Origin of the sequence: Pseudanabaena sp. lw0831 (assembly GCF_016584665.1) — a bacterium.
Lineage (GTDB): Bacteria > Cyanobacteriota > Cyanobacteriia > Pseudanabaenales > Pseudanabaenaceae > Pseudanabaena.
In genome coordinates this window covers 1-57,671 of record NZ_BBJB01000055.1, presented here as the reverse complement: position 1 = coordinate 57,671, position 57,671 = coordinate 1, and the positions used below count along the sequence as shown (strand labels likewise).

At 42.8% G+C, this 57,671-nt stretch carries 52 protein-coding genes, 1 pseudogene and 2 riboswitches; of the genes and pseudogenes, 25 read left to right on the top strand and 28 right to left on the bottom strand.

Translation table 11 applies throughout. From position 1 onward, the window contains the following. Positions 1-397: 397 nt before the first annotated feature. Positions 398-928, bottom strand: coding sequence for a bifunctional adenosylcobinamide kinase/adenosylcobinamide-phosphate guanylyltransferase (gene cobU, locus APA_RS10255; protein ID WP_201322184.1), 531 nt, complete (start codon positions 926-928; stop codon positions 398-400). Between the two features lie 63 nt (positions 929-991). Here cobU and APA_RS10250 point away from each other — a divergent pair, with 63 nt between their 5' ends. The 5 genes from APA_RS10250 to APA_RS10230 all read left to right on the top strand — a co-directional run bounded on the left by APA_RS10250 (position 992) and on the right by APA_RS10230 (position 6,487). Continuing rightward, positions 992-1,618 carry a Uma2 family endonuclease gene (locus APA_RS10250; protein WP_201322183.1) on the top strand — a complete coding sequence of 209 codons (627 nt, stop codon included), beginning with the start codon at positions 992-994 and terminating at the stop codon, positions 1,616-1,618. A gap of 78 nt (positions 1,619-1,696) precedes the next feature. Then, positions 1,697-2,272 carry a Uma2 family endonuclease gene (locus APA_RS10245; RefSeq protein ID WP_201322182.1) on the top strand — a complete coding sequence of 192 codons (576 nt, stop codon included), beginning with the start codon at positions 1,697-1,699 and terminating at the stop codon, positions 2,270-2,272. A gap of 159 nt (positions 2,273-2,431) precedes the next feature. Next, a riboswitch (TPP riboswitch) is annotated at positions 2,432-2,529 on the top strand. A gap of 7 nt (positions 2,530-2,536) precedes the next feature. After that, entirely contained in the window at positions 2,537-3,922 is a 1,386-nt protein-coding gene (gene thiC / locus APA_RS10240) for a phosphomethylpyrimidine synthase ThiC (RefSeq protein ID WP_201322181.1), read from the top strand. 128 nt (positions 3,923-4,050) lie between these two features. Then, positions 4,051-5,520, top strand: a complete 1,470-nt coding sequence (locus tag APA_RS10235) for a DUF1565 domain-containing protein (protein WP_201322180.1) — start codon at positions 4,051-4,053, stop codon at positions 5,518-5,520. A gap of 73 nt (positions 5,521-5,593) precedes the next feature. Further along, entirely contained in the window at positions 5,594-6,487 is an 894-nt protein-coding gene (locus APA_RS10230; protein WP_236579494.1) for an Rpn family recombination-promoting nuclease/putative transposase, read from the top strand. A 135-nt stretch (positions 6,488-6,622) separates the two neighbouring features. On the opposite strand, the gene APA_RS10225 is transcribed toward APA_RS10230, so the two are convergent. From APA_RS10225 to hisB, 6 genes are all read right to left on the bottom strand, one after another. Continuing rightward, positions 6,623-7,555, bottom strand: coding sequence for a ribonuclease Z (locus tag APA_RS10225; RefSeq protein WP_201322179.1), 933 nt, complete (start codon positions 7,553-7,555; stop codon positions 6,623-6,625). Positions 7,556-7,557: 2 nt separating this feature from the next. Continuing rightward, positions 7,558-8,118 carry an OmpA family protein gene (locus APA_RS10220; protein WP_201322178.1) on the bottom strand — a complete coding sequence of 187 codons (561 nt, stop codon included), beginning with the start codon at positions 8,116-8,118 and terminating at the stop codon, positions 7,558-7,560. Positions 8,119-8,120: 2 nt separating this feature from the next. Further along, positions 8,121-8,321, bottom strand: coding sequence for an NAD(P)H dehydrogenase subunit NdhS (locus tag APA_RS10215; RefSeq protein ID WP_374101353.1), 201 nt, complete (start codon positions 8,319-8,321; stop codon positions 8,121-8,123). Positions 8,322-8,486: 165 nt separating this feature from the next. Next, entirely contained in the window at positions 8,487-9,614 is a 1,128-nt protein-coding gene (locus APA_RS10210) for a J domain-containing protein (RefSeq protein ID WP_201322176.1), read from the bottom strand. A 296-nt stretch (positions 9,615-9,910) separates the two neighbouring features. Then, positions 9,911-10,684, bottom strand: coding sequence for a hypothetical protein (locus APA_RS10205; protein WP_201322175.1), 774 nt, complete (start codon positions 10,682-10,684; stop codon positions 9,911-9,913). A gap of 53 nt (positions 10,685-10,737) precedes the next feature. Beyond that, the gene (gene hisB, locus APA_RS10200) at positions 10,738-11,340 is read right to left on the bottom strand and encodes an imidazoleglycerol-phosphate dehydratase HisB (RefSeq protein WP_201322174.1); all 603 of its coding nucleotides are present in this window, start codon (positions 11,338-11,340) and stop codon (positions 10,738-10,740) included. A gap of 116 nt (positions 11,341-11,456) precedes the next feature. On the opposite strand from hisB, the gene APA_RS10195 reads away from it, so the two are divergent. Continuing rightward, entirely contained in the window at positions 11,457-14,378 is a 2,922-nt protein-coding gene (locus APA_RS10195) for a cation-translocating P-type ATPase (protein WP_201322173.1), read from the top strand. A 4-nt stretch (positions 14,379-14,382) separates the two neighbouring features. Further along, complete coding sequence (locus APA_RS10190) at positions 14,383-15,918, top strand: YcjF family protein (protein WP_201322172.1); 1,536 nt, start codon at positions 14,383-14,385, stop codon at positions 15,916-15,918. 36 nt (positions 15,919-15,954) lie between these two features. Here the strand turns inward: APA_RS10190 and APA_RS10185 are convergent, their stop codons facing one another. From APA_RS10185 to APA_RS10160, 6 genes are all read right to left on the bottom strand, one after another. Beyond that, positions 15,955-16,620 (bottom strand): DUF4033 domain-containing protein, encoded by a 666-nt coding sequence (locus APA_RS10185; RefSeq protein ID WP_201322171.1) that lies wholly within the window; start codon positions 16,618-16,620, stop codon positions 15,955-15,957. A gap of 167 nt (positions 16,621-16,787) precedes the next feature. Then, positions 16,788-18,389, bottom strand: a complete 1,602-nt coding sequence (locus tag APA_RS10180; protein WP_201322170.1) for an Hsp70 family protein — start codon at positions 18,387-18,389, stop codon at positions 16,788-16,790. A gap of 12 nt (positions 18,390-18,401) precedes the next feature. After that, positions 18,402-18,881: a DUF29 domain-containing protein gene (locus APA_RS10175; protein WP_201322169.1), complete on the bottom strand. Its 480-nt coding sequence runs from the start codon at positions 18,879-18,881 to the stop codon at positions 18,402-18,404. Between the two features lie 151 nt (positions 18,882-19,032). Beyond that, positions 19,033-19,887, bottom strand: a complete 855-nt coding sequence (gene nadC, locus APA_RS10170) for a carboxylating nicotinate-nucleotide diphosphorylase (protein ID WP_201322168.1) — start codon at positions 19,885-19,887, stop codon at positions 19,033-19,035. 137 nt (positions 19,888-20,024) lie between these two features. Further along, positions 20,025-22,691, bottom strand: a complete 2,667-nt coding sequence (locus APA_RS10165) for a DUF3536 domain-containing protein (RefSeq protein WP_201322167.1) — start codon at positions 22,689-22,691, stop codon at positions 20,025-20,027. 125 nt (positions 22,692-22,816) lie between these two features. Continuing rightward, complete coding sequence (locus APA_RS10160) at positions 22,817-24,226, bottom strand: trypsin-like peptidase domain-containing protein (protein WP_201322166.1); 1,410 nt, start codon at positions 24,224-24,226, stop codon at positions 22,817-22,819. Positions 24,227-24,587: 361 nt separating this feature from the next. Between APA_RS10160 and APA_RS10155 the strand changes: the two genes are divergently transcribed. The 5 genes from APA_RS10155 to APA_RS25765 all read left to right on the top strand — a co-directional run bounded on the left by APA_RS10155 (position 24,588) and on the right by APA_RS25765 (position 27,796). Beyond that, positions 24,588-25,010, top strand: a complete 423-nt coding sequence (locus tag APA_RS10155) for a hypothetical protein (RefSeq protein WP_201322165.1) — start codon at positions 24,588-24,590, stop codon at positions 25,008-25,010. Positions 25,011-25,014: 4 nt separating this feature from the next. Continuing rightward, positions 25,015-26,712 (top strand): DnaJ C-terminal domain-containing protein, encoded by a 1,698-nt coding sequence (locus tag APA_RS10150; RefSeq protein WP_201322164.1) that lies wholly within the window; start codon positions 25,015-25,017, stop codon positions 26,710-26,712. Beyond that, complete coding sequence (locus tag APA_RS10145; RefSeq protein ID WP_201322163.1) at positions 26,699-27,109, top strand: GUN4 domain-containing protein; 411 nt, start codon at positions 26,699-26,701, stop codon at positions 27,107-27,109. Before APA_RS10150 ends, APA_RS10145 begins: the two co-directional genes overlap by 14 nt. A gap of 296 nt (positions 27,110-27,405) precedes the next feature. Further along, the gene (locus tag APA_RS10140; RefSeq protein WP_201322162.1) at positions 27,406-27,618 is read left to right on the top strand and encodes a hypothetical protein; all 213 of its coding nucleotides are present in this window, start codon (positions 27,406-27,408) and stop codon (positions 27,616-27,618) included. Further along, on the top strand, positions 27,593-27,796 hold the full coding sequence (locus tag APA_RS25765) for a PIN domain-containing protein (protein ID WP_374101352.1): 204 nt from the start codon (positions 27,593-27,595) through the stop codon (positions 27,794-27,796). The genes APA_RS10140 and APA_RS25765 overlap by 26 nt, the downstream gene beginning before the upstream one ends. On the opposite strand, the gene APA_RS10135 is transcribed toward APA_RS25765, so the two are convergent. Next, on the bottom strand, positions 27,797-27,985 hold the full coding sequence (locus tag APA_RS10135; protein ID WP_201322161.1) for a type II toxin-antitoxin system HicB family antitoxin: 189 nt from the start codon (positions 27,983-27,985) through the stop codon (positions 27,797-27,799). 250 nt (positions 27,986-28,235) lie between these two features. After that, positions 28,236-28,727, bottom strand: coding sequence for a crossover junction endodeoxyribonuclease RuvC (gene ruvC / locus APA_RS10130; RefSeq protein WP_236579493.1), 492 nt, complete (start codon positions 28,725-28,727; stop codon positions 28,236-28,238). Between the two features lie 186 nt (positions 28,728-28,913). On the opposite strand from ruvC, the gene APA_RS10125 reads away from it, so the two are divergent. Both APA_RS10125 and gyrB read left to right on the top strand, forming a co-directional pair. Next, positions 28,914-29,270, top strand: coding sequence for a DUF4189 domain-containing protein (locus tag APA_RS10125; RefSeq protein WP_201322160.1), 357 nt, complete (start codon positions 28,914-28,916; stop codon positions 29,268-29,270). A gap of 277 nt (positions 29,271-29,547) precedes the next feature. Further along, a complete protein-coding gene (gene gyrB, locus APA_RS10120) occupies positions 29,548-31,488 on the top strand; it encodes a DNA topoisomerase (ATP-hydrolyzing) subunit B (protein WP_201322159.1) in 1,941 nt (646 codons plus the stop codon). A 43-nt stretch (positions 31,489-31,531) separates the two neighbouring features. Here gyrB and cobG read toward each other — a convergent pair whose 3' ends face one another. The 3 genes from cobG to APA_RS10105 form a co-directional block, all read right to left on the bottom strand. Further along, positions 31,532-32,962, bottom strand: coding sequence for a precorrin-3B synthase (cobG, locus tag APA_RS10115; RefSeq protein WP_201322158.1), 1,431 nt, complete (start codon positions 32,960-32,962; stop codon positions 31,532-31,534). Positions 32,963-33,019: 57 nt separating this feature from the next. Further along, a complete protein-coding gene (gene cobW, locus APA_RS10110; RefSeq protein WP_201322157.1) occupies positions 33,020-34,060 on the bottom strand; it encodes a cobalamin biosynthesis protein CobW in 1,041 nt (346 codons plus the stop codon). Positions 34,061-34,163: 103 nt separating this feature from the next. Further along, positions 34,164-34,838 (bottom strand): HupE/UreJ family protein, encoded by a 675-nt coding sequence (locus APA_RS10105; RefSeq protein WP_201322156.1) that lies wholly within the window; start codon positions 34,836-34,838, stop codon positions 34,164-34,166. 21 nt (positions 34,839-34,859) lie between these two features. Continuing rightward, positions 34,860-35,003: riboswitch (cobalamin riboswitch) on the bottom strand. A gap of 474 nt (positions 35,004-35,477) precedes the next feature. Between APA_RS10105 and APA_RS10100 the strand changes: the two genes are divergently transcribed. Then, on the top strand, positions 35,478-36,464 hold the full coding sequence (locus APA_RS10100) for an integron integrase (protein WP_201322155.1): 987 nt from the start codon (positions 35,478-35,480) through the stop codon (positions 36,462-36,464). A gap of 41 nt (positions 36,465-36,505) precedes the next feature. On the opposite strand, the gene aroQ is transcribed toward APA_RS10100, so the two are convergent. The 4 genes from aroQ to APA_RS10080 all read right to left on the bottom strand — a co-directional run bounded on the left by aroQ (position 36,506) and on the right by APA_RS10080 (position 38,617). Then, positions 36,506-36,946: a type II 3-dehydroquinate dehydratase gene (gene aroQ / locus APA_RS10095; RefSeq protein ID WP_201322154.1), complete on the bottom strand. Its 441-nt coding sequence runs from the start codon at positions 36,944-36,946 to the stop codon at positions 36,506-36,508. Positions 36,947-36,984: 38 nt separating this feature from the next. Next, complete coding sequence (locus tag APA_RS10090) at positions 36,985-37,311, bottom strand: carbon dioxide-concentrating mechanism protein CcmK (protein WP_201322153.1); 327 nt, start codon at positions 37,309-37,311, stop codon at positions 36,985-36,987. A 249-nt stretch (positions 37,312-37,560) separates the two neighbouring features. After that, a complete protein-coding gene (locus tag APA_RS10085; protein WP_201322152.1) occupies positions 37,561-38,082 on the bottom strand; it encodes a DUF1499 domain-containing protein in 522 nt (173 codons plus the stop codon). Between the two features lie 127 nt (positions 38,083-38,209). Further along, complete coding sequence (locus tag APA_RS10080) at positions 38,210-38,617, bottom strand: MAPEG family protein (protein WP_201322151.1); 408 nt, start codon at positions 38,615-38,617, stop codon at positions 38,210-38,212. A gap of 114 nt (positions 38,618-38,731) precedes the next feature. Here APA_RS10080 and APA_RS10075 point away from each other — a divergent pair, with 114 nt between their 5' ends. Beyond that, positions 38,732-39,580 (top strand): hypothetical protein, encoded by an 849-nt coding sequence (locus tag APA_RS10075; protein WP_201322150.1) that lies wholly within the window; start codon positions 38,732-38,734, stop codon positions 39,578-39,580. A 152-nt stretch (positions 39,581-39,732) separates the two neighbouring features. Here the strand turns inward: APA_RS10075 and APA_RS10070 are convergent, their stop codons facing one another. Further along, on the bottom strand, positions 39,733-40,569 hold the full coding sequence (locus tag APA_RS10070) for a glycosyltransferase (RefSeq protein WP_201322149.1): 837 nt from the start codon (positions 40,567-40,569) through the stop codon (positions 39,733-39,735). Positions 40,570-40,846: 277 nt separating this feature from the next. Between APA_RS10070 and APA_RS10065 the strand changes: the two genes are divergently transcribed. The 4 genes from APA_RS10065 to tyrS all read left to right on the top strand — a co-directional run bounded on the left by APA_RS10065 (position 40,847) and on the right by tyrS (position 45,599). Beyond that, positions 40,847-42,571 (top strand): ABC transporter ATP-binding protein, encoded by a 1,725-nt coding sequence (locus tag APA_RS10065; protein WP_201322187.1) that lies wholly within the window; start codon positions 40,847-40,849, stop codon positions 42,569-42,571. Between the two features lie 146 nt (positions 42,572-42,717). Further along, the gene (locus tag APA_RS10060; RefSeq protein ID WP_201322148.1) at positions 42,718-43,458 is read left to right on the top strand and encodes a type IV pilin-like G/H family protein; all 741 of its coding nucleotides are present in this window, start codon (positions 42,718-42,720) and stop codon (positions 43,456-43,458) included. 8 nt (positions 43,459-43,466) lie between these two features. After that, the gene (locus APA_RS10055; RefSeq protein WP_201322147.1) at positions 43,467-44,318 is read left to right on the top strand and encodes an Rpn family recombination-promoting nuclease/putative transposase; all 852 of its coding nucleotides are present in this window, start codon (positions 43,467-43,469) and stop codon (positions 44,316-44,318) included. Between the two features lie 66 nt (positions 44,319-44,384). After that, positions 44,385-45,599: a tyrosine--tRNA ligase gene (gene tyrS / locus APA_RS10050; protein WP_201322146.1), complete on the top strand. Its 1,215-nt coding sequence runs from the start codon at positions 44,385-44,387 to the stop codon at positions 45,597-45,599. A 68-nt stretch (positions 45,600-45,667) separates the two neighbouring features. Here tyrS and APA_RS10045 read toward each other — a convergent pair whose 3' ends face one another. Both APA_RS10045 and APA_RS10040 read right to left on the bottom strand, forming a co-directional pair. Beyond that, positions 45,668-46,270 carry a hypothetical protein gene (locus APA_RS10045; protein WP_201322145.1) on the bottom strand — a complete coding sequence of 201 codons (603 nt, stop codon included), beginning with the start codon at positions 46,268-46,270 and terminating at the stop codon, positions 45,668-45,670. Between the two features lie 109 nt (positions 46,271-46,379). After that, positions 46,380-47,546: a hypothetical protein gene (locus APA_RS10040; protein WP_201322144.1), complete on the bottom strand. Its 1,167-nt coding sequence runs from the start codon at positions 47,544-47,546 to the stop codon at positions 46,380-46,382. 255 nt (positions 47,547-47,801) lie between these two features. Between APA_RS10040 and tilS the strand changes: the two genes are divergently transcribed. Further along, positions 47,802-48,815 (top strand): tRNA lysidine(34) synthetase TilS, encoded by a 1,014-nt coding sequence (gene tilS, locus APA_RS10035; RefSeq protein WP_201322143.1) that lies wholly within the window; start codon positions 47,802-47,804, stop codon positions 48,813-48,815. Positions 48,816-48,840: 25 nt separating this feature from the next. On the opposite strand, the gene APA_RS10030 is transcribed toward tilS, so the two are convergent. From APA_RS10030 to APA_RS10020, 3 genes are read right to left on the bottom strand one after another with little or no spacing between them, the layout of a single operon-like run. Continuing rightward, complete coding sequence (locus tag APA_RS10030) at positions 48,841-50,433, bottom strand: CPBP family intramembrane glutamic endopeptidase (RefSeq protein ID WP_201322142.1); 1,593 nt, start codon at positions 50,431-50,433, stop codon at positions 48,841-48,843. 46 nt (positions 50,434-50,479) lie between these two features. Then, on the bottom strand, positions 50,480-50,800 hold the full coding sequence (sugE, locus tag APA_RS10025; RefSeq protein WP_201322141.1) for a quaternary ammonium compound efflux SMR transporter SugE: 321 nt from the start codon (positions 50,798-50,800) through the stop codon (positions 50,480-50,482). A gap of 59 nt (positions 50,801-50,859) precedes the next feature. Next, positions 50,860-53,247 (bottom strand): cation-translocating P-type ATPase, encoded by a 2,388-nt coding sequence (locus APA_RS10020; RefSeq protein ID WP_236579492.1) that lies wholly within the window; start codon positions 53,245-53,247, stop codon positions 50,860-50,862. Positions 53,248-53,762: 515 nt separating this feature from the next. Here APA_RS10020 and APA_RS10015 point away from each other — a divergent pair. From APA_RS10015 to APA_RS10000, 4 genes and pseudogenes are all read left to right on the top strand, one after another. After that, positions 53,763-54,647: an MBL fold metallo-hydrolase gene (locus APA_RS10015; RefSeq protein WP_201322140.1), complete on the top strand. Its 885-nt coding sequence runs from the start codon at positions 53,763-53,765 to the stop codon at positions 54,645-54,647. A 374-nt stretch (positions 54,648-55,021) separates the two neighbouring features. Continuing rightward, a complete protein-coding gene (locus tag APA_RS10010; protein ID WP_201322139.1) occupies positions 55,022-56,590 on the top strand; it encodes an IS5 family transposase in 1,569 nt (522 codons plus the stop codon). A gap of 114 nt (positions 56,591-56,704) precedes the next feature. Next, positions 56,705-57,043, top strand: a complete 339-nt coding sequence (locus tag APA_RS10005) for an IS630 transposase-related protein (protein WP_201320605.1) — start codon at positions 56,705-56,707, stop codon at positions 57,041-57,043. 11 nt (positions 57,044-57,054) lie between these two features. Further along, positions 57,055-57,651: pseudogene (locus APA_RS10000) on the top strand (IS630 family transposase); the annotation flags it as partial. Positions 57,652-57,671 lie beyond the last annotated feature (20 nt).

Below are 57,671 nucleotides of genomic sequence, written 5' to 3'. Positions count from 1 at the left end.
ATTGGGGCAAGGGTTTTACTTGTTTCTGTTGTTTTTTTCTTGCACTTTATCAGTTTTTGCGATCCTTGAATATCCATAAATTAAACTGTTTCTTGCTTTTTTAGCAAGCCCTACTTATATGTGATTGTCAGGCTGTCTAAGGAATACAGGAAAATAGATAAATGACTTGCTGGTAAAGGCTTTTAGGCTTTCATTGCGATCTCTAGGTAAGTTTTTCACCTATTTGGGTGAGGTTGACCGCTTATCCACCTGTAACTAAGTAAACCACATCAGCGATCGCGCTAATTTTGCCACTGAGATTACTGAGGAGATCGTCAAGAATTCTCAACTCATAGTAATAACGATCGCTTTAGGTTCGCCAAGTGATGATGGTTGTGCAAAAGCTATTAGATCAAAGTTAGGGTAGTCTTTCGCCAATTTGTGTGAGATTAACTGCATATCCACCTGTAACCAGATAGACGGCATCAGCGATCGCACCAATCTTACGACTCAGCCCACCAAGGCGATCGCGAAATATTCTTCCCAATTTATACTCAGGCACAAGTCCCCAACCCACTTCTTCCGCGACAAAAGTTATATCGACTGCACAGGATTGAATTGCTTGCAAGAGTTCTATTTCTATTTTGCTCCAAGCTAGTTCATCCTCTTTCAAAAGATTCGATAACCAAGTACCAAGAGAATCTACAAGAATATAATAATTACCTTTAATCTCTAAAATGCTTTTTGCTAAGGTAATTGGAACTTCTAATGTTTGCCAATTCTCAGGACGGCGATCGCAATGTTTTTGTAGTCGAGATTCCCATTCCGCGTCATCAGGATAACGAGTTGCGGTGGCGATATAAATTACATTCTTTTGCGATCGCATGGCTAAATGTTCGGCCCATTCACTTTTGCCTGAGCGAGTTGCGCCCGTTACTAAACTAATCATAATTGCTACCATCAACAGCCCGTTGCTATACTATTACGATATCGCTCATCGTAGGAATCCATCATGACTCAAGCGATCGTTGGTACACCTGAAACCTCTAATAATCTCATTGTCACTGAAGTGTTACGCTCTAAGCCAGAAGCGCAACTTTTGTGGACTAGTGCTGACCTAGAACTACTGCCCGACAACGGCAATCGGTATGAAATTATTAATGGAGAACTTTACGTGACTAGAGCGCCTCACAATAAGCACCAAGATACTTGTGGCAATTTTCATTATGAGCTTAAATGTTGGTCAAAAATATCGGGATTAGGATATACAGTAATTGGTGCAGGACTAATCTTTGGGGAAAATGATGATTTTATTCCAGACGTGATCTGGATGAGTAAAGAGAAATATGTTGCTTTAATCGATGATACAGGACATTTTCATGGTGCGCCTGATCTTGTAATTGAAGTGTTATCGGCGGGGACTGACAATGAAAAGCGAGATCGCGAAGTTAAGTTAAAGCTCTATTCAAATCAGGGCGTATTAGAATATTGGATTGCGGATTGGCGAGCCAAGCAAATTCAAGTTTATCGCCGCGAAAATGGCGTTCTTAGGCTAGCGATGACTCTATTTGCTAGCGATACGCTTACTTCACCTTTGTTACCAGAGTTTTCTTGTTCAATAGCACAGATTTTTGAGTAGTGCTAACGCCTCAACTCTACCAAGACCGAGCCTTACCTTAAACAAATTTCATCAGGACGCGATCGGCGTTAAACCACCATGGTTACTCAACTTGCCAAAAAGACCTACACCGTTGAAGAATACCTAGAACTAGAGCTAGCTTCGGAAACTCGCAGTGAATATCGTAATGGAGAAATTATTCCGATGACTGGTGGAACCCCAAACCATAATGATATTTCTGGGAATGCCTACATATTATTGAAGGCACTTTTAAAAACAAAAGAATATCGTGTGTTTCATGTTGATCAACGTCTCTGGATTCCATCTTTAAAACAATACGCATATCCTGATGTGATGGTTGCGCCTAAGCCTCTGGAAATGCAAACTGGACGCAAAGATACGATTACTAATCCTTGCTTTATCGCGGAGGTGTTATCTAGATCCACCCAAAACTATGATCGCAGTGAAAAATTTGCCAATTATCGCACCATTGATACTTTTCAGGAATATCTCTTAATCGATCAATACCATATCCATGTTGAGCATCATGTTAAAACCGCCGTCAATCAATGGTTATTCTCAGAATACGATGATCCAAACGTTACGATTTCTTTGCAATTCTTGGATTTGCCAATCCAAATAGCCGATCTTTACGACAATATTGAGTTTATTTAATTCAAAACCCCAAAGATAAGTGGCGGCGCTAAGCGCCGCCACTTATCTTTGGGGTTTTGTGTCCTAAAAAAATTTGCATTGCTATACGATCCTAAATAGTTGATTTTTATAGTCCAGCTTATCTCTAGCTATAAGGACTAGCTTTACAATGCTATGATCTCAACACGCTAGGAGTGTCTAGAACTAACTAGACTGAGAGCAGATCCTTAGAACCTGAACCGATTGACATCGGCGTAGGAAAGCACATTATTTGAGGAAATTTACATGACAGTTGGTTTGAAACTCCCCTCTGCACCTACAAGGCGCGGAGAATATCGCGGTACGCAAATGCATTGTGCTCGCCAAGGCATCATCACCGAAGAGATGCAGTATGTGGCATGGCGTGAAAATCTGCCCGTCGAGCTGGTACGCGCTGAAGTCGCAAGAGGTCGGGCCATCATTCCCTCCAACAAGAATCACACAAATCTTGAACCAATGGGAATTGGCATTGCCTTCCGATGCAAGGTCAACGCCAACATCGGTGCATCACCCAACTCTTCTAACATTGACGAAGAAGTTGAGAAGTTACATTTATCAGTCAAATATGGTGCTGATACCGTTATGGACTTGTCCACAGGTGGAGGTGATCTCGATGTGATTCGGACGGCGATTATCAAGGCTTCACCTGTTCCCATCGGCACGGTTCCCATTTACCAAGCACTCGAAAGCGTGCATGGCACAATGGAAAACCTCACACCTGATGACTTCTTACACATTATTGAGAAGCACGCCGAGCAAGGTGTAGACTATCAAACCATCCATGCAGGGATTTTGATTCAGCATCTACCTCTTGTCAAGAACCGTCTCACAGGGATTGTTTCCCGTGGTGGTGGAATTTTGGCGCGTTGGATGTTGCACCATCACAAACAAAATCCTCTTTACACCCATTTCGATGACATCATCGAAATCTTTAAGAAGCATGATGTATCCTTCAGCCTTGGGGACTCGCTGCGCCCAGGTTGCTTGCATGATGCCTCTGATGAAGCTCAACTTGCAGAACTAAAAACCCTCGGTCAGCTAACTCGCCGTGCTTGGGAACATGATATTCAAGTCATGGTCGAAGGTCCTGGTCATGTGCCAATGGATCAGATCGAGTTCAATGTTCGCAAGCAAATGGAAGAATGCTCTGAAGCTCCTTTCTATGTGCTTGGGCCTTTGGTGACGGATATTGCCCCTGGGTACGATCACATTACTTCCGCGATCGGGGCAGCGATGGCTGGTTGGTATGGTACTGCCATGCTTTGTTATGTCACACCGAAGGAACACCTCGGCTTGCCAAACGCTGAAGATGTGCGTAATGGCTTGATTGCCTACAAAATCGCGGCTCATGCTGCGGATATTGCCCGTCATCGTCCTAATGCACGCGATCGCGATGATGAACTTTCCACTGCGCGTTACAACTTCGATTGGAACAAGCAGTTTGCGCTATCTCTCGATCCTGAACGTGCTAAGGAATATCATGACGAGACTTTGCCTGCGGATATCTATAAAACCGCAGAATTCTGCTCAATGTGTGGACCTAAGTTCTGTCCTATGCAAGAGAAAGTTGATGCTGAAGCAATTAGTGAACTTGAGAAGTTTCTTGCTAAAGAGCCTGTAACTTCAGCCTAATCAAAAGCTTAATCAAAAACATACAAAAAAAGGAGGTTCATCGCACCTCCTTTTTTTGTATGAAACAAAAGCAACTTACTGCTAGTCTAGTTAGACATGTTTGCTAGATATCTTGTTGGTGTCTCAATATGAATAAGTTTCCCTGTCCTAGTCTTATTAATGTAGCTTTTCTCTTGTCCCTCACTGTGCCCTCTGCTGCTTGGGCGCAGGCTGCTCAACAAAAGATTGTTTATGTATCCCCACAAGGTAACGATACACAGACCTATCGCACAATCACGGCTGCGATCGCCGCCAATCCCCAAGAAGGGACGATTTTTCAATTAAGTAATGGCACATATGGCCAAGCCACTGGTGAGAGTTTTCCGATTCGTCTTCCTAAAGGTGCGATCTTACGCGGTAATCCTAGCGCTAATGGAAATGGTGTGGTGATTAGCGGTGGTGGTCGCTTTGTCAGTCCCACTTTTGCGAGCCAAAATATTGCGATCGCAGCAGCAACTAATTCTCGCATTGAAGGCATTACAGTCACTAATAGCAATCCACGCGGCTATGGACTGTGGTTAGAATCCAGCCGTAATGTCATTATTGCTAACAATAGTTTTGTGAGTAGTACCCACGATGGCATCTTCCTCACAGGCAGTGCTAATGCTTACATTGGCAATAATCTATTTTCGAATAATAAAGGTAGTGGTATTTCGGCACTTGGAACAAGCACAGGGGAAATTCGCGATAACAAATTTGAGAATACAGGCTTTGGACTGTCGATTGGACAACAATCTCAAGTTCTTTTAGCGAATAATAATATCTCTCGGAATGTGGATGGAATTATTATTTCTAATACGGCTCAACCTACCTTGCGCGGCAATGCGATCTCTGATAATCAGCGCAATGGGCTAGTCGTTCTCAGTAGTTCCAATGGCTCTCCTCGCCCTGACCTTGGTACGACGGTTTCGTTAGGAAATAATACTTTCAGAAACAATCGTGAATTCGATATTAATAATGCTACGACTATTCCTTTAGTGGCAGTGGGCAATCAAATCAATCAATCGCGGGTAAAAGGATTACTGGATTTGCAAGCATCAAGTTCTCCAATCACCAATGCGATCGCTACTTCTATCACTCCAGTACCACTGCCATCGATTCCATCAACACCGAGCAATACAGGAACTACTGTTCCGATTCAATCTAATCCTCGTCCCACACCGACTACTGTATTCGTGCCAGCCAAGCCTCCTAGCAATGGGCAAGTATTACCCAGTCCTGTAGTTTCCACTAATCCTAGCGCTAATAACTCACCAACAACAATCATCATTGAGCGTGACTATAGCGCTCCAACGAATCCTCCTAGAGTTGCGGCTTTACCACCAGCTACCCTCGATCCTACTACAGGTAAGCCTTTCCAATATCGGGTGGTTGTGCCAGTTACTTCCACTGCCGTAACCCAACGGATAAAAACGGTTGTTCCCGATGCATTTCGCTTATCCCGTAGTGGTAGAACTGTGATGCAAGTGGGAGCCTATAGCGAGAACACCACGGCGAATCAACTAGTGCAAAAACTTGCCCAATCAGGTTTGAAAGCGGAAATCATTCCTTTTCGGTAGAAGAACAATGGACTTAATTAAGTCCATTGTTCTTCTTTCATTCAGTGCGATCGCTTAAGTTTGCAGGTTATTATTGGCGATCGCTTGCCGTTGTGATGGTAAAATTCCGCAATGTATCGATAACATCTGTAAGTTTTTAGCAGAGAGTTTTTCCGCAGACTTTGCCAGTTGGTTACTAGGCGAAGCCATTACCCTAACCAAACTCGAAGCCTCTGAACTCTCAGTCGAGCCAATTCGTGCCGACTCCGTGATATTTCTCGAATCAACTGAAATTATCCTTCACATTGAATTTCAGACCGAGCCAAATAAAAACATCCCATTCCGCATGGCAGATTATCGACTGCGGCTATATCGCAAATTCCCCGATAAACAAATCCATCAAGTCGTCATCTACCTCACCCCCAGCCAATCACCCTTAGTTCATGAAACCAAATTTAATATTGGTACACTCAATCATGAATTCAACGTCATCAGACTATGGGAACAACCAACAGAAATATTTCAGCAATATCAAGGGCTCTTCCCCTTCGCAACCCTATCTCAAACTAATGATCCCGCAGAAACCTTAAGACAAGTTGCTAATCAAATTGAAAATATCGAAGATAAGCAGGTACAAAGTAACGTTGCTGCATCGACCGCTATAATATCAGGTATAGCGCTGAATAAAGAAATCATCCAAAGATTGCTAAGGAGCGAAATCATGAAAGAATCAGTGATTTATCAAGAAATACTGTTAGAAGGCAAGGCTGAAGGCAAAGCTGAAGGTATCGCTGAAGGTGAGGCTAAGGGTTTAGCTAAAGCATCCAATCAAATTGCCCTAAATATGCTGCGTTCCAACATTGCTATAGACTTAGTCGTCCAATTTACAGGACTAACCCTAAAACAAGTCCAAAAGCTACAAAAGCTTTCCGCGAAACCATCAAAGATTCCGAAGTCATCAAAAATAAAGCGATTAGAAAAACCTTGATTGATACAGTGCTCAAACCCGAACCAAGAAACCTCTAAAAGTGTTGCAAAGCAACACTTTTAGAGGTTTCTTTAGGAATCAAGAGCGAGTGACCAATCTCATAGGGCACTAACGATAAAGTATCTTGAACTCACATCAATTAGCGACAGGTATCTCATAGGTCATGAAGTCGTAAGCAGGAATGGTATTCGCAAAAATCATTCTCGCTTCATTAACTAAATCTTCCAATAGAATTGGATTGCCAGGGGAATAGCGAGGACTAAAATGGGTCATGATCAGCTGCTTCACATTAGCCAATAGTGCCACCTGTGCTGCCATCGTGCTAGTGGAATGCAAACGCTGAAAAGCCATATCAGAATCTTGATGAGCAAAGGTGGACTCATGGATGAGTACATCAGCATTCTGAGCAAGTTCTACTGAACTATCGCAAAAAATTGTATCCGTGCAATAGGCAATCTTTCGGCCAATTTGAGGAACACCACAAAATTCTTTTCCATTAATTTTGCGCCCATCGGGAAGCGTAACGGTTTTACCCTGTTTCAGTTCGCCAAAAATGGGGCCGGGAGGAATATTCATGGAGATCGCTTTATCAACATCAAACTTACCAGCGCGATCGCGTTCTACTAAACGATAACCATGTGCCGTCACCTTATGTTTGAGCGGAGCCGCCATCATATAGAATTCTGAATCTTCACAAACTAGCCCTGCTTTGACCTTATGCACCTTGATCGAATAGGAGAGGCGCGTCTCGCTATAGCGCAGACAAGCATCGAGATAGTCCCCCAAACCTGATGGACCATAAATATCAATATGGCTAACATTCCCCGCCATGCCGCAACTTGCCAACAATCCTGGCAACCCAAAAATGTGATCGCCATGCATATGCGTGACGAAAATTTTCGTGATTTGGCTAATTTTGACATCACTTCGCAACAACTGGTGCTGGGTTGCCTCGCCACAATCGAGCAGCCAAACTTCGGCACGTTGAGGTAACCGTACCGCCACACTGGAGACATTGCGCCCGCGTGTAGGCACGCCCGAACTAGTACCGAGAAAGGTGATTTGCATATCTAGTCATCTACAAAAATCTCGATGCGGCGATTACCTTTACTATTACTTTCGCCAGCACTGCTAGCGAAAGGACGACTAGCACCATAGCCAACTACCATCCAATAATAGGTTTGTTCGCCGCGCAGTCTTGCTAAATATTCTCTAACTGCTGAGGCTCGTAAATAGGATAGAGTTAGCGCATCTCCTACATTGCTTACATCCATATGCCCGTTAATCCGTACCCTCTTGCCCTTTGCTAATGGCAATTGTGCCGCAACTTCATCTAGTAAGCGAAAACTTTCTGGACGAATGCTGGCTTTATTTGCCTCAAACAAAGCATCAGCAGAGAGGGTAAATTGCTGCTTTTTGTAATTTAAAAAGTTAAATGAAGGTTGCCATACTAAATCTGGACGCACAAAGGCGATCGCTAAACCAATACTTAGTCCCGCGATCGCACTCACGCCCAAAACCGCACTACGAATCAAAAAGGTGACAGCAGGACTGCCCGTTTGTCTCAAATCGCCAGACGGCTTACCCGAAGATTTACCTATTGACTTATCTGGAGTCGGTAAATTTTCCACAGTTATTTCTTCTTTGCTTTAGAACTAACAGTCGTATCGATCAGTTCTAACTCCGTTGCTCGAAACGACACAATCTTTTCCCAGTTACCGCCACCAAAAATTACGGCAACGCGCTCATCGGTCACCCGTTGTACTTGTCCTTGAAATCCGTAATAGGTATCACCTTCATTGATAACCCGCACCGCAGAACCCGGAAAAATGATTGGCTGCATATTCTCTCAAAACTCCTTACTATGCGTTTAACTAGGTTCATTCTATATCTTTTGCTGTCTCTCTGAGTATTTCGCCCGCCACTCAAATTTTTATCATAAAAAACAAAGATGAAAGGCGGCGCTCTGCGCCGCCTTTCATCTTTGTTTTTTTTAGCATTAGCGCTTCGAGTCATCTTGATTATCAGGTGAAGCCCATCCAAGCAGATTGGATAGCCAACCACGTTTTTGTGGTGGTGGAAGAGGTGCCTTTTTAGTAGTTGCAGGATTTGGCTTAGGTTCACTTTTAATATTGTTCTTAGTGGTATTAGTGTTAGTCTGGCTAAGAATTGGTTTACTAAGATCATTGATATGCTTTAGTGCCAATGGCTCCTTGGGATTAATCTGAAGCGATCGCTGGAAGCTAACTTTTGCCATTTGCTGCTGATTGATATTTTTATAAACCACACCGAGCATGGCATGACATTTACTATTGTTCTTATCCAGTTGGAGGATTTCGCGCAAATCCTTAAGAGCTGATTTCCAATCGCCCTGACTTATATAGATTTCACAGATTTTGAGGCGATCGCCGATCGCATTAGTATCACGCTCCTCAATTCTGGTTTGAATTATAGTTTCATCGGAGTCGGGTTTACGACTACTAGAAGGCTGGTAAATTGAGTATTGAGGGGGTGGGGATGCGTAACTAGTTTTTTGGGGTGGAGTGGGATAGTTTGCTGAATAAGGTTGTGGACTTTTGATGGGTGACATGGGCGAAAGTACTGGCGGCATGTTGTCTGCACCGTATTGGTAACCTTCTTTATAGAGAATGTAAACCAGATTTAGTTCACTAATTTGGGCTGTATATTCCAGAATAGTTTTGATCGATTGATACTGCACATTCGCGATCGCGGCAACTGATCGCTCGTACAGACCATCATTAGGAGTCATCATCAGTTCACAGGCGATCTTGGAATGAATTGGCACATTGCGCGATTTTTGCATTAAACGCTTTGCAAGCAGCTTAAATATCCCTTGATAAGCTCTACGCTCTTCCTCTTTCATTAGGACGTTATAGGCTGGGTTAACCAGTTTTGCTAGATATTGTGTGGCGATTTCTTTTTCTTCATCTGAAAATCCATACACATCAGGGTGCAATATACGAGCAATGCTCAAATAAACATGGCGAATGTAAAAGGGACTGCTGGTGATTGGCAAGCCCAAGGCTGCGTAGTAGTCATGATTGAACTGACTAATACCTCGATCAACGCGGATAAACTGGAGTTTTGGCTCCTTGGGCTGGTTCATGTTAGCTCGCTTTGCCCATATATAATGATGGTGGCGATTGAATTTATCTAAGTACTTATACTAATTCTCGAAAGTATGACTACATTTTCGACAATTAAAAAATAAACCCAGTAAGGGTTTTTAATTTTCAAAATGGCATTGCCGTTTTGAAAATTGGTATTATACCAATAAAATCAAATAATGTAGAGATCGAAGCTTCCGAATTTCAACGATTGGTAATTACAATTTCCTTTGTATAGTCGTGATAATGAAAATCGAATGATTTTCCATACTTTATGGCAACTGCCATAGGCTAACTAAATTAAGCCGAGTGGACAGCGCTCGGGTTTGCGAAACTCCCATTTTATGCAGCCACTCGTATCTAATTGTGGTGATGGTAAATCTTCAATAACTGGTGAGAGTCGAATCACAAAATCTATGAAATCAGACGAAGCATAGGCTTCATCACAATATCTTTTTCTGCGCATTGAATCTTCTTCAATTTCGCATCCAATCCATGCAGGGATGGGTGTATCAGGTCGAGTTCGCTCAAAATATGCTTTCAATGTTTCTGATTCAATCCCTTCAGTTGGTTTAAACAAAGAGGGATTAACAATTTGTCCCCATCCTGTCGAAAGATCTCCAGGTGCATAGGAATATACTTCGACTTGATATTCATTTGGCGGTACTTCCACGTAGCATTCTAAACAATCATCACTATCCGCGATCGCCTTTGCTTCTGGTATTTCATCACAATCAGTATCCCCAAGGACTCCTGAAACGATCATTTGCCCGCAGGATAAATCAAGTCGCCATCGAACTCGCGCTACCCATTCTTCGCGTTCTTGATCGTTTAGTTCTCCCATAACGACTCGGACATTGTAGCCATCATCTTGATAGAGATCCATCGCAAGAACAGCTTTCTGTTCAAGGATGGCTTCTTTTAATTTCTCTTGGTCGTTATTCCAAAGTAAGTTACAAAAGCCGTCATAATCTTGGCTGACAAAATCCTTTGCCCCAACCCAAATCATACAGCCTGCTTCCCAAAAGCCAAATTCAATGCGATCGCCCAAAGCAATTGTCTCAGACATAACACACCTTTCGCTGAATTAAACAAAAGTACCCAAAAGTTGCTTTTATGTAATTATAAAACACCTTTAGAACTAGGAATTGTACTGACGCGGCGTGGATCGACTTCTACTGCCATCCTTAAAGCACGAGCAAAAGCTTTAAAAGAAGCCTCGATAATATGATGAGAATTACCTTTTTCTAACAGTCTGACATGCAGTGTCATCTGAGCATGATTGACTACGGCTTGGTAAAATTCGCGAACTAATTCAGTGTCATAGGTTCCCACACGCTGATTGGGAATCACTAAGCCATAAACCAAATAGGGACGACCCGAAAAATCAAGGGCAACTTGCACGAGAGCTTCATCCAGAGGCGCAACAAAGTGCCCAAATCTAGCAATTCCTTTGCGATCGCCTAATGCTTGTCCGAGAGCTTGCCCTAAAACAATCCCCACATCTTCATTGGTGTGATGATCATCAATATGCAGGTCACCCGTAGCTTGAACATCGAGCTCGATTAATCCATGAGAGCAAATTTGATGCAGCATGTGATCGAGAAAGGGAATACCAGTGTTGATATTTCCTTTACCCGTGCCATCAAGATTCAGCGTCACAGTGACTTCGGTTTCGCCAGTTTTGCGGTGGACTTTGGCAATGCGAGGAGTATCGTAGGACATAGCAGAGCAGGATTAATACAGTTGATTTTAAGGTGTAAACCTTAAAATCAACTGTATCACAGACTCTGATAGGCTTAAACTAAAGCTCAAGCATCCTAATTGTTGGCAAACACACAATGAATAATTTACCGACAAAGCAAATTTGGCACATGCTGACGATCGATCAAGCGATCGCCGCTTTGGATACAAACCCAGAGTCGGGTTTAGAGTCGTGGCAGATCAGCGATCGCCAAGCTGCTTATGGACGCAATGAATTAAATGGCAAGTTGGGGCGTTCAAAGCTGAGCATTTTTGTCGATCAGTTTACTAACGTCATGCTGTTGATGCTGATTGGGGTGGCAGTTGTTTCGGCAGGTTTAGATTTGCGGGTGGGAAGCTTTCCAAAAGATGCGATCGCGATCGCGGCGATCGTTATTCTTAATGGCATTTTGGGTTATGTACAGGAGAGTCGTGCGGAGGAAGCCTTAGCAGCCCTAAAACGCATGGCGACTCCGAATGTGCGGGTATTGCGTGCGGGTAAAGTTGCTGAAATCCGATCGGCGGAACTGGTCGTTGGGGATATTGTGTTTGTTGATGCGGGGATGCAGATTGCAGCAGATGGGCGGTTAATAGAATCAGTAAAGCTGAAAGTGAGAGAAGGGGCCCTTACAGGTGAATCTCAGGGAGTGAATAAGTTTGCTGATCAGATATTTGATGAAGATGAATCTTTAGGCGATCGCTGCAATATGCTGTTTCAGGGCACTGAAGTATTACGGGGTCGGGGGATGATGTTAGTCACGGCAATCGGAATGCAGACAGAATTGGGAAAGATTGCCAATCTACTGCAAGATGTGGAACAAGAAGAAACTCCATTACAAAAACGGATGGGCGAACTTTCCCAAGCATTGGTGATTTCTTCTTTGGTGCTAGTGGCGATTGTGATTGCCGTAGGACTATGGCGCAATGGTGACTTTGTAAAGTTGCTAAATACATCCTTAAGCATGGCGGTTGCTGCTGTACCAGAGGGATTGCCTGCGGTGATTACAGTGACACTTGCCCTTGGCACGCAAAGAATGGTACGCCGTAAGGCTCTGATTCGCAAATTGCCTGCGGTGGAAACACTGGGTTCGGTGACAATGATTTGTTCCGATAAGACAGGAACATTGACCCAGAACAAAATGGTGGCGGAAAATATTTTCACCACAAATTATGCAGCTCAAATCAGTGGAACTGGCTATGAACCAATTGGCGAATTTGCCCTCTCTCGACTAGCAGGAGATATGCTAGCTAGCGATCTCAATATTTATCAATGTGCAGAATTACAGATTTTACTAGCAGCAAGCGTAATTTGTAATGATTCCTATTTACAAAAAAGAACCGTTGAACAAATAAGCGATCGCCCATCACCACGAGGCAAAAAAGACTTAAGCCCCTTACCTATTCGCTCACCAGAATCACTATGGAAAATCATTGGTGATCCTACCGAAGGAGCGCTCTTAACTTTGGCTGGGAAAGCGAATTTTTGGCAGACACACTTTACGCAATATTTCTCTAGAGTTGCCGAGATTCCCTTTACGCCTGAGCGGAAACTGATGAGTGCGATCGCAGCCATCAAAGATATTGATGCTGAAGATACACCTGAAACTATACGAATGATTGCCGCTTTATTGCCCAACAAACCTTACTTTCTATTTTGCAAAGGTTCACCTGAGTTGGTTTTGAGCCAATGCGATCGCATTCAAATAGATAAACAAATCGGTTTAATTACAACGTCCTATAAAACATCTGTTAATATCCAAAATACTTTGCTAGCCTCTAAAGGAATGCGTGTATTAGGATTTGCCTATCTGCCCCTAGAAAAATTACCAACAGAAGATGAACTTGCAGATATAGAGAAGAATCTCGTTTGGCTGGGACTAGCGGGCATTCGTGATGCTCTAAGAATGGAAGCGGCGGCGGCCGTGCAAATCAGTCGTCGGGCAGGAATTCATACGACGATGATTACAGGCGATCATCAACTGACAGCTCAAGCGATCGCTCGCGACCTAAATATTTTTTATCCAGACAGCGATCGCGTATTAACTGGGCAAGAAATTGAACTAATGGATGACAATGAACTAACAGCGATCGCGCAACAAACTGCTGTCTATGCAAGAGTTTCACCTGAGCATAAACTGCGGATCGTGCAAGCACTGCAACGAAGCGGTGAAATAGTTGCTATGACAGGCGATGGGGTGAATGATGCGCCTGCCCTAAAACAAGCAAACATTGGCATTGCCATGGGAATTACGGGAACAGATGTTTCTAAAGAGGCAAGCGACATGATCTTGCTGGATGATAACTACGCGACGATTGTGGCAGCAACCGAGGAAGGACGGACGGTTTACGCAAATATTCGCCGCTTTATTAAATATATTCTTGGTAGTAATGTCGGTGAAGTAATTGCGATCGCCTCCACTCCATTTCTGGGCTTTGGCGCAGTTCCGCTTACACCTTTACAGATTTTGTGGATGAATCTAGTTACCGATGGCGTGCCGGCCCTAGCGCTTGCAGTAGAACCTGCTGAAGCCGATGTCATGGAACGCCCTCCTTTTCATCCCCAAGAGAATATTTTTGCAAGGGGTCTAGGTTGGTATATTCTGCGAATCGGTGTTATCTTCGGTGTACAAACAATCGCCTTAATGGAACTCGTCTATAATTCTGGTAATCCCTCATGGCACGAACATTGGAAGACGATTACATTTACGACACTCTGCATTGCTCAAATGGGTCATGCACTAGCCTGTCGTTCTGATTCCAAACTAATCATTGAGTTAAGTCCGATCTCTAATCCTTATCTATTGGTTTCCGTAATTTTTACCACGGTTTTACAACTTGCTTTGCTCTATGTGCCATCCCTACGACAATTTTTTGGCACTGATGCTCTTTCTGCTTCAGAGCTAGGCTTATGCTTTGGATTCAGTATGCTATTAGTTTTGTGGGTAGAATTAGAGAAGATTTTCTCAAGGTGGTGGAGCAAATCTCATCCTTCAAAATCCCCTGTAAAACCTCAGCCCTAAGCCAATGAAAAGAAAATTTCCTTGGTTGCGATCGCTACTTGTCTTAGGCTGCTTTGGCCTAGTAATTTCGTTTGTCATTCCCTTACTCGATCGGATTATTCAAATATATCAACTCGTGGCAGCCTCTTCGCCGATTTTAGGTGGCTTTGTCGTCTTCTTAGTGATGGGATTATTAGCAGGATTATTCTTTGTCATCTGGCGATATTTGCGCCTATTTCAATCCGAACCATCTAAACCTCGTCCCATTCCTGAAGCACCTACCGACAAGATCGAAGCGGCTCAAGACAGCCTCGAAGCCTTAGAGCGACAGGTCGAGCAAATCCAAGATGAGGTAACGCGCCGATCGCTATCTGAGCAAACCGAACAACTCAAAAAGAACTTCATCCGTCAAGAATTGCGCGTGGTCGTTTTTGGAGTTGGTTCCGCAGGTAAAACTTCATTAGTAAATGGATTGCTTGATCTATCGCTTCAAGATGTCACCGGCAAAGGCGAAGTCGGCGCGACCATGGGAACTACGCAACTGGGCAAAGTCTATACACCTGTGAGATTTCAGGGTCTAGAAGTGCCGATTCAATTTACTGATTGCCCAGGGATATTAGAAGCTAGTGCATTGGGTAGCGATCGCGAAAAGGAGGCGCGAAAAATTGCGACAGAAGCAGATTTGATTGTGTTTGTTGTGGATGATGATTTACGGAGTTCGGAATTTGAAGTTCTCAAAGCCTTGACTGACATCGGCAAGCGCACAATTCTTGCTTTCAATAAAATTGATCGCCTAACTAAAAGCGATCGCGAAATTATTCAAACTAGTTTGCGATCGCGAGTACTAGATTTTATCGCCCCCGAAGATGTAGTTGCGATCGCTGCAAGTCCTGCGGCAATTACCCTCGAAACTGGTGAATTTGTCACTCCCAAACCCAAAGTTCAACCACTTTTAGTAAGAACTCTCGATATTCTCAGTTATGAAGGCGATGAACTGGTGGCGGATAATGTGTTATTGCGATCGCAACGCCTCACGGAAGCAACTCGCGAAGCACTCTCGCAACAACAACAAACAGAAGCCGAAAAAGTAGTTGAGAAGTTCCAATGGTTAGTGGTTGGTGTAGTTTTCGCTACGCCTTTACCTGTAGTGGATCTTCTGGCTACAGCCGCAATTAATGCCCAAATGGTTATAGAAATTGGTAAGGTCTATGGCTGCGAAATCAATATTGATCGTGGTAAAGAATTAGCCAATTCGCTTACCCGTACTTTAGTTAGTCTCGGCATAGTCAAAGGCATAGTCCAAATCATCACCACATTAATTTCCGTAACTGTAGTCGGGCTAGTTCTCAAAGCAACAGTTCAATCAGTTACAGCCGCCTATCTCACGCGCATTGCAGGCAAGAGTTTTATCGAATATTTTAGTCGCGATCGCGATTGGGGAGATGGTGGTATTGCCGAGGTCGTACAGCGTCAGTTTCAACTAAATCGCCGTGATGAGTTTCTCAAAGTTTTTGTCCAAGATGCTGTTAATCGAGTGATGGTTTTAATCAAACAATCGTAGATACAACGCAAAGCGTTGTATCTACGATTGTTTGCGTTAATTTAGCTTAGGACAACTGGCGGCAGCAAAACTTGCGGTGGGACATTGTTGCTTTAAACATGGCTGGTTATGGTCAGGATCGGCTTCTGGAGCGAGAGGAATTTGACCAAAAATCATTTTGCAACTGAGATCTTCAAAGTTTGGGGTCATGGTGAGTGGAATCCCAAACTTCTCAGTAAAAAATTCTTGAGTAGGAACTTTACACATATTGACACACATGCCAACACAGCCACTATCGACCAGATAACGACATTTTTTAATATACACAGCAGAAGGCTGCGATCGCACTGTGCCATCTTCCAGATTTATCTCAGCTTCCTCGACCTCACAAGGTCCTACTAACCACCCAAACAGTTTGGCTGCAAACCATGCATTAAGAACGCATACTAGCCTTGTAGGAGAGGTAAATGTCCGAATTGCCCAGAGCGCTGGTGATGGCACTAAAGATTGCAGTACTTTTGCCACAATTACTTGCTGTTCTCTAGCATTACGCCCCTGCATAATTTGTTTTGACAAATCGACAAAGCCATCATAGCCGCCGATTTCAGTTCCCTTGCCCAGAGCCTGCGTCATCTTGTAGGAAAATAGCCAGATAAACATGCGATCAACTAAATTGTCCTTGTATTCATCTTTAGCAATAGTTTGTAGGGCTTTAGGCTGCATAGATTCCTTTAAATCAGACGACCAAGATTTTCTATAACGATCTTAACTTAATTTGCAATCATGCAGGGCTCTACGCTTAAACCCAAAGTAATAAATTTTTTAAAATGGCTGCTTTTCAGCAATTTTAAAAAATTTATTGTGGTTCATTTGCTCGAAAATTGCTGTAACTATACAAGTTGCACCACAGGGATATCTACTAATAAATTCTGCTTGGTTAACAGATCTAGAACTGTAATCCGTAATGTGCGCTTTTCGTCAACTTGGAAGAAAACCTTGATGCGATCGCTGCCTGTTTGACCTAGTGGTTCAAGCTTCGCGATCGCCTTGCTATTCTCATTGAGAATCTGTGCTGCTACTTGTTTCCCATCTAAAACACGGGTGACGAGTCTGTCATCTTCAAAATAAACTTCTACGTTGGTTTCACCCAACTCGCCAATAACTAACTCAATGCTAGGCTGATCGGCAACAGATGCACCGAGTGTGAGTTCTACTGGTTTGAGTAATGGATAGGTCTCACCCGATTTAATAATTGTATGCCAGTTATGTTTTTTGTAACGCTTGTCCCAAAAGCGCACACCATAGCTGTGATAGAGAAAGTCCTTTAATTCCCATCCCTGTGAAACTGCTCCATGGGAGATCGCCTCAAAGGGTTTATTTGCTTTTACTTTCTCGGCAGGAAAATGTCGCAAAGCCCATTCCTTGACAGCAGGAATCTGCGATGTACCGCCTACCAAGAGAATTGCATCTATTTGATCTAAGTCAATATTTTGGCGAGTTGCTTGTTGGCGAATGCGATCGAGAGCACTATCGAGATTAACAAAAAATTTATGCTGTTCGAGGATTTGATTTAGCTGCGATCGCGTCAAAGTTAATTCATAGGATTCAAAGGTTTGGTCATTAAAATAAACCTCAGTTGATGATTCAGCGTTAGAAAGGGCGATCTTAATTCGTTCCGCCAAGCGATTTACTAGTGAGTTCTTTGGCAAGCCTAAAGAGGAATGGAAGTAATCAATGATCCAATTATCAATATCAATACCACCAAGATTTTGTCCAGTTTTAGCGAGGACTTTAGCGGTTTGTGAACTTTGATTATTAGTTAAAGGTTTATTCTTAACTGTGCGATCGCCCCATTTTAATAAGAAACCTAAAGGTGTTTTGGGTTGGGTAGATTCCGTTTGTAGTTGTGCAAAAGATAATTTCACTAAAGATAAATCTAACGTGCCACCGCCAAAATCTACCACTAAAATGGTTTCATCACCAACCTTAAGTCCATAGCCCAAAGCAGCCGCAGTAGGCTCATCTAGGATTCGCACCTGATTTACGGCTAGATTCTCGCAAACTTCGCCGAGCCAATTACGATAGGACTCAAAGCTATCAACAGGAACTGTAAAAATCAGTGAGTCAACATCGGGTAAGCGATCAATAATTCTTTTTAAGAACCATTCTCCCACTAGTTCAAATTCTATTTCGCGCCCATCCACTTCTGGCACAAACATAGACACATTGGAACCGATCGCCCTTTTAAAAGCTTTAAAAAATCGCTGCTCACCTCTATTATTTTTGTTGTCTAAACCGCGATCGCATACCTCTTGACCAATTAGCACCTGCTCTTTGGCAGCATCTTGTACGTATACAAAGCTAGGAATCAATGGCGGATTGTCAGCAATGAGGCTGCTATAGTCAGATATGTTGACGGTCTCAGGTTCCCCATTTTCACTAATTCTCGCAACAACAGTATTACTAGTCCCGAAATCGATCGCATACTCCATTATCTTTTTATTTTAATCTGGCAAATAATCTATATCTAAAACTTGTTCTGATGTAAATTGGCTAATTTCAGGAAAATCCGATATGGGTAATCCCGTCTCGATAGATGCCATTTTTCTAGCAGTTTGATAGCACTCTAGAAATACTTCTTGATAGTATCGTTGCAGACTAGGACTGCGTTTAAAAGCTTTTTTTAAACGGTTGCGATGTTCAAATATGGTTGATAGCCAACTGCGCGATCGCAACTGTGGCTGATAGCAATATTTTAATAAATGCATCAAAATTATTTCTAAATTACTTTCAAGCGCATCTCTTTGACTCCCACTCATATCATCAAGTTCTTCTAATAGATTAGGAATATCAATTTCATGCAATCTACCTTCTCGCAAAAGCTGCATCATCAACTCAACCCACAAACAATAGTCACGATTATAGATATCACTATTTTCTGTGGGTAATGTTTGTAAGACTGCATCGGCGAATGTAAGGCTCATGGCTGGCGCTCCTGTGTTTACTTATGTCTAAGTACCTTGGCTTAATAAAAATCAAAACCCAAAAAGCTGATTTGCCCGCGAAGCGGGCAAATCAGCTTTTTGGGTTTTATATTTAATTGTGCCTACCTACTTAGTATAGTTGAAGGATTGGCTAGGATCTAATTCGCATACTGATATCTAGCCAATGCGATCGCGTCACCATTGCCGAAGTAGAAATATAATCTACACCTAGATTTGCAACTTGAGCTATGGTATTGAGCGTAATATTGCCAGAAGCTTCAATTTTTGTGTGTGGGCTATTTTGGCGGATGATGGCGATCGCCTCACGCATCATTTCTAATGGCATATTATCGAGCATGATCACATCAAGATCTAGTTGCACTGCTTCCTTTACTTGAGAGATTGACTCAGTTTCTACTTCAATCGATGTGGTAAATGGAATATTTTCGCGTACTCGCAGTACTGCTTCTGTAATACCGCCAGCCGCCGCAATGTGATTATCCTTAAGCATCACCGCATCATCCAAGCCATAGCGATGATTGATCGCACCACTGATAAATGTGGCATATTTTTCTAAGATTCGCATTCCTGGAATAGTTTTGCGGGTGTCAACTAGATGCGCCTTCGTGCTACCGATCGCCTTGACATATTCCGCCGTAGAGCTAGCAATTCCCGATAATCGCATCACCAAATTGAGCGCAACCCTCTCACCCATCAGTAATGTGGCGAGACTGCCAGTAATTTCGGCGATGAGTTCACCTGATTTCACAGGTTTACCATCCTGCGCGATCGCTACGAAATTTACTGATTGATCTAGCAAATAAAATACTCTTGCCGCGATCGCTAATCCTGCGATCGCACCATCAGCTTTGGCAATCCATACAGCTTTGCCGATAGGAGAATTACCATCTGGGAATAAACCACTAGTGCTGCGATCGCCACGCCCGATATCTTCGCGTAACCAGTCTTCAATAATTGGATCTAAAACAATAAAAGGAGGAAGCATTATTTAGATATTTTTAAATGATTGAAATAGATTGAAAGTTCTAAGAGATCTCCCTCAATCCCCCTTGTAAAGGGGGAAGAATATAATATTTAATTCTCCCCCCTTTACAAGGGGGGCTGGGGGGGATCTCAAGCAATCTAAGCCCGAAGCCAAGCTTCGGTGGCAATACCTAATTTACTAGCTGTATCAATTAACTGATGTAGCTCCAAATTAGAAATACTTTCGCAAAGATTGACCTCTATATGAATTGGTTGCTTTTGTACAGATTCCAAATCGAGAATCTGTCTAGCAAGTACACACTTAGGGGCAATCCGTGACGATAGATAGTTGAGGAAAGCCTCTTGAGAAAGATCAAGGTCTAACTCCAGATCTAGGCGATCGCTAATGATTAATGATTGCTCAATTTGATTGAGATAGCTAAATAGTGATTTCTCGTCAATATCTTGCGGCTGCGAAAGTTGCTGGATTTGACTCAAAATATAATTTTCGAGAATTTCGGCATCTTCTTCATGGGTAAACTTACAGCCCAAATTAAGCGCCTCGATCGCTACAGCATCTAATCCCACATTCGGGAGTGATTCGCCAGTTTCTAAGCGCTTGAGTTCCTCGGTGAGGCGATTGTTTAGCACAATCTCCGCCGCGACTTGCAGTTCACGCGGTACTTGCAGATCGTCCCGACGGAATGAGATCAGGATTCCATAATTATCACGATAAACTTGTTCGTACAACTGATCGAGTCTGGTCAATGTCTCATCGGCGAGCATTCGCAAAATCCGATGGCGCTCTTCGGCAAAGAGATGATGCAGATTGAACTGTTCGCCACTAAAATTGCTAGCCATCGCCAGAATTACAGCCGCCGTATTCGCTTGTTTGAGAACCTTAAATAAAGTTGCTTTGATCTCCTCGTATTCACGTCTTCCTGTGAAGGGTTGGATACAGCAATGGAAGTCATCACCGCCAAGGTGCAGTACTGCAAAAATATAATTTACAGATTCTTGTGTGATCCCAGAAACTAATTGAATTTGCCCGATCGCTAAGGACATTGAGCCAATCCGTTGCAGTTGATAATCCTGTTGTTGGATTTGGTAGCAATAGATTTGTTGCGATCGCGCATAGTTACCCAGAGTTGAACTCAGGGCATATTGGGCCGCAACTTGAGCGAGGGTAATGCGATTAGTCACCACTTGATGTCGAAAGACCCCTTCACCATCTTTAAATTCAACGAGATTGCTGGATGCTTTTGCCATGCGATGAATAAACTCATCCTCTAGCAATACACCTGCAACATCGGCCGCTAGTTCGATCGCTCTGGCTGCATAGCGCAAAATCTGCACGGTTTCAGGTCGTGATAATTCTTCAAAAAACCAACCGCAACTGGTAAACATGAGCAAGGCATGGCGTTGCATTTCCAACAACCTGAGAGCATCAACTCTCTGAGCCGATGTTGATACTTTGTTCCCAGATTGCTGCTCAAAAAATTCCTCTAAAACTGGAGAATGCTCAGAAATGTCATCGCGCAGAGAATATTGTAGTACGTCAATATAGCGATCGCGTGCTTCCCAAGGGTCGTTAAAATATTTGCGCCCGATATCTACATAAACAGCAGCTAGGCGATCGCGTAGCCAGTTGAGACTATCGCGCAGTGGTCGTCGCCAAAGTTGTTGATAGCCAGATCCTTCACCACATGTACAGCCACCTTGCCAGCGATCGACCCCATGTGCGCAACTCCAAGCAGTTACAGATTTTAGCTCTGCTTCCCATTGTGGTGGGAAAAGACTTAAATAATGAGCATAATTGGTGACATTCCAGCCGCGCTTAGGAAATTCTTCTACAAAGGCATAGGAAAGGGTTTTCTCGGTAAAGTGCTTATGATGTCCAAAGGTTTCACCATCGGTTGCCACTGAAACTATCTGATGCGGACGATGATCTCCTCGTACTGCTTGACTGAGACGCTTAGCAAAATTATGAGAACTACCTAAGAGATCCCCAAAACCCATATCACGAGAGATCGGTCCATCATAGAAAAACACATCGATAAAAGCATCAGTATCCGCAGGCAAATGATACTGACCAAGTTCCGATACATTGCTGTTATTGGTATTATGACGGCGCAAATAGCAACGATAAGGACGATTGGGATCAATCTGTGCTCCGCCGACTTCTTGCCATGCAGGGTTAGGGTTGTTTTCAGTAGGTTTGGGGCGACAGCGCTGGGCCTGTGATGGCGCAAGAATAATAAACTTGATCCCCTCTAAGACCAAAGCTTCAAGGGTTTCATAGTCTACGGCAGTCTCAGCCAACCACATCCCTTCAGTCTCGCGACCAAATCTTGCCTTAAAATCTTCTTTGCCCCAACGAATTTGCGTCAATTTGTCCCGCCAATTCGCCAAGGGCATGATGATGTGGTTATACACCTGTGCGATCGCATTGCCATGACCGTTAAGGCGATCGGCGCTGCGTTTATCGGCATCTAAAATTGCTTGATAAGTATGGCGATCGTGAAATTCCATCCATGAGAGCAGTGTTGGCCCCATGTTGAAACTCATGTACTCATAGTTGTTTACGATCTTAACAATCTTGCCGTCATGGCGCTCGATCCGAGAGAATGCGTTGGGGCGATAGCATTCATGGTGAATCCGCGCATTCCAGTCATGAAAAGGAGCCGCGCTTTCTTGCCGCTCGATCGCGTTCAGGTAAGGGTTTTCACGCGGAGGCTGATAAAAGTGACCGTGAATCGTAACATATATTCCCGAAGCGGTCGGAATATGAACATCAGGCGAAGAAACAGAAGCAGCAACAGTCACGCAAATTTTCCCTTAAAGAAAACGACATTTGTTACATCTTGGCAGATTTACTCGGTGGTTCGCAAGCAAGTATCAAAATAAAATCCCAAAAATGAGAGGCGGCGCAAAGCGCCGCCTCTCATTTTTTATCTAACCTGCTTGACAATCAGTTTGTATGCGCCCTTGCCATTGGGATCAAAAGCATTAACGATTGTTCGATAAGTTCCTGTGAAGGGTAATTCGAGCGTCATTGATGCATTCTTCCGACTAGGTAACCCATTATTTTCTTGCAATACTCTGCTATCTGGTGCAAATAAAACTAAATAGGGATGAAAATCAGAACTGACAAGTTCAATTTGAACTACTTGACCTGCTCGACCATTAAAACTAAAAGCATCAAATAGACTACCATCTCTGGCAAAGACTCGACTCTGAGTTCCTAGGATTCCATTTTTCTGCAAAATGATGCGGCGATCATCTGTTGATTCGATTGGTGATTGAGAAGTGAAGTTATTACTCAGCCGACCTGCGATCGTGAAAGAGCCTGTTTGCCCTACTTCATAGGAGTTTGCATAGAGCGTATATTTACCAGTACTGGGTAAAGTAACCGCAATCCGAGCATTTTTACCGCCACCGCCATCATCATCCTCAGCAATTTTACGTCCAGTAGCATCAAATAAAACTAGATAGGGATCAATGCCATTACCACGCATCTCAATCACTAATGATTGTCCTGCTTTACCTTGGAATTGATAGGTTTTGTAATAGCTGCCATCGGGCAAAGTATTGTCTGAAGCAGTCAAGACTGAGGCGATCGCATTGCCGTCAAGATTAAGAACATTTGGGCTGGCAATAGCAGGAGTAGGATTATTCGCGATCGTCCCTTGCCGAGCTGCGGCAATAAATTGCTTAACGGTATCAGCCTCGATCGCCAAACCAATGCCACTATTGACAGAGCTAGTTGTAAAAATGGCAGTATTTACGCCCACCAGTTCGGCACGACTATTCAGCAATGGACCACCTGAATTCCCAGGGTTTAGAGCCGCATCGGTTTGTAATAATTTGCGATCGCTATCAATGCGACTAATGATCCCTGTGGTCAATGTTCCTGCAAACCGTCCGAATGGATTACCGATCGCAAAAGCTCTTTGCCCCACTTGGATTCCACTAGAAGATGCAATTTGAATTGTCGGTAGGTTTGTGGTTACGCCCTCTAGTCTGATCATGGCAAGATCGGGATTGCGACTGCTAGCAATGACCACCCCGCGAAATTGACGCTTATCGCTCAGGATCACATTTACTGTGGTTGATCCACGCACCACATGGGCATTAGTCAAAACCAAGCCCTTGGGATCAATAATTGATCCACTGCCATTGCCAATGCGGGACTGGATCGATACGACTGCGGGGCTAGCTTGTTTGTAGACACGGATATTTGTATCTTCATCTTGGGCATTTACAGGGGGTGGCGCGACCAAAGGAAAAGTAGCGATCGTGCTTATACCACCGCATAATATTAGGCTAACTGCCAAAAATTTAATTAATCCTTGTTTCACAAAACCATCCTCAGTCGCGATCGATCATTTAGTTTAAGTGGAGCAAATTCTGCAAAATCAAACTCACACAATGTTAGAAGTATTTTGAGTGCATAAAGTTGCTTTACTCAACAACTCTCATTATGAAACTAATTTTAGGATTTTCAGCATTTAGAGAGCAATTGATTAACTCATGTTACGCAGAGTAAAGATATCAATTCTACTGCTAGAGCGGCTGAGCTGGCTGGGAGATGCAGCTCCTATCTTGAGAATTTAGATTTATGTGGGCTGCTGTTTTTCAATCCGATCGCCTGCTTGGATTACTTATCAAATGTGAGAAAATAATACATAATTGCTAGAAATATGATGTCTAGAGGCAAAAATGCAGGAATCAAATTGGGGTGATGAGGAATTGTGGATCGTCACGAGTGAACCCAAAGATCGCTCACAATCTACGGAAACAGGTCAGAAAGCTGGCGGTAAAGGTAATAATCCTTACGGTTCATCTACAGCATCAGTTTCAGGAGAAGAACTTAAAGAGAGTCGCGTTAAAGCCGTGACACTTGCAACGCAAATGTCGCAGTTTGTGAGGATCATCGGTCGAGTCTTTGCTGATGCTCAAAAACAAATCGATCCGCTAGCAGGGTTGCAACTGGATGAGATTAAGTTGGCGGTGGAGATTTCGGGTAAGGGTGAAATTAAGCTGCTAGGTACTGGTATCGAGACATCTGGAAAAGGGGCGATCGAGTTAAAATTTAAACGGGCAGAGTTGCCCAAGGTTTCTAAGGCTTCGGAGACAGTTTAAAGGTATGGCGAGAAATTGCGCGGTAATTGTCGGGATTAATGATTACGATGAAATTTCGCCTTTGAATTTTGCCAAGGGTGATGCTGAAAGAATGCGTGATTATTTCAGGCAAGATTTGGCTATAAATGCCAACGATCTCTACTTCTTTACCGATGATTCACAACGCAATGCTCAGAACCGTAAAACACAACCGACCTATGGCACGCTCGATTCTTTCTTGACTGATCGCTTTGAATCGTCATTTTTAGAAGCAGGTGACACGTTATGGTTTTACTTTAGTGGGCATGGAATGCATTGCGAAGGGAAGGATTATCTGTTGCCGAGTGATGGCAATCCGCGCACTACTAAAACTGCAATTCCAATTAGCTATGTAACAGAGAGATTGCGGCGGAGTGGTGCGGATAATGTGGTGATGTTGATTGATGCTTGTCGTAATGATGGCGCAAAAAATGCGGGTATGGGTGTGGGGGAAGAGAAGCAGCAGGGTGTAATTACGTTCTTTTCTTGCAGTCCGTCACAGGTTTCCTATGAGATCGAGACTCTTCAGCAGGGGGCTTTTACGAATGTGTTGCTAGAGGCGTTGCGGATTCAGGGTGAGGGAAACTGTGCGACGGTGGAGCGATTTTATCAATATCTGCGCAATCGCGTACCGAGTCTGACTCAACATTATAAAAATGGCTATCGGCAAACGCCTTACGCTGTCATCGAACCTGCCACGAAATTACATTATATTTTGTTGCCGAAGTTTGCCAATCTGACGGATATTACATTGCTCAAGGTTGACGCGCTCCATGCGGAAGCAGAAGGCGATTTTAGGTTGGCTTTTCAGTTATGGATGCGGGTGAATGTGGCTGCGGGTGGGACGGATATGCAAGCAATTAATGCTTTTCAGCGTTTGGCTAATAAGCAGTCCTCACCTAAGTCACAACCGAATAATCAAGTTAACCATCAGAATCAGGGTAGTAAAACACCTTCAGCGTTGCCAGTTTCTCCACCTTCTGTTCCTAGCGAATTCAAGAGAGAGTCTATCGGTAAAACACCGTCAGTACCGACGGTAGCAGCATCACCTGCGCCTGAAATCGAGAGAAGTCCTCAAAGAGGAGAAGACTTAAGGTTTGATTTACGTTTGAGTTTTCGAGAAGCCTTATTCGGCGGGCAAAAAACAATTAAAATTTCCCATATAGAAAAGTGCTGTGATTGTGGAGGAAGCGGTATTAAGAACATTTTGTTGAACAGAAATTTTTGCACAACTTGTGATGGGTTAAGTCTCGTTCAAGTTACTAAAAAATTAATGGTTACTATTCCAGCAGGAGTAGATACTGGAACTCGTTTGCGAGTTCAGAATGAAGGCGATACTGGAGCTTATTGTGGTACAGTCGGTGATTTGTATGTCTATTTATTTGTTGAAAGTGATAATAAGTTTAAGAGAGATGGTATTAATATCAGGTCAACAATTGAAATAAACCAAGCACAGGCATTTTCAGGTTGTCAACTAAATATAGATACTATAGATGGTTCTGTTTTACTAACCATTTCACCCAAAACTAAGAGTGGTGTAGTTCTGCGTTTAAGAGGGCGCGGAGTTCCGAAGCTAGACAATCCAATAGAACGAGGCGATCATTTAGTTACTGTTAACATTCAGTCGGTAACACCTGTTTCCATACCAACCGAACAAGTCGAAAAAAACTGTGGAATTGCTTAGTACGAAGGGAATTGACTACAGTGAACTTGAGAAGTTACTGAAGGCGAAGGAGTGGCGGAAGGCAGATGAACTGATGGCTAAACATATGCTGAAGGTTGCGAATCGAGAAAGTCAAGGTTATCTAGATGTGGATTCAATCAAGATTTTTCCTTGTAAAGATTTGTGGACGATTGACCAGTTATGGGTGTATTACAGCAATGGTCTCTATGGCTTTAGCGTTCAGAGGGATATTTATGTCGAGTGTGGTGGTAAGCTGGATTTTAGTTATCCTAGTCATATGACCTGGGATAAATTCTGTGATCGCACAGCATGGAAAAAGGATGGATATGTGAGCTACCCAACAAAGAGACAGAATTTTAATCATGTCTTTTCTCGCATCGAGACTTGTAGGCTTTAACGGATAAGCATTACAAGTCAATGTTAAGCCTTTGTTACAAGCTCATTTCTATGGCATAATCAGGCTTCCAGCACTTTTGTTACCTGTCAGATCAAGGAAAAGGGAAAAAGGAAAAATTTTTCTGATGTTATTGGTTAATGGCAGGAAGCCAAGATCTCCGACTTTTTCTATGCAAGCTAAGACAATTTGTGAATTCACAAAAAAAGTCGGGGATCAGAATCTCTACTTTTTCCTTGAATAAAATTGCTTTTTGCTAAAATGGTCTTCAACAATAAATTCTTACCTTGGTTAAGCTCATGATTAGTCGAGAAACCTTAAAAACAGCTATTGATACCATAGACGACACCCAACTAGAAATATTGCATCGCATCATCTTGGCATTCAGCAAACCCATTCCAAATACAGTAAATCACCTCCTCCCAGAAAATATCAATCCACTCAAAGGCAGCATTGTATTTGAGAACGATATCATTTCTCCAATAGATTTATTATGGGAAGCAGAACAGTGATTATCCTCTATTACCCCTTACACCAGAAATCGCAGTACGTTCCACTCGATTACCTAGAGGATTTCATGGCGATCCAAGCGATCGCTTAATCGTAGCAAGTAGCCTAGTTCACAAAGCCCCATTAGTCTCTAAAGATGAAAAAATACGGCAATGTAGCTATTTACAATTGATTTGGTAGTTAAAAAAGGAAATCCGACTCTAAAACCGATCGCCCAAAGGTTTCCACATGAAACAAGATCGCCGATCGCACATCATTGAGAGCCTCTTCATAGGAATCTTCCTCACCAACCACAACCCCTTGAATACCCAAAGGATAAGCCAAGTAACCATCTGGATGCTTTTCCACCACAATTTTTATGTGTTGCATGATTATATTGATGTAATAAAAATATCTACAATATTAGCCTTTTTGTTTTCTGGACAGTCACTCATCAAACAGCACACCCCCAAAACGCAGGAATAAATTATCGATCGCAGCAAAGAGGATTGAACATTTGCGAATGAAGATTGTAGTAAGGAGCTAAGAGCCCCAACTTTTTTTTGTGAATGTACAAATTGTTTTTGCTTGCATAGAAAAAGTCGGGGATCTAAATCTATACTTTTCCCCTTTTCCTTGATCAAGCGATGAGCCAACAAGTGAGCGCCGCCGCGATCGCATCAGCAGCATCATCAGGACGCGGAATCGCATCAAGACCGAGTTCCCGTTTCACCGCTTCTTGCACATCACATTTATCCGCATTACCATGCCCCGTCAGCGCTAGCTTAATTTGTGGAGGCGAAAACTCAATCGGTTCGATATTGTGTTGACTCAATGCCAATACAATCACGCCCCTAGCCTGAGCCACATTAACTAAGTTTCCCATCCGATAAAAAAATAGCTTCTCCATTCCCACCAATTGCGGCTGGAACTGATCGATCAGCGTATGCATATCTTCATAAATAGTCTTCAGGCGATCTCCGATCGGTGTGTGCTTTGGTGTGACGATTGTGCCAAATTCTAATAGTTTTGGTGAAGCAGGTTTTTCAACCTCAATTAAACCAAACCCGACTATTGCTAATCCTGGGTCAATTCCTAAGATTTTCATATAGACAATCTTAGCGGGTTTCATGTTAAAAAATTTGGCGATACGTCGAGAAATCTCTAAAAGAGCTTAAAATTTAATTTCAAATGGGGATATAACGATTCATTGTAGTTAAAGAATAAGACCAGATCTTCGCTGCAAAGGCGGCGCAAGCTTTTATGTTTTAACTTTATTTTTGCTGAGCTACTTACCTAATTTCAAATTGGAGAACTTATGAAAAAATATCTAGGATTTATTGCAGCAGCTTTTCTTCTAATTGAAGGCGTTGGTGCTGGAGCAGCGATCGCAGGAGACAAATATGGAGCCGTGGCAACTAGTTCTGATGGTTCTTACGGATATGCTTACAACCTTGACAGTCAAGCAGAAGCAGAAGCAACCGCACTTTCCTATTGTGGGAGTAACTGTTCTGTCCAAGTTTGGTTTGCTAATGCTTGTGGGGCTGTAGCTAAAGGTGGTGGCTCATTGGGTTGGGCTTGGAACGTTGACAAAGAATTAGCTCAAGCCAACGCACTTGCAAGTTGCGGTAATGGCAGTTGCGAGATCGCTGTTTGGGCTTGTACCGATCGCTAAAGCAAAGTCTTTACTTCAAAAAAATAGAGGAGCCGCTTTGCAGTTCCTCTATTTTTTTGCTTTTTTGTATTTGCATAGGGCATGTAAAAACTTAATCTGAGATGGTTTTGATATATCTGTAAGGCTTTTAAGCTATAATGGCAGAGTGTTTTTGAGTCTTTGCTCAAAACACATCCTAAAAACACCAAGAGCGTCTACAAAGTTTTTCTTAACATCAAAGACTTTTCATAAAAACCCTCTTGCAAACGACATATCATTTCTGGAGTTGTTTACCTTCATGCCTGAGATCATTACAGAAACTTACAATGCCAATCAGATCCAAGTACTTGAGGGTCTAGAAGCAGTTCGTAAACGACCTGGGATGTATATCGGCACAACGGGGCCAAAAGGATTACATCACCTCGTTTTTGAAGTTGTTGACAACAGCGTAGACGAAGCCCTTGCAGGACATTGCGATCGCATTTTAGTTGAGCTTCTCCCCGATGGCTCTGTCCAAGTTTCCGATAATGGGCGCGGCATCCCCATTGATATTCACCCCAAAACTGGTAAATCTGCCCTTGAGACTGTACTCACCGTTCTCCACGCAGGTGGAAAATTTGGCGATGGCGGCTACAAAGTTTCAGGCGGCTTGCATGGTGTCGGTATTTCGGTTGTGAATGCCCTCTCTGAATGGGTGGAAGTATCGGTATGGCGACTAGAAAAAGTCTACAAACAGCGCTACGAAAGAGGCTTTCCCGTTACCGAGTTGATCCCCAGCCTCAGCGAAGAAGCCGAACCCCGTCGAGGCACACAGGTACGTTTCAAGCCTGATCCTCAAATCTTCACCACTCAAACTGAATTTGAATACGACATTCTCGCTAGCCGACTTAAAGAGCTTGCCTACCTCAATGCTGGTGTAAAAATCGAATATTGCGATCGCCGTGGCGCAGAACTTCGCACCGATATCTATTGCTATGAAGGCGGTATCCGTGAATATGTAGCATACATGACCCGCGATAAGGAACCAATTCACCCTGACATTATTTATGTAAATGGCGAACGCGATAATGTCGTGGTGGAAGTTGCCCTGCAATGGTGTATTGATTCCTACAACGACAACGTTCTCGGCTTTGCCAATAACATTCGCACCATCGATGGTGGTACTCACCTAGAGGGTCTAAAAACGGTTCTCACGCGCACGATGAATGCTACGGCGCGAAGACTGAAAAAGATCAAAGAGGGTGAATCGAATCTCGCTGGAGAAAACGTTCGTGAAGGTCTAACAGCCGTAATTTCGGTTAAGGTTACCGATCCTGAATTTGAAGGACAAACCAAAACGAAGTTAGGTAATACAGAAGTACGCGGTATTGTTGACTCTTTCGTTGGTGAAGTTCTCAATGAATATTTAGAGTTTCATCCTGCGGTAGCCACTTCGATTATTGATAAAGCGCTGCAAGCCTTTAATGCCGCCGAAGCAGCCCGTCGCGCCCGAGAGCTAGTCCGCCGCAAATCGGCGCTAGAGTCTTCAACTTTACCTGGGAAACTCGCCGATTGTAGTTCTCGCGATCCTAAAGAATCCGAAATCTTCATCGTTGAGGGCGATTCTGCGGGCGGAAGTGCCAAACAAGGACGAGATCGCCATTATCAAGCCATCCTCCCATTGCGCGGTAAAGTTCTCAATATTGAGAGAGCCGATGATACCAAGATTTATAAAAACAATGAAATCCAAGCGCTGATTACAGGTTGTGGTTTGGGAATTAAAGGCGAAGACTTTAATGAGTCACAACTGCGTTATCACAAAATCATTCTCCTTGCTGATGCGGACGTAGATGGGGCGCACATTCGCACATTGCTGCTGACCTTCTTCTATCGTTATCAACGAGAACTACTCGATCGCGGATTTATCTATATCGGTTGTCCTCCACTATATAAATTGGAGCGTGGTAAAACTGCTCAGTACTGCTACACCGATCGCGACTTACAAACAGCGATCGCCTCTTTCCCCCCCAATGCTAACTACAACATTCAGCGCTTTAAAGGACTAGGCGAAATGATGCCGCAGCAGCTATGGGAAACCACAATGAATCCTGCTACGCGATCGCTAAAACGTCTGACCATCGAAGATGCTGCCGAAGCCGAGCATATCTTCACAATTTTGATGGGTGATAAAGTTGCACCACGTCGAGAATTTATTGAAACTTACGGCTCGAAGCTAGGACTTGCTGATCTAGATATTTAGTTTGATCTCCAAACAAAAAAGGCGGCGCATTGCGCTGCCTTTTTTATGATTGTTGATTGACAAATTCTCGAAAGGTCTGTGTGAAATCTCGACGCTGATTTTGATAGGTCTTTAATAATTGTGCGATTAGATTGGGGATATCTTGTGCCGCGCATTCTGTATATAGTTCTTTGCCAAAATTAGTATTTCCATCACCAACATAAACTCTGTAGGCCTCGGGACTCTTTTTTTCTTTCCCTTGAATTCCTACCAAAGCAATATCACTTGGATGATGCTGAGCGCAAGACTTATCACAACCAGAAAAATGGATGTTGATTGGAAGATCGAGTTTGATGCAGTTTTCCAAATGAGCAGCAACTTTTTTAGCATCAGCTTGTGTATCAGTAAATGCTGCCTTGCATCCCTTATAGCCAGAACAAGCTGCGATCGCAGCATAGGGATGGTTCGTGGAAACAGATATGCCCAAGCCTTTGATTTCTCGCGTTAACTGTTCAACTTGAGCCTCCACAATATCTGTAATCAGAATATTTTGCCAAGGAGTTAACCTCAGAGCGCCACCACCATATTGGCTCGCCAAATCCCCTAAGCCTTGGAACTGAAGCGCAGTTAATCTTCCCAATGGAATCACTACACCAATATAAGCAAGTCCCGATTGGCTTTGGGCATGAATACCCAAATGTTTATACGCGACTCTTGTTCCACTCTCCTGCGAGAGAAGTTCTAAGGATGAGCGTCTTAACGCATAACCCAACTTCTGTTCAACAAGCAGCAAATAATGTTCTACACCCCAAGCCCTGATGAGTTCTCTTAATCTTGGAGGTCGAGTACAAGAATTAGTTTGATTTAATTTCTGTTCTGTATAGTCGCGATAAACTTCGGTTAATGCGGCAAGAACCTCTAAATTCTGTTTAGAGTAAATCAATCTACCTACTGCCGATGGAGAATCACCGCGATCGCCTATTCCTAAATACAGGCTAAAGTAAATCGCGCCATTAATTTCTACGGCTTTAAAACAGATATCATTAGGGCGATCGCTTACGCTAATCGTTTCACCTCCATCAAAGCAAACACTAAATTTATTAGACAGAATCTCTAATTCAGGATGATTTGCTAGATAGAAGTTCCATTGTTTGACTAAAGGAATTGTATTGATTAGGGCACGAGGATCAATCCCTGCGGTGGGACTTGCCATAATATTCCGTAACCCGTCAGTGCTTGCCTCACTAGAAGCCAGCCTATAATCTTGTAGATCGAGAAGAGTATCAAAACTTAGAGCTTGACTAGTGCGAATTTGCAGATTAGCGCGGTTAGTAATTTGGATTTCGCCATTACCAAATTGATTAGTGAGCTTGGCAACTACCTCACATTGCTTAAAGGTAATTAAGCCCGCAGGTAAACGCATACGTGAAAGAATGCCATCTTGGGCGGATGTGGCATTAAAAAGACTCGGACAAATAGCTGTGGTAGATTGCAATTGAGAAAATTCCAAAAAATAATCACATTGAGAAGGCGCAACGCGCCTTCTCAATGTCTATAAACTTAGCGCCGCTTCAATTTGAGATCGCTCTAAAGCTTGACCGATAAATACCAAGCGGGTTTGGCGAGTCTCATCACTTGCCCATAGGCGATCGTAGGAAGTCTCAAGGCGATCGCCTACGCCTTGTAACACCATGCGCATCGGTTTGTTTGGCACATTGACAAAGCCCTTGATGCGATAGATTTCCTGATCGGCGATCGCTTGTTTAAGAGATGCAAGTAATTGAGTTGGCTCAAAGGCGCGATCGGTAACGATATTAATCGAATTAATATCATCGTCATGCTCATGCTCTTCTTCAGTATCGTGATGACTAGGACGCGCATCAAGATCATCTTCAACAGCCGCATTGAAACCCAACAGAATCTCAGAGCTAACTTTGCCTTCATCACAAGCAATAACCTTAACCCCATCACGCAATTCTTGTTTGAGCCATGAATGTACTTTATTTTGGGCTTCAGCATCGACCAAATCTGTTTTAGTTAATAAAACCAAATCAGCACAGGCTAACTGATCTTCAAATAGTTCTTCTATGGGAGTCTCATGATCGAGATTAGGATCTTGCTGACGCGGAGAATTTAACGCATCAAGATCGCTCACCAATCTCCCACTTGCTACCGCTTCACAATCGACTACTGCAATTACACCGTCAACAGTCGCCCCATTGCGAATTTCTTGCCAACGGAAGGCTTGAATTAATGGCTTTGGTAAAGCCAATCCAGAGGTTTCGATGAGGATGCAGTCAATGCGATCGCGTATTTTTAGCAATTCTTGCATGGTTGGCAAAAACTCTTCCTGTACGGTGCAGCAAAGACAGCCGTTAGTCAATTCCACAATGTTTGGGGTGATTTCTTTGCCATCTTCGTCGCATACACGACAAGAACGAAGTAAATCGCCATCAATGCCAATCTCGCCAAATTCATTTACAAGTACAGCAATTCGCCGTCCTTGATTATTTTGTAACAGTTCTCTTATGAGGGTAGTTTTACCACTGCCCAAGAATCCAGTAATCACAGTTACAGGTATTTTCGCTGCCATAATTTTCTCTAAAAAATTTAAAAGCTCCCTCTTTTGTAAGTGGGGAATCAAAAGTAGTGGCAATTTATGAATTGCCCCCTACTTTAGTCAAGGAAAAACTTCTCTAACCCTTAGGTGCTGGCAGAATAAGAGATGAAATATTGGAAGCTAGGAATGCTGCACCAATTCCACAAATTACCAAGCCAGCCGATCGCAAGTTAGGAGCAGTCTGAGCAAAATCGCCCTTCAGGACTTTTTGACCAACAAAAAATGCAGCGCCTGAAATTACTAACTGAATTACAGTAAATCCACACAGATAAGCTACTAAAGCTGTGGTTTGTGCGCCAAAAATCGCTTCGCCGTATGCGTAGCCGTGAAATAAACCTGCGACTATGGATAACCCAACCATCATCAAAACGTTAGGGCTATTCTTGAGTGCCATCAAAATTCCAAACAACAAAATTGATGCAGATACGACCAATTCCACGACTGGTAAAGTTACACCCAATAAATGAACTCCTGTACCGAGCATCGCCGATAAAACAAAGGAAATCGGAATCAAGATGCCTTGGGGCTTAAGGGCTGCAAATAAACCAACTGCAACAATAAACGCGAGGTGATCGACCCCAATTACAGGGTGAGCTAAGCCAGATAGAAAACCTTCAAAAAATGTGCTGGGCATGTTTCCCCCCATGGGGTGATGTGCTGCGGCGGGACTAGCCACAACCAAGAGACTAAAACCGATCGCGATCGCAAGCGCCTTAGACTGGATTGACGCAAAAAGCTTCGATAAATTCATATTCTGTAACTCGCAGATATAGACAATGAAACTAGTTCTAGCGGGCATCCTGACTTTAAGCAGCTTAGGATTTGACTGCTTTTACAGTTGCGGTACAGCGTTGGACTTTCACCAAACTTTCCCCATTTTTAAAACTAAGCAAATACAAATGATCTACTTAATTTCACTTTTTTAACGGCTGATCCCCGTTAAAACTAGAATAGCTTTCTGACTCTACAATAATTCGCAGTGCTTTGTTAACAAATACTTATAGATTTACAAAGCAGTTTATAAGCAATATGTGCGATTTGAGTTTTATCGTACTGATCGCCTAATCATTGAAAAATAAAGCGATCGCCTAGTTCTCTATCAAAAATTAAATTAAGCGATCGCTTAATAATTATTTGTCTTTGCGATCGCTAATAATCTCTCGGAACTGAACATCGAAGCCGAAGATATTTGCTTGCTCAATCTTGGCTAGAAACCAGTCACTGCAATGAAATTGACGGTTGAGAATAACTTATAATTCTATCGCAGTTGCGGTATAACTATTAGAATATAATGCAAACTACCGCATATCCGAAAAGTTTGTCTATCAAGTTTACAAATCTAAATATCTGTATCTATTCTTGTTAATTTTATATCTAAATTTTTGCTTGTATGTCCGACGTTACAACTTTTTACAAGCCATCGGATTCCCCGTTTCTCACTCAGGTGCGGCAAGTAATGCGCTTGAAACACATGAGTCGTAGTACAGAAAAAAGTTATTTACACTACATTTTGGACTATATCTATTTCCATAACAAGCGACATCCTCACGAAATGGGAGTTGATGAAATTCGCCAATATTTGTCACACCTTGCCGTGAATAAAAACGTGGCTGCATCCACTCAAAATATTGCTCTATCAGCGCTTTTATTTGTTTATCGCCAAGTGTTAAAGAGTGATATCCCTGATATTGACAATATTGAGAGGGCAAAACGTCCGAAGCGCTTGCCAGTAGTATTAACTCGTCATGAAATACAGAGAGTATTGGCAGTAGTTGACGGAGTAGAAGGCTTGTTTTTGCAGTTGCTCTATGGGACAGGAATGCGACTAACGGAAGGATTGCGATTGCGGGTGAAAGATTTAGATTTTGAAAAAAAGGAAATTACTATTCATGATGGCAAAGGCGCACAGGATCGGATGACCATGATGCCTGAGAAGTTAGTTGAGCCTTTGCGTCAGCAACTGGTTTATGCTCACGCTTTGCACAATCTCGACCTATCGATGGGATTAGGCGAAGTCGAGTTGCCCTTTGCTTTGGCGAATAAATATACCAACGCAGCAAGATCATGGAAGTGGCAATATGTTTTTCCATCGCCGACTCGATCTGTTGATTCGCGTACAGGTAGGAAGGGACGACACCATCTTTCAGAAGATCGGATTCAGAGGTCAATGAAACGGGCTTTGAGGCAGACAGAGATTAATAAAAATGCTAGTCCACATATTTTACGTCATAGTTTTGCTACGCATTTACTGGAGTGCGGCTACGATATTCGCACAGTACAGGAATTGCTAGGTCATCGTGATGTCCAGACAACGATGGTTTATACCCATGTGCTGAATCGGGGTGGAAAAGGCGTGATTAGTCCTCTCGATCGCTGAACTAAGTGTCACCAGATCCCCGACTTTATTACATTTTATTTTTATCTTGAGGCAGTTAAATGAGCTATTAGCGCTCGTAATCCTAAACGATAGCTCTCAGCACCAAAACCGCTAATTTGCCCGATCGCAATTGGTGCAATAAACGAATGATGGCGAAATTCTTCGCGTTTGTACACATTACTGAGATGTACTTCTACAGTAGGTATATTTACAGAGGCGATCGCATCTCTCAGTGCCACACTGGTATGCGTAAAAGCAGCGGGATTGATCAAAATTCCTTGCTGTACTTGAAAAGCAGCATGAATCGCATCAACCAATACGCCCTCATGATTTGATTGTAAAAAGCTTAATTCTGCGCCTAACTCCAATGCATCTTGAGCTAGGCGATCGTTAATTTGCGCCAATGTAGTGCTGCCATATACCTCTGGCTCCCGCAAGCCCAGCATATTGAGGTTTGGCCCATGCAAAACCAGAATTTTCATTCTTTAAATTATATGTTTCCTTTTTCCTTTTTCCTTGATTAACGGAATTGCTCCATAGCTTCGCTAAATTGCATAGTCTTGGTGATCACTTCAACATTGGGATGGGGTCGGGGAATCACAGTTGCCGAGAGAAATAGAGCCTTGTCCTTAGAACTCAAGACTTCAATTTGTTTAGCAGCTTCGACACCAGCAGCGACAGCTTTTTGGACATCGCCAACTGGCCCACGGATGATAATGGTTAGGCGTGCACCGCTTACTTTTTCGTAGCCCACAAAAGTTACATTTGCAGCTTTGACCATTGTGTCAGCGACGGACAGTGCAGGAGGATGCCCCAGTACCTCAACCAAACCAACTGCGATTCCCATAAAGTTTCCTTGAGCTTGTAAAAAAAGCTAATTAATCAAATAACTGTGTTTTTATCAAACTCAATCATAAATCTCAATGGTATCGATTGATTGATACGCATCGTTTATTTGTGTCATAACCAAATACAAAGTGTTTTAAAGCGCTTTGCACTCAAACCCGAACCAAGAAATCCGTTAAAAGTGTTGCTTTGCAACACTTTTAACGGATTTCTTGGTTTTATGGCGGCGCAAAGCGCCGCCATCCTTGATTTATGCAAGTTGAGCGCGAATGGCTTCAACGCGATCGCGATTAACGCCAAGGTCAGACTGACCTAGACGCGAAGCCGAGCGAACCTCAATGAGGCTCTGATCGGTAATTAGATAAAACTCAACGTCATCGACGTAACCCATTAGTGCGCTGGTAAACTCGGCGTACAGATAGTTACCTTCAGCGGTAATGATTTTGGTGCGGGGCATACTGGCAATCACCGCTTTAAGATCTTCTAAGGCTTTTGCGGGAGCGCCTGTATAGGTCAAAGGTGCGATTTTGTGCTCTGCGTCGGTGCTTTGACTAGAGACACAGTTAGGGGAATTAGGGCAATCGAGGAGCTTGCCATTGATTACACCGATATTAGCGGGGCGTGTGCCAGAAAAAGAAAAAAGTGCCATAGGTGTTGCGATCGCAGAATTTAGTGAATAGTTGAGGGAATGAGCCGAAGCTGCGGGAACAAATCCGAAATAAGCAAGCGTAACAAAATATAAGCTCGCGGCGATCGCGACAAGTTTTGACATATTGATATAGCTAGTTTCTCTGAGTATTTATACGCAATTGATTATGGCATTTATATTCTCTTTCCATCTATCCATCAATGGAAGGGGCTTTCACCCCTTGTTTGATATCGCTTTTTTGATCGCAAGTTTAACCCGCAAAAAATAATCCACGGACTAAGTTAAAAAGTGTGCCAAACATAAGAGCAAGAGTTGCTAAAGAAGCGATCGCATTACCTGCGGCACGTTTACTCGCCTCGATATAATATCCCCATGCATAGGCAATGCGCCCCACAATCCAGACTGAGCCTAAGATCGCGCCCACATTTGGGCTAACAAAAATACTGAACAGCCATAAGCATGGCAAAAAGATCACGATTTGTTCAAGGGTGTTTTGATGAGCACGATAGACCCGCTCAAAATCTTCGTTGCCTGTAGTTTGTGGCGGCATGACTTTGTACTTAACGCGAGCCACACCAACACCTATACCTAAGCCAAAGTAAACAAGCAATGCGCCGATAGTGACGATCGCAGGAAATACGAGTGTTTTGATGTCCATTTGTAATTAATTGATAATTCGTAATTGATAATTCGTAATTCATAAGCAAAAGGGTCACTTTTCGTCCCCTTTGTTACTAAGCATTATGATGATTGCTATATCTGGTTTTATGTTATGCCAAAGTTTCACACCTATATTGGAATTGCTTCGATCGCATTAGTTAGCTGTCAGCAGACTCCATCAAATAGCCCGACAGCGCCAACTAATAATTTTGCTACCGAAAAAGCAATTAGTTATTTGAGATCGCAGCTTAAGCTACAGCCAACTGTGGCGATCGTGGCGGAGTCACAAAAGCCACAGCTTGCTAACGCTAATGATTTATGTCAAACGGCGGCTCCCACTCAAGCAGGGTTTGAGATTGCGCTGATTGCCGAAGATATGCGCTACACCTTACAAACTAATCAGGACGCTAGCAAAATCGAGATTTGTCGCTCTGAAGATGCCAAGCCTGAAACAACTGGCAAATATACGGGTGCGGGCTATATGCTGCGCTATCCTGCGGACTGGAAAGCGATCGATCTCGGTTTAGAACCTTCGGGCGCGAGTACAGTAATTTTTACACCTAGTCGTGAAATTGCTGTGGGAGGAGATAAAAATGATGTCTTTAAAAAGCTACAACAAAGTCAGCAAGTTTATACAGTGGTGTCGCGACAGCCGATTAATGCCAATGCGGTCGCCCCTGATGGTTCTGACAAAGCAAAAGATCTCGTCAAAATCCCTTTTGATCCCAAAGTCAAAGGTGCTAAGTCTGGCTCTAAAGAGGAATTTACAACCGCGATTGCTTCTGGTGATTCTGCTAATAAATCCACAATCTGGAAAGTGAAAGTATTAACCTTGGAAGCCGATAAATTTATCTATACAGTTCGCTATTATCAACCTGATGCTCAAAATGCTGCCAATAGCCCAAATTCATCAGCATTTGATCAATTTGCCAATAGCTTTGCCCTCATTTCCACAAATTAAAAGTCCTCTTTACACAGCACGAACGACCTACACTCAAGTACGGACTAGAAGCTCAAACCCGTTGAAACGGGTTCAATTTTTTCAGTCGGTTTCAACCGACTTTAGCTCTTAGCCAAGAACTTGAGTTCTTGGCTACTTGTGTATAGACGATCCTAAGCCGCATATTTATCCCAAATATCTGTGTAGGGAATATTTTTAGACTTCCATGGCTTGTGATGACCACCACTCCAATGGATAATTGAGATTTTGGACAAGTCTTTTTTGAGGAGCCAACTAATTAACTTTGTATTGCCAAAACCACAGCAATTCCATCGACGATCTAATTGCACATAGTCTTTAAACATCAAGTTAAGCAATGTCTCATCATTTAACTGTAATAAGTTATAGCCACATTGCCGATCCCATTCCAGATAAGAATCTAAGTTCTGGTAGTCTTCCTTTTTCCAAAAAGACAAATCAGTAAATAGAACTCCTCCGTTAAAAGTGTTCTTGATTTTACGAAGCTCATGGAGAGCTTTAAAAGGATTGGAAAAGTGAAAAATAGCGGGAAAGAAGTGAGGAACAGCGGCAAAGTATTGATTCCCAGAAAAGTCCATTGAGTCATAGAGTAGCGCTATGTCATCTACAACCACAATATCAGTATCAAGATAGATAACCTTCTTCATCTCAGGAAAAATACTTCCTAAAAACAACCGCGCAAATAGCATATACAATGCATTGGTTCTATCAGCACTTGATGGTTTATATTTCTGAGAGATATAGTCTTGCACTGCTTCTGTAGGAACATATTCCTTAAGCCTGAATTCACTTACAGAATTATGAAAGTATTTTGGTAATTCATTTTCAAAAAGCTGCATCTCACCTTTAGGAATAATTATGTTGAACCTTAGTCTTTCTGGCTGAGCAGTATTTTGAATAATTGAATTTACAGTCGCCAATAGACCAAGTAAATATCCTAAATTCACAGAAAAGACTAGATCGATTTTCATAGCTATATTGATAAGGATATTGGTAAAGATTTCGGCGAGAATACTCTCAGCAAAATTATTGTCAGGAGGACATGGGGATGTTCAAGGGAATAATACCACCACTGAGCTGTTTTTTTCTTGAGGGGCTTTAGCAAACTGCCTACAGCGTATCCAAAAAAAATTAATGGCGATCGCGATAAAGTGAGAGACTAATCTTTGGTGAATTGCAAACATTTGAGCTACGAGTTTGGAAATAAAATCTTCTGGGAAATCTTCAAAGCGCTCTTCCTACTGGCAGATGCGAGATTACGTCTATCCGCAACGTTTTCTCATTGCCAAAGCATTTTTATGTACCTTAGTCTTTATCGGCACAATGCCTCTCCTTGCCGAACTACTAGGACGGGTTGCCCAAGCGCTTGGCAAGGGTGATGTCACCGCCATTTTACAGATCGCTGCTTTCACCGTAGTTATGTTCGTGTTTCGGGGATTGGCGCAGTACGGGCAGGACTCGATGATGTCGCAAGCCGCCCTGAATGCTGCAAAAGATTTGCGGGTTGATGTTTATTCCCATTTGCAAACCCTTGATCTTGATTATTTTGCTGAGTCTCGTACAGGCGACTTATCCTATCGCCTGACTGAAGATATCGATCGCATTGGCGAAGTGATCGGCAAATTCTTTCATCAATTCATTCCATCAGTACTGCAATTGTTTTTTATATTGGCGTACATGATTTATTTGAATTGGATTTTGACGCTGACGACTTTAGCGGTTGCGCCTTTGATTGCCATATTAATCGCATGGTTTGGCGATCGCATGTTGAGGCTCAGTCGCCGTAGCCAAGATCAAGTTTCTAACTTAGCAGCATTACTATCCGAGATTTTTAGCGGTATTCGGTTAGTTCGCGCCTTTGCCACAGAATCCTATGAAATCGAGCGTTTCAAACAAGAATCAGAACAAAATAGCCGCCGTAAATATGCCGCCGATCGCGTTAAGGCAATTCAATATCCTGTAATTGGTTTTTTGGAAGCCGCAGGAATTTGTTTTCTGTTTCTACTCGGCGGTTGGCTGATTTCTAATAAATGGTTGCTACCTGAGCAGTTTGTTGCTTTTGGCGCAGGGGTTGCGCTATTGATTGATCCGATCGCAAATACCACTGGAAGCTATAACGAAATCAAACAAGCCGAAGCTTCAGTGGATCGCATTTTCGAGATTTTTGAGATTAAACCCGTTGTGATCGAAAGGCACGATGCGATCGCCCTTCCTGAAGTCACAGGCAAGGTCGAATACATAAATGTTGGCTTCCACTATCAAGGCGATCGCCCTGTTCTCACCGATATTAATCTAGTCGCTCACAAAGGCGAATCGATTGCCCTTGTCGGCATGTCGGGTGCAGGAAAATCTACCTTGATGAATCTGCTGATGCGCTTCCATGATGTTAAGTCTGGCAAAATCCTCATCGATGGCTACGACATTCGCGATGTCCAAATCAAAAGCCTGCGCCAACAACTAGCTCTCGTACCGCAAGAAAACATTCTCTTTTCGGGAACCGTTGCTTCCAATATTGCCTTTGGACAGAAGGATTACGATACTCAAGCAGTTGAGAATGCTGCGCGAATCGCTAACGCCCACGATTTTATTATGGAACTTGCCCAAGGTTACGATACATGGGTGGGAGAGCGAGGAGTTAATCTATCAGGTGGTCAGCGTCAACGCATTTCCATCGCGCGAGCAGTTCTCCACAATCCTAAAATCCTGATTCTTGATGAAGCAACTTCTGCTCTTGATACCGAATCGGAAAGCCTCGTCCAAGAAGCCTTACAACGCCTAATGCAAGGACGCACGACATTTATCATTGCTCACCGCTTAGCGACTATTAGAAATAGCGATCGCATCATCGTTTTGGAACAGGGTCAAATTGTCGAATCGGGAACTCATGACGAACTTCTCCAAAAAGTAGGACGTTATGCTCAGCTACATTCTCGCCAATTCGATACTATTGGATACTCCCTACCTAGTGAATAATTAGTGGTGCATGGCTTCGCCATGCACCACTAATTATTCACTTTGCAACACCTATTCTATAAAACATAAATTTTTCTAAATAAGACCTGTGATGCAATTGAATAGGATTATACTTGGGTAATTCTCTTGAGAGAGCATATTCTGATATGTCTAATCAACCTCCAAGCAATAATAAAAATTGGTTGTACTTTGCGTTTGGCTCAGGCACTATGCTGTTGCTTGGCTCAATTGCTTTTATTCTATTGAACTTAAATAAATCTGCACAATCACAGATTGCGGGAACTTGGACTGTCGATGCTAATGATTTACCCTCATCTCGAACTCCCCAAGTCACGATTGTGATCTCTTCCGAAGGCAAAATAATTGCCATTGATCCTCAACATGAAAAGGAAGCTATCAAAGTTGGCAAAATTACAAGAGTATCTGATGTAGTAACTCTACCTAATGACGTAAAATTGAAAGATATATCTAGCCAAGGAGAAAGAGCAAGGCAATCTGAAGCGAAAACCTATGTTGGTTCGCTAAATAGAGCGCAGCAAGCCTATTTCATTGAGAAAAATAAATGGGGTCAAAATATTGATGTTTTGGGTATAGGCATTAAATCTGAAACTGACAATTATCGCTATAACACTCAGACTATAAATTCTATCAAAACCACAAATACTAAGGATTCCTCTGGAATTACTGTACAAACTGGGCTAGCAACAAAAGAAGGACTCAAAAGCTATATTGGAGTTGTTTATCTATTAACTGTTGCGGGCGGTGACATTTCTACCTTTGCGATACTTTGCGAATCAACCGAGCCAACTACAAAGGAGGCTGGATTACCCAAATTTGATGGCAAAGAAATGCAATGTCCTGACGGTTACGCTAACATAAGCAAGTAGTGACCAATATGATTTTCATCAATCCCAAAATCGACTTTGCCTTCAAAAAGATCTTCGGTTCGGAAGATAGCAAAGATATATTGATTTGCTTCCTAAATGCTTTGATTTATGAAGAACAGCCTGTCATTCAAGATATAGAAATCATTAATCCTTATGTTGTACCAAAAATTCGCGGCGTTCAAGATACCTATCTAGATATCAAAGCCAAAATTAAAGGCGAGGATAATAGTAATCATGATGTGATCATCAAGATCCAAGTCTTGAACATGGAAGGATTTGAGAAGCGAATTTTATACAAAGCTGCCCATTCTTATTCCACTCAACGAATATCTGCTCAAGCCTATAATCCACTCAATCCTGTGATTGCTCTAACAATTACCGATTTTGTAATGTTTTTAGAACTTAACACGGTCATATCAAGATTTATTTTAAAAGAGAGAGATTTTCTGATCGATTATTTAATTTATGACATTGAACTGATATTTGTGGAGCTTCCTAAATTTAAAAAGCATTTATCAGAGCTAAAAACCATAATTGATAAGTGGCTGTTCTTTTTAAATGAAGCTCCCTCTCTGCTAGAAATACCTGAAATAATGGGCGTAGTCCCTGAAATCAAAAAAGCTTTTGACATTGCTAATCAGGCAAACTTCACCCTGAGTGAGTTGGAAGATCAACAGAAAAAAGAGATTTCTATTCAAGATCAGCGTCTCACTATTGCTACAGCCATACAACAGGCTGTCCAGCAAAGCAAAATTGAAATAGCTAGAAAAATGTTGAATCTCTTGGACGATCGCACAATTTCTCAAATCACAGGTTTATCGATTAATGAGCTAGAAGCTCTAAAAGCCTCAAACCTTTAGCGTAGTATGATTAAGACCTCGTGATTTCGCCTTATCGTTAACAAAAATTTTAAGTAACTTTTTAGAATGTCTCAAAGCCTAACTCAATCAAATCTCACCCCCCTACTGGAACGTGGTGTTGTCGAAATATTTCCAGATAGCGAAACTGACAACTTGCGCGATCGCATCCAAAAGACCGATCTCCCCCTTCGCATTAAACTAGGCATCGATCCCACTCGTCCTGACTTGCACCTAGGGCATACTGTTGCGCTGCGGAAACTACGTCAATTCCAAGATGCAGGACATAAGGCTGTCTTAATTATTGGTGACTTCACAGCCCAGATCGGCGATCCCACAGGGCGCTCTGAAGCTCGTCCAAGACTTACGGCTGAAGAAGTTACTTATAATGCTGAGACTTATTTAGAGCAAGCCAAGAAAATTCTTGACTTTTCTAGCGATCGCTTCGAGTTGCGTCGTAATGGGGAATGGCTAAATAAACTTGATTTACAGCAAATTATTAATTTGCAAGCTAGCATGACTGTCGGGCAAATGTTAGCCAAAGAGGGATTTAGCGATCGCTATGAAAAAGGCAATCCGATTTATTTGCATGAATTTCTCTATCCTTTATTACAAGGCTATGACTCGGTAGCGATCGACTCTGATGTGGAGCTAGGTGGCACTGATCAAAAATTTAACATTCTCGTCGGTCGTGACCTGCAACTCAAAGACAAAAATCGTCAAGGTAAGCCAGCGCAGTTTGGACTATTGCTCCCCTTGCTAGTGGGCTTAGATGGGGTGCAGAAAATGTCTAAGTCTCTTGGTAACTATGTCGGACTCACTGACGAGCCATTGAGTATGTATTCCAAATTGGAAAAAGTACCTGATGCTCTTGTCGATAAATATTTCGAATTGCTCACTGATACTGATCTTGCAACGCTCCCAGAGAATCCTCGCGAGAAGCAAAAACAACTTGCCCTAGCGATCGTTGGGCAATACCATAGTCCCGAAGTCGCGCGACAAGCCCAACAAGACGCTGAGCAGATTGTTCTAGCAGGAAATACAACCGATCTTGGTGATATTCCTGAATTTGATCTTAGTCAGATTAATTTTCCTGCACCATTACATTATTTAGTTAAAGCTTCAGGACTTTGCAAGAGTAACAGCGAAGCCCAAAGCCAAATCAAAAACGGTGCAGTCAAGCTCGATGGTGAAAAATTGAGAGATCGAACGTTCGCCAATGTTGAGGAATTATCTGGTAAGGTCTTGCAAGTTGGTAAGAAAAAGTTTTTGCGTTTGGTTTAATTGCGATCATTAACCCCAAAAAGACAAATGGCGGCGCTTCGCGCCGCCATTTGTCTTTTTGGGTTTGCTTATTTTAGATCCTTTGATATAGAAGCTAAAGTTGTCGAAAGCGTTGTGAACGTCGGATCTGTGGATAGGGCTGCTAGAATGGCTTGAGCCTGAGCAGCATTCGCATCTGAACCTTTTGCGATGTCAGCAAGTTCATTAACGATCTGATTAAAAGACAGAATTGCTAGAGATAGCTTACTCAGATCAATAGACTGAAGCTGTCCCGAACCAGCACTAAAATTAGCAGGAATAAGTCCAGTTAGTGCATCGATCAAACTTGCCGCAGGTGAGCCCGCTGCAATATTAATTCCTAAACTCGCAAATTGACCGCTCAAAGCAATTTGGGCTGCGGTAACACTAGCGCTATTGCCGTTACCATTGCTCAACAGTACAACTATGTTGCTGATGTTAGCATTGCTTCCAGCTGCGCCTAACAAAACTGCGATCGCTTGGCTGATATCGATGCTAAGCAAATTGCTTTGACGAACAGGCGGTGTATTCCGCAAAATTGCGATACTGGAAGTCTGACATCCTGGTTGAATCGGGGCTGTACCAGCAAAAACAGGTGCTATACCTGCAAAAGAGATAGTAGAAGCGAGAATTGACAAAAATATTTTTTTCATAGAAATTTGGCAGCTAGGTTATTTCAGAGCGATCGCGACTTATCCGAGGTTAAAAGCCAAAACCATAGCTTGTGCAGTTCGCTACGCGGACTGCACAAGCTATGCTGAGCTACTTACGTCCAGAGTAATTAAACCCATAGCTAACACCAAAGATAACCTGAGTGCCTGCATTACTATTGTTCGTGACATCAGAATAAGTCAGAGTGAGGTTTAAGGGGAAAGTAACATCTGGTAAAAAGCCCAAACCAAAGTTTAGTCCTTGTCCAGACCATGCTGTACTTACACCCCACTGCGGGTCAAATTGGTAGCCAACATTCGCAAAAATGCCGACCCCATCACTGCTGGTAGATTTACGATATGTACCACCACCAACACCAATAGTCGCGACTATTGGTTGAGGATTCTCAGCATTTTCTGGATTGGTCAATTGCGAAATAGTTGCAGCACCATAAACCGAGGAAGGTGTACCTCCTGCGTTTGATCCATAGTTCGCAAAGTTTGTCCAGCCCACAGCGATCGCAGCTTGCCTAGAATCATCTTGATAGATGAGACGATGAACCTTGAGATCAAATGAGCCGTTAGAACCAAAGTTACGAATACTATTGATATTGAAAACACCTTCGACTGCCGCATACTGGCTAGCATCTCCCAAACCAGCACCGACTGAGATGCTGCCGTCAACGGTATCTCTTAGTCTTCCAGCAGTTGAGCCGACAACACTGATAAAAGCATCACCTGTTTGCAAACCAAAAGCTACAGGAGTGCCAGCATTCAATGATGGTGTGTAGATTTGTTTGAATACGTTCTGAGTTTGGGGTGTAATTGGACGAATGAGTAGCTGTTGACGGATAATATCTGGAGAATTAGAAGTTGCGTTACCTGTCTGGGCAATGTTTGTTGTACTAGATTGAGCGATTTCGACAAGATCTAAATCAGGATTGGTAGAAATTGAGATAGAAGAACCACGCTTAAATGATAATGGCATCGCCACAACATCCGTCCGAGGCTGTTTTAAATCCTTAGCGGTGTAAGGTAGCTTGTTTTGTGGAATTGGCGCTTTCGCTACTCCCATTTTAGGGGTTTTCTTAGCTGTTGTAGAGTTTTTTGTGCCATTCTTAGAAGTTGTGGTATTGCTTACTTTGTCTTTAGCAACTTGTGAATTGGTTACCTTAGCGTTCTTAGCAACTTTTGTCTGCGCAGATAGGGCGTTGATTGGTGTAATCACCATAAATCCCCAAACTGCCCCTACGGACACCAGCATTAATTTATTCATCATAGAGCTTCCCTTTTGCATTTTGTATATTCCTCACCCTCAAGCAAACTTCGCTGTTGTATTAGCAGAAATCGTGCAATCTTTGGCTCAATAAATTCGGAACAGTAGAAAAGCGAATCGCTTCTCATTCAAACAACACAAAAATGCAATACTCTTTTAAGATCTTCGCACGATTTCTCTTATGCTGAAGCCTTCAAATTATACATGATTATGCCATTGATAATCATTTTTTATACAATTTTTAGCAAACAATAACCTTTGAACTCTCACAATCGGTTTACAAAACTATTACGGGCTAATTTAAACGCAGTTTTACGATCGCAGCCCGAAATACTACCAAGAGATGCAAGTCTTTTGGTGGCAGTTTCTGGAGGACAGGATTCCCTATGTTTAGCGAAGCTTTTACAGATGCAAAGCGCGAAGCTTAACTGGAATTTAACGATCGCCCATTGCGATCATCAGTGGCGGAGTGACTCAAGTGCTAATGCTAATCATGTTGAAAATATTGCGAAGGAATGGGGAATTAATTTTTGTTTGAGAACAGCCGAAAGCATACTTACAAGTGAAGCTGATGCTCGGAAATGGCGCTATACGATGCTAGTGGAGATGGCGAATATTCATAAATGTGCTTATGTGGTGACAGGACATACTCGCAGCGATCGCGTTGAGACATTGCTACATAACTTGATGCGCGGGTGCGGAGCCGATGGCTTAGCTTCTTTGACTTGGGTGCGATCGCTTACGCCAGAAATTAAGCCAGAAATTAAGTTGGTACGTCCTTTGTTAAATGTCAGTCGTAATGAGACCGCAGCATTTTGTCGCGAGAATCAAATTCCTATTTGGGAAGATAGCACTAATCAAAATCTAGACTATCGCCGTAATCGCTTACGTTTGGAAACGATTCCTTATTTGCAAGAGCATTTTAATCCCCAGCTAGAAATTGCGATCGCGCAGACATCAGAGCTTTTGCATGACGATGTAATCTATTTGGAGAAGCAAGCTAGTTACTTTTTTGAAGATAATATTTCGGTAGTTTGGGATGAGCGCTTACCGCGCTTGCATCGCCAACTTTTGCAAGAGCAACCTTTAGCTTTACAAAGAAGAATCGTTAGGCAGTTTTTATCACGATATTTGATGCATCAGGTAAATTTTGAAGATATTGAGAGATTTTTGAATTTATTGACTGCTCAGAATCGATCGCAGAGCGCACCATTTAAAGGCAATATTTCCGCATTTGTGGCACATCCTTGGATTGTTCTTCATAATAGCTAGAAGGTTCGCAAAGCGAACCTTCTAGCTATTTGCCTCCGAGGGCAATCAGCGCAAAGAAACTACCGCTATTCCAGAGACAATGTAGAAGCATCGAAGAGAGCAAATTTTTTGATCGCCAATAGACAAAACCCATTACTATTCCTAAAGTGGTGAGAGGAATAATATCGGCAAGATTTAAATGGGCTAGGGCGAAGAAAAAGGCACTGAGGGCGATCGCACCCCAGACTGGTAAAAACTTAGCCAGCGAAGGTAGTAGAAACCCACGAAATAAATATTCCTCGAAAAATGGCGCTGCGATCGCAAGAGTTGTCCAGAGTAGGAACTTAGGTAAATTATTTTGGCTATCAGTCAAGATTGGTAATAGGGGATTGCCTCCGCCTTGGCCTTGGAGAAATTTTTGGCTAATTATAGAAATTACTAAAACTAAGGGAACGGAGGCAAAATATCCACCAACTCCCCATAATAGCCATTGTGACGGCTTGATTTTGATGCGAAACCATCCTTCGGGTAAAGGCTGATAGACGGCAAGACTAGCTTGCAAAATTGGCAACATTGGAATAACTGAGAGCGTATAGGGAATCAAAACTAATAAAGCTTGGATTGTGTAATCTTCGCTAGCTCTTGTTTGGATCCCTAAAAATTCAAAAATTAATGGCAATACGAATTGGGTCATTAGACAAAATGCGGTAAACCATAGAACCATGACTTCCCAAATTGTTTCAAACCCCCAAGGTACTTGCAAATTGTCTTGATTGAGATTTTGATCTAGGTCGCCTTGGGGAGGCCGATGGAATGGAGAAGATTTGCGGAAGAAAATCCATTGAACTAGTAAGCCTATCCAAACTAAAATCCCTACACTACCGCCGATTAGTGGTATGGAATTGATGATGACTAAACGATTAATTGCCGCGTTAACTTCTATTTGAGCTTGTTGTTCAAGTTCAGGTATTTTTTCGCTTCTTTGTTGTGATTGATAGAGTTTGGTTAGGGCAACTTTGCGATACCAACCATCAAGTGTTCGCTGAATCTGAGTTTCAGCATTGGGGAATAACATTGTTGGCTCTGACCACAGACCTTTGAGAATCTGCGCCGTTAATCCATAGCTAGTCATGGATTGCCCTTCTAATCCTGCAACGGCTTCCCATGTAGCGATCGCACCTTGAGTATCGCCAGTTTGAATTTGCAGCAGCCCTGTCCGAATGCTGATTTCACTAACGTTGGTTTGTTTCTTTTGCTTTTGTTTAGAGAGAGTCTTTGGTTCATAGTCTCTTGACTCTGGAGATTGTAGGAGTTGCTCTAGACTGGTGAGATTAGATTTACTGGCTTTAAGTACTTCTTGATAACTATTGAGCGCCTGTGCATAGAGTTCTTGAGGTTTGCTTTCGCCGATGAAAACTTGGAATATGTCATCTTTGGGACTATCTTGAGCTTTCCCTTGTATTTGAGTGGCTTGCAAAATCAAATCAGTTTGGAGCAAGTCTAATTTTGTCTGCTCCTGCGGATTATTCCAACTTGCCTGCAAAGTAAAGAGAATAAATAAAATAGACAATAAGCTGAGAATACTTAGCAGCAATGACTTAGCATTTAAAGATTTGTTATTCAAAGACTTAGAATCCATTCTTGTAGTTCAGGCGAGAGGGCAGTGCAAAGCAGCGATTATCCTATCATTTTGAGCTTGTAAATCGCAAACCGACAATACCGAGCACAATCAGGCTGATGCAGATAAATCTCGGTAAATCCCTCGATTCACCGAGAAATACTGAACCCACGATCGCAGTTCCTACCACGCCGATCCCTGTCCAAACTGCGTAGCCTGTGCCAACAGGAAGGGTTTTTAAGGCTTGGGCTAGTAGGATAAAACTGGCTGTAATCGTTGAGAGCGTGAGCAGACTGGGTAAAGGTTTTGTGAAACCTTCGGTAAATTTCAGGCTGCTTGCCCAAACAACTTCCAATAGTCCCGCAATAATTAAATTAATCCAATCCATTGTTAATCCATTGTGTTATCAGAAAAAGATAGGTTGTGCAGCGCTTCGCGCTGCACAACCTATCTTTTTCGTAATGATAGCGAACTTAAAACTACGCTGACAGAACTAAAAGCCATCGCTAAACCTGCGATCGTCGGATTGAGAGAAATGCCAAAACTGGGGTAGAGAATCCCTGCGGCAACGGGGATCGCTAAAGTGTTGTAGGCAAATGCCCAGAATAGATTTTGGCGAATTTTGCTAAAAGTAGCGCGACTGAGTTGGATCGCGGGGACGATATCGCTAATGTCATGACGCATTAACACAATATCGGCAGTCTCCATGGCAACATCAGTACCTGAACTGAGGGCAATGCCTACGGTGGCACTGGCTAAGGCAGGTGCATCATTAACACCATCGCCAATCATGGCAACACGCTGACCTTCCGCAAGTAATTTCATTACGGCGGCGGCCTTGCCTTCGGGTTTGACTTCCGCGATCGCCCTTTCAGGGGGAATGCCCAACTGGTTAGCGATCGCATTGGCGGTTTCTTGGCGATCGCCTGTGAGCATCCAGACTTGCAAACCCATCGCTTCGATTTGGCGGACTACATCATAGGCTTCTGGCTTGAGGCGATCGCGTATGGCAATCATGCCAACTAAATCGAATGTACTTGCCCCCATGGCTTTACTACATTGGATTGCGACAAAAATAGGAGTTTTGCCAAATTCGGCAAGTTGATGCGATCGCTCTAACATTTCGCTGGAAATTTCTACTTGTCGCTCTTGCAGCCATGCACCATTGCCCACCAAAATTGTTTCGCCAGTGGTAAGCATTGCCTCGACACCGCAGCCTGTCACAATCTGCGAAGATTGAGTGGGTAATAGCTCGATATTTAATTCTTCAGCTTTAGCGATCGTGGCTGCACCGAGAATATGATTTGCGCCCACTTCCGCACTGGCAGCTAATTGCAAAATCCGTAATGCTGATGTCGGTACTTCGCGCACTTCAACCATACTTTTGAAAGTAGTTTGATCGATGATTTTGCGTCCAAAAACTATTAAATCATTGGTGACAACATCGGTAACTTCAGGCTTGCCCGTAGTCAAAGTGCCAGTTTTATCAAAAATCACTGCGGATAATTGATCGATCTTTTCGAGACTAGCGCCCCCTTTGATTAAGATGCCTTTTTCGGCACCGATTCCCGTACCGACCATGATTGCGGTCGGTGTTGCTAATCCCAAGGCACAAGGACAAGCCACCACTAAAACCGCGATCGCTAATCGCAAACTAAACACAATTTCAGCATGGAGCAATCCGAACCAAATCAGAAATGTCAAAGCGGCGATCGCCATTACTGAATAGGCAAAATATCCCGCCACGCGATCGGCTAAGTACTGAATAGGCGCTTTGCTGGCCTGTGCTGATTCCACAAGCGAGACAATCCGTGCCAAAGTCGTTTCGGAGCCAGTTTGCAACACTTGAACTGTGATTGCTCCTGTCAGATTTAGGGTTGCTCCCGTAACCTGCGCTCCTATTTGCTTAGCAATAGGCATCGATTCTCCCGTCAGCATTGACTCATCGACGCTAGAGCTACCAGCAATAATTTCACCATCAACAGGAATTTTTTCCCCAGCCCAAACTACGATGCGATCGCCTACTTGCAGATCTTCCACAGGCATCGGCACTTGCAGATCGCCATCAGCACTGCTTACTAACAATCTGGCGCTAGGGGGTTGTAACTCCATCAAAGCTCGAATTGCATTGGACGCTTTACCCTTGGCGCGCTCTAACAAAGCTTGACCTAGCAATACAAATCCTAACAGCATCACAGGCTCTTCAAAAAAGCATTGCCAATTTAACTGCGGTACAAATAAGGCGATCGTGCTCGCTAAATATGCCGAAACTGTCCCTAAACCCACCAATGAGTTCATATTTGGAGCACGATACCACAGCGATTTCAGCCCGTCCCACCAGATCGGTCGCCCAATCCAGCCTAGCGCGATGGTGGAGACTGCCCAATGAGCATACATATTCCCAATTATGGGCAAATCAGCAACACCGATCAAGCCTAAATGTCCGACGATCGCTAAAATTACCAATGATGCAGGGATGGCAATTTCTTGACTAACACCGAACCAAGAATTTTTAGTAGAGTTTTGGGATACGGAATTGTGAACAGCTTTGCGATCGCCTTTATCAATAAACTCAGCCGAAAAACCTGCCTTGGCGATCGCCTCAATCAATTGCGGTGCTAGTTCCTGTGCTGAATTTTCAGCGCTATAAATTACGGTTGCTTTTTCGGTTAGCAAATTCACACTTGCCGCCTTTACCCCTACACAGGTAAGCAAACGTTTTTCCACTGTTGCCACACAACCCGCGCATTTCATGCCAGCGATCGCTAGGGCTAAGGAGCCAGATTGCAAACTAGATTGCGAGATAGGTGTTGCTGTTGATTGAGGCACTGTCACAAACTTGTATCCAAAATTTATAAAAATCGTCCTAAGTCGTCAGGTTGTGCCCCTGCAGGGCACAACCTGACGACTTAGGGTTTTACTAGCAGACTTAGTCTTACGGTGTCTATTAGTCAATAGCTAGTACTAAAAGCTGATAGCCACAAAGCAATACATAGGGTTAGCATATACCCTAATCTAATTTGATTGATTGGGTAATTATTCCGATACAGCATTCTGATATTTAAATCGTTGCCTACTTACCTTGCTCTTTCTATGTGACTGCTAAAATTAGAGATGTTTAGATTTAAAGTTCTGGCGATTGGTACTAGATACTATTCATACTAGATAATAAATTGACACAATCAACGATCAGCGTAGTAAACTCACCAAGATTAGCTAGGTTTGTAATATCGTTTAATATTCACGCTTAGTGTTGAGATTAACAATTTAAAAATAGAAATTTACTAAAATTTTCTAGGTTTTCAGACTTGCCCCAATGGTTTAAAAATTCTCTGACAATGAGTTAGCTAATGTCCATTTCTGACAGCGAGTTCTCTATTCATTTTTGGGGTGTACGTGGCAGTATAGCCACTCCAGGCCCGACCACAGTGCGCTATGGAGGAAATACTCCTTGTGTAGAAATGCGCTGCCAAGGTCAACGCATTATTTTTGACGGGGGAACAGGGATTCGGGTTTTAGGTCAGCATCTGTTAAAGCAGATGCCCGTCGATGCAAGTATTTTCTTTACTCATAGTCATTGGGATCATGTTCAAGGATTTCCCTTTTTTACGCCTGCTTTTATCAAAGGGAATGTATTTAAAATCTACGGAAAAATTGCCCCGACAGGGCAAACGATGCAGGATCGACTGGAGGAACAGATGCATCATCCTAACTTCCCAGTGCCATTACGAGTAATGGCATCATGTTTAGAGTTTTTTGATATTGAAGTTCCCAATGTGATCGAGATTGGTAATGGGGTAAAGGTCGAGGCAGGAATACTCAATCATCCAGGGGAAGCAACAGGCTATCGAGTTAGTTGTGGCGATCGCGTAGCGGTTTACGCTACTGATACTGAACACTTTGGCGATCGCGTTGATGAAAATCTTGTGTATCTAGCTCGCGATGCGGATGTGTTGATTATGGATGCTACTTATTCTGATGAAGAATATTGGTCAAGTGCAAGTCCAAAAGTTGGTTGGGGGCATTCGACTTGGCAAGAGGCGATCAAAGTTGCCGAGGCTGCAAATGTTAAGACTTTAGTAATTTTTCACCATGATCCTTTGCATAGTGATGATTACTTGGATGAGGTTGGTCGGCTGGCTCAAGAGAAGTTTGCGGGGGCAGTAATGGCAAGAGAAGGAATGTATATTTCTATTCCTATTCGCGCTGATGCAAAGCCTCTAGTCAAAGTTTGAACTCCTAGACTAAGAGAACGCGATGTGCAACTATTTTTGAGCTATTGACCTGAGGTTGTTTGAGCTACCTAAAATCCAAATTGCTTAGCAGCGCATTACGAGAAATCAGGGTTTCCAGCCTTTTAGTTGCACATCGCGTTAAGAGAGTGTTTTCAAATTCTTGTTTTTTGCTGGAGATTTAGAGACCCTAGGCGATCACACTCTTCGCATCATTCCCCTAATTTACTTCAGATAATTTTCTAGCTCAGGATATTTAGGGCTTGCTGAAAAAGCAAGAAAAGCATACAAGCAAAGGTTTCCAAGGAGATCGAAAACTGATAAAATGCAAGAAAAAGCAGGAAAAGCAAGGAAAACCCTTGCACAAATAAAATTTCATGTGCCGACAATCTCCCACGGGACAGCTATCATTCGAGAATTTCTACTTACCATTTGGCGGGAAACTGTCAGGAGAAAATCGATGGGTAAGATTAGCGGAACTAGTACCATGGGAACAATTTGAGAGTGAATATGCCGAACAATTTAGCAAAGAACAAGGAGCGCCAGCAAAGTCATTTCGGATGGCACTTGGGGCGCTGATAATCAAAGAAAAATTAGGAACAAGCGACGAAGAGACAGTGGAACAGATCCGCGAGAACCCATATTTACAATACTTCCTAGGCATATCAGAGTACAGCGACAAAGCACCATTTGAAGCAAGTATGATGGTACACTTCCGCAAACGATTGAACCTAGAGATCGTGGGGAGAATCAACGAACGGATTGTGAAGCCTCCCAAAGAATCGGGACAAAAAGAGAAAGAAGAAAAGCAGGACAAAAAGGCAGAAAAAGAAGAGAAGAAAGTAGAAAAGGAACAGAAAGAAACAGAACCAGCAAACCAAGGAAAATTGCTGCTAGATGCAACAGTCGCGCCAGCTGACATCCGTTATCCCACTGACATCAAGCTGTTGAACGAAGCAAGAGAACAAACGGAAATTGTGATTGATGCTCTTTACAAACAAGTGAAAGAACAATTACCGAAGAAACCACGCACCTATCGCCGTGAAGCAAGGACAGCTTATCTACAAATTGCCAAACAACGCAAACCCAATTCTAAAAAGATTCGCAAAGCATTACGCCAACAGTTGGGATATGTCCGTCGCAATCTTGCCCATATTGACACCCTAATTGGCGCAGGAGCAAAGCTATCAGAATTGAAGAAGAATCTCTATCGGAACTTACTGGTCGTCAGTGAAGTATATCGGCAACAACAATTGATGTACGAGCAAGGTTGTCATCGCATAGACGACCGCATCGTCAGTATTACTCAACCTCATGTGCGTCCAATCGTCAGAGGTAAGTCAGGCACACCTGTGGAGTTTGGCGCTAAACTCTCAGTTAGTTGTGTGGATGGTCATGCGTTTCTCGACCATCTCAGTTGGGATAACTTCAATGAATCGGGGGATTTACAGCATCAAGTAGAATTGTTTAAATCTCGCTTTGGACATTACCCTGAAGCGGTTTACTTTGACCAGATTTACCGCACTCGCAGCAATCGCGCCTATTGTCGAAATCTGGGTATTCGGATTACGGCTCCGCCTTTGGGCAGACCTGTAACCGATGATGTGGCGGCTATTCGCAAGCAAACTCTCGAAGATGCTAAGGTTCGTAATCAAATTGAAGGTAAGTTTGGACAGGCTAAACGACGGTTCAGCTTAAATCGCGTTATGACCAAGTTGGCAAATACGTCGGAAACGGCGATCGCTATCACTTTCTTGGTGATGAATTTGGAATCGCTGCTCAGGCGGCTTGTTTTTTTCGGTTTTTCTTTGATTACGGTTTGCGCCCAACTCTTGGTTCTTCCTTCAGTAAAATCAATCCTTACCTTTAATTCTCTTGCTTGGCAATTTCCTAGTAGACTGTCAAAGTACCATCCTCTTCCTCTTTACCCACTACTTTCCGCTTAGCCTCTTTTTCAGGAAGCCCTACTTAGCTCTCTAACTCAATACCTAACTACAGCCTATTGAGTGAAAGAGTAGTACAAGATAAAATAGGATAGATGATAAAAAAAGAGGGTAAAAATGCCACCTTACTCACTAGATCTCAGACAAAAGATCGTAGCAACCTATGAAGCAGGAAATACATCCATTAGGAAAGTAGCTAAACAATTTCAAGTGGCTACGAAAACAGTGCAAACACTGCTGAATCAATACCGAGAGACAGGAGAGCTAAACCACAAACCATTAGGGAGTCAAATCGAAAGTCCCCTCGAAGCCCATCGGGAGAAAATCCTCGAAATTGTTTCAGAACATCCAGATTGGACACTATGGCAGTACTGTGAGGAAGTAGCTGAACAAACAGGAGTATCAGTGACCACGGGCAGTATGTGCCGATTTTTCCAGAGGCATAACAGCACGTAAAAAAAAAGACATATCGCAGTGAAAAGGTAAAAAGTGACGCAGTACAGCAGCAAAGATGTGAATTTTGGGAAGCATTGCAGGATGTGAAAGCTGAAGATCTTATTTGTATTGATGAAACGGGAGTATGGCAAGGGATGGAACGCTCTGTGGCAAGAAGTGAGCGTGGCAAAAGAGTATTCAGCCATCGCCCCTTTTACAAAGGTCAGAAATACACAGTCATTGGGGCTATTTCGGTCGATGGTATTGTCTGGCTGAAAACGATTCAGGGTTCAATGAAAGGAGAAGATTTTCTCACCTTTATCAAAGATGACCTAGTACCTAAATTACGTCCTGAGAATAGAGTAATCATGGATAACCTTAACTGCCATAAAGTTGAGGGTGTAGCACAAGCAATTACAGATACAGGAGCTAAGATTTTGTATTTACCCACCTATTCTCCTGATTTTAATCCAATTGAGATGATGTGGTCGGTTCTCAAATATTTTATTAGATTGCTCAGACCTCAGTCTCAAAAACTACTCCAGCATTTAATCAACATTTTCCCTTTTTTGTTAGAAAAGGATTTCTTCAAAAATTGGTTTACTAAGTATTGTTACTGTGCTACTTAATCGCTCAATGGGCTGTATAA

Excerpts from the sequence above, each read along its gene's own strand:
- tyrS (WP_201322146.1), top strand. The coding sequence starts at position 44,385 with ATGTCTCAAAGCCTAACTCAATCAAATCTCACCCCCCTACTGGAACGT.
- APA_RS10005 (WP_201320605.1), top strand. The coding sequence starts at position 56,705 with ATGCCACCTTACTCACTAGATCTCAGACAAAAGATCGTAGCAACCTAT.
- APA_RS10155 (WP_201322165.1), top strand. The coding sequence starts at position 24,588 with ATGCAGGAATCAAATTGGGGTGATGAGGAATTGTGGATCGTCACGAGT.
- APA_RS10195 (WP_201322173.1), top strand. The coding sequence starts at position 11,457 with ATGAATAATTTACCGACAAAGCAAATTTGGCACATGCTGACGATCGAT.
- APA_RS10045 (WP_201322145.1), bottom strand. The coding sequence starts at position 46,270 with ATGAAAAAAATATTTTTGTCAATTCTCGCTTCTACTATCTCTTTTGCA.
- APA_RS10225 (WP_201322179.1), bottom strand. The coding sequence starts at position 7,555 with ATGCAAATCACCTTTCTCGGTACTAGTTCGGGCGTGCCTACACGCGGG.
- cobW (WP_201322157.1), bottom strand. The coding sequence starts at position 34,060 with ATGGCAGCGAAAATACCTGTAACTGTGATTACTGGATTCTTGGGCAGT.
- gyrB (WP_201322159.1), top strand. The coding sequence starts at position 29,548 with ATGCCTGAGATCATTACAGAAACTTACAATGCCAATCAGATCCAAGTA.
- APA_RS10135 (WP_201322161.1), bottom strand. The coding sequence starts at position 27,985 with ATGCAACACATAAAAATTGTGGTGGAAAAGCATCCAGATGGTTACTTG.
- APA_RS10075 (WP_201322150.1), top strand. The coding sequence starts at position 38,732 with ATGCCAAAGTTTCACACCTATATTGGAATTGCTTCGATCGCATTAGTT.
- APA_RS10070 (WP_201322149.1), bottom strand. The coding sequence starts at position 40,569 with ATGAAAATCGATCTAGTCTTTTCTGTGAATTTAGGATATTTACTTGGT.
- hisB (WP_201322174.1), bottom strand. The coding sequence starts at position 11,340 with ATGTCCTACGATACTCCTCGCATTGCCAAAGTCCACCGCAAAACTGGC.
- nadC (WP_201322168.1), bottom strand. The coding sequence starts at position 19,887 with ATGCTTCCTCCTTTTATTGTTTTAGATCCAATTATTGAAGACTGGTTA.
- APA_RS10085 (WP_201322152.1), bottom strand. The coding sequence starts at position 38,082 with ATGTCAAAACTTGTCGCGATCGCCGCGAGCTTATATTTTGTTACGCTT.
- APA_RS10100 (WP_201322155.1), top strand. The coding sequence starts at position 35,478 with ATGTCCGACGTTACAACTTTTTACAAGCCATCGGATTCCCCGTTTCTC.
- APA_RS10210 (WP_201322176.1), bottom strand. The coding sequence starts at position 9,614 with ATGAACCAGCCCAAGGAGCCAAAACTCCAGTTTATCCGCGTTGATCGA.
- sugE (WP_201322141.1), bottom strand. The coding sequence starts at position 50,800 with ATGGATTGGATTAATTTAATTATTGCGGGACTATTGGAAGTTGTTTGG.
- APA_RS10105 (WP_201322156.1), bottom strand. The coding sequence starts at position 34,838 with ATGAATTTATCGAAGCTTTTTGCGTCAATCCAGTCTAAGGCGCTTGCG.
- APA_RS10235 (WP_201322180.1), top strand. The coding sequence starts at position 4,051 with ATGAATAAGTTTCCCTGTCCTAGTCTTATTAATGTAGCTTTTCTCTTG.
- APA_RS10175 (WP_201322169.1), bottom strand. The coding sequence starts at position 18,881 with ATGAGCCTTACATTCGCCGATGCAGTCTTACAAACATTACCCACAGAA.
- thiC (WP_201322181.1), top strand. The coding sequence starts at position 2,537 with ATGACAGTTGGTTTGAAACTCCCCTCTGCACCTACAAGGCGCGGAGAA.
- APA_RS10080 (WP_201322151.1), bottom strand. The coding sequence starts at position 38,617 with ATGGACATCAAAACACTCGTATTTCCTGCGATCGTCACTATCGGCGCA.
- APA_RS10030 (WP_201322142.1), bottom strand. The coding sequence starts at position 50,433 with ATGGATTCTAAGTCTTTGAATAACAAATCTTTAAATGCTAAGTCATTG.
- APA_RS10010 (WP_201322139.1), top strand. The coding sequence starts at position 55,022 with ATGTGCCGACAATCTCCCACGGGACAGCTATCATTCGAGAATTTCTAC.
- APA_RS10250 (WP_201322183.1), top strand. The coding sequence starts at position 992 with ATGACTCAAGCGATCGTTGGTACACCTGAAACCTCTAATAATCTCATT.
- aroQ (WP_201322154.1), bottom strand. The coding sequence starts at position 36,946 with ATGAAAATTCTGGTTTTGCATGGGCCAAACCTCAATATGCTGGGCTTG.
- cobU (WP_201322184.1), bottom strand. The coding sequence starts at position 928 with ATGATTAGTTTAGTAACGGGCGCAACTCGCTCAGGCAAAAGTGAATGG.
- APA_RS10205 (WP_201322175.1), bottom strand. The coding sequence starts at position 10,684 with ATGTCTGAGACAATTGCTTTGGGCGATCGCATTGAATTTGGCTTTTGG.
- APA_RS10015 (WP_201322140.1), top strand. The coding sequence starts at position 53,763 with ATGTCCATTTCTGACAGCGAGTTCTCTATTCATTTTTGGGGTGTACGT.
- APA_RS10180 (WP_201322170.1), bottom strand. The coding sequence starts at position 18,389 with ATGGAGTATGCGATCGATTTCGGGACTAGTAATACTGTTGTTGCGAGA.
- APA_RS10190 (WP_201322172.1), top strand. The coding sequence starts at position 14,383 with ATGAAAAGAAAATTTCCTTGGTTGCGATCGCTACTTGTCTTAGGCTGC.
- ruvC (WP_236579493.1), bottom strand. The coding sequence starts at position 28,727 with ATGAAACCCGCTAAGATTGTCTATATGAAAATCTTAGGAATTGACCCA.
- APA_RS10060 (WP_201322148.1), top strand. The coding sequence starts at position 42,718 with ATGTCTAATCAACCTCCAAGCAATAATAAAAATTGGTTGTACTTTGCG.
- APA_RS10065 (WP_201322187.1), top strand. The coding sequence starts at position 40,847 with ATGCGAGATTACGTCTATCCGCAACGTTTTCTCATTGCCAAAGCATTT.
- APA_RS10245 (WP_201322182.1), top strand. The coding sequence starts at position 1,697 with ATGGTTACTCAACTTGCCAAAAAGACCTACACCGTTGAAGAATACCTA.
- APA_RS10140 (WP_201322162.1), top strand. The coding sequence starts at position 27,406 with ATGATTAGTCGAGAAACCTTAAAAACAGCTATTGATACCATAGACGAC.
- APA_RS10185 (WP_201322171.1), bottom strand. The coding sequence starts at position 16,620 with ATGCAGCCTAAAGCCCTACAAACTATTGCTAAAGATGAATACAAGGAC.
- APA_RS10125 (WP_201322160.1), top strand. The coding sequence starts at position 28,914 with ATGAAAAAATATCTAGGATTTATTGCAGCAGCTTTTCTTCTAATTGAA.
- APA_RS10040 (WP_201322144.1), bottom strand. The coding sequence starts at position 47,546 with ATGATGAATAAATTAATGCTGGTGTCCGTAGGGGCAGTTTGGGGATTT.
- APA_RS10055 (WP_201322147.1), top strand. The coding sequence starts at position 43,467 with ATGATTTTCATCAATCCCAAAATCGACTTTGCCTTCAAAAAGATCTTC.
- APA_RS10150 (WP_201322164.1), top strand. The coding sequence starts at position 25,015 with ATGGCGAGAAATTGCGCGGTAATTGTCGGGATTAATGATTACGATGAA.
- APA_RS10090 (WP_201322153.1), bottom strand. The coding sequence starts at position 37,311 with ATGGGAATCGCAGTTGGTTTGGTTGAGGTACTGGGGCATCCTCCTGCA.